This window comes from Bradyrhizobium sp. AUGA SZCCT0169 (assembly GCF_018130085.1).
GTDB lineage: Bacteria > Pseudomonadota > Alphaproteobacteria > Rhizobiales > Xanthobacteraceae > Bradyrhizobium.
In genome coordinates this window covers 114,892-171,304 of sequence record NZ_JAFCMC010000012.1, presented here as the reverse complement: position 1 = coordinate 171,304, position 56,413 = coordinate 114,892, and the positions used below count along the sequence as shown (strand labels likewise).

At 63.1% G+C, this 56,413-nt stretch carries 56 protein-coding genes (2 of these 56 running past the window's edge); 21 read left to right on the top strand and 35 right to left on the bottom strand.

The window, feature by feature from the left end; genetic code table 11:
* The 3 genes from JQ609_RS16605 to JQ609_RS16595 form a co-directional block, all read right to left on the bottom strand.
* Positions 1–484, bottom strand: the 5' portion of a protein-coding gene (locus tag JQ609_RS16605; RefSeq protein ID WP_212274203.1) for a DUF309 domain-containing protein. The gene continues 35 nt to the left of window position 1, outside the view; the window shows 484 of its 519 coding nt (coding positions 1–484); the start codon lies at positions 482–484; its stop codon lies beyond the left edge, outside the window.
* Between the two features lie 51 nt (positions 485–535).
* Positions 536–1,351, bottom strand: coding sequence for an alpha/beta fold hydrolase (locus tag JQ609_RS16600; RefSeq protein ID WP_212274202.1), 816 nt, complete (start codon positions 1,349–1,351; stop codon positions 536–538).
* 120 nt (positions 1,352–1,471) lie between these two features.
* On the bottom strand, positions 1,472–3,022 hold the full coding sequence (locus JQ609_RS16595; protein WP_249128063.1) for a benzoate-CoA ligase family protein: 1,551 nt from the start codon (positions 3,020–3,022) through the stop codon (positions 1,472–1,474).
* Positions 3,023–3,158: 136 nt separating this feature from the next.
* On the opposite strand from JQ609_RS16595, the gene JQ609_RS16590 reads away from it, so the two are divergent.
* From JQ609_RS16590 to JQ609_RS16580, 3 genes are all read left to right on the top strand, one after another.
* A complete protein-coding gene (locus tag JQ609_RS16590; RefSeq protein ID WP_212033461.1) occupies positions 3,159–4,055 on the top strand; it encodes a helix-turn-helix transcriptional regulator in 897 nt (298 codons plus the stop codon).
* 140 nt (positions 4,056–4,195) lie between these two features.
* The gene (locus tag JQ609_RS16585) at positions 4,196–4,555 is read left to right on the top strand and encodes a PilZ domain-containing protein (protein WP_212274201.1); all 360 of its coding nucleotides are present in this window, start codon (positions 4,196–4,198) and stop codon (positions 4,553–4,555) included.
* Positions 4,556–4,591: 36 nt separating this feature from the next.
* Positions 4,592–4,810: a hypothetical protein gene (locus tag JQ609_RS16580; RefSeq protein ID WP_212274200.1), complete on the top strand. Its 219-nt coding sequence runs from the start codon at positions 4,592–4,594 to the stop codon at positions 4,808–4,810.
* A 7-nt stretch (positions 4,811–4,817) separates the two neighbouring features.
* On the opposite strand, the gene JQ609_RS16575 is transcribed toward JQ609_RS16580, so the two are convergent.
* Together JQ609_RS16575 and JQ609_RS16570 are read right to left on the bottom strand one after the other, a co-directional pair.
* A complete protein-coding gene (locus tag JQ609_RS16575; RefSeq protein WP_212274199.1) occupies positions 4,818–5,027 on the bottom strand; it encodes a hypothetical protein in 210 nt (69 codons plus the stop codon).
* A gap of 125 nt (positions 5,028–5,152) precedes the next feature.
* Positions 5,153–5,938: an IclR family transcriptional regulator C-terminal domain-containing protein gene (locus JQ609_RS16570; RefSeq protein WP_212274198.1), complete on the bottom strand. Its 786-nt coding sequence runs from the start codon at positions 5,936–5,938 to the stop codon at positions 5,153–5,155.
* A 117-nt stretch (positions 5,939–6,055) separates the two neighbouring features.
* On the opposite strand from JQ609_RS16570, the gene JQ609_RS16565 reads away from it, so the two are divergent.
* Positions 6,056–7,414 carry an aromatic ring-hydroxylating dioxygenase subunit alpha gene (locus tag JQ609_RS16565; RefSeq protein WP_212274197.1) on the top strand — a complete coding sequence of 453 codons (1,359 nt, stop codon included), beginning with the start codon at positions 6,056–6,058 and terminating at the stop codon, positions 7,412–7,414.
* 154 nt (positions 7,415–7,568) lie between these two features.
* Positions 7,569–9,005: a glutamine synthetase family protein gene (locus JQ609_RS16560; protein WP_212208848.1), complete on the top strand. Its 1,437-nt coding sequence runs from the start codon at positions 7,569–7,571 to the stop codon at positions 9,003–9,005.
* 150 nt (positions 9,006–9,155) lie between these two features.
* On the opposite strand, the gene JQ609_RS16555 is transcribed toward JQ609_RS16560, so the two are convergent.
* The 3 genes from JQ609_RS16555 to JQ609_RS16545 all read right to left on the bottom strand — a co-directional run bounded on the left by JQ609_RS16555 (position 9,156) and on the right by JQ609_RS16545 (position 13,465).
* Entirely contained in the window at positions 9,156–10,121 is a 966-nt protein-coding gene (locus JQ609_RS16555; protein WP_212208849.1) for an ABC transporter substrate-binding protein, read from the bottom strand.
* A gap of 111 nt (positions 10,122–10,232) precedes the next feature.
* Entirely contained in the window at positions 10,233–11,696 is a 1,464-nt protein-coding gene (locus JQ609_RS16550; RefSeq protein WP_212274196.1) for a GH1 family beta-glucosidase, read from the bottom strand.
* Between the two features lie 38 nt (positions 11,697–11,734).
* Positions 11,735–13,465, bottom strand: a complete 1,731-nt coding sequence (locus JQ609_RS16545) for a glycosyl hydrolase family 17 protein (protein WP_249128062.1) — start codon at positions 13,463–13,465, stop codon at positions 11,735–11,737.
* Here JQ609_RS16545 and JQ609_RS16540 point away from each other — a divergent pair.
* Complete coding sequence (locus JQ609_RS16540) at positions 13,458–13,706, top strand: hypothetical protein (protein ID WP_212274219.1); 249 nt, start codon at positions 13,458–13,460, stop codon at positions 13,704–13,706. The genes JQ609_RS16545 and JQ609_RS16540 overlap by 8 nt on opposite strands.
* Positions 13,707–13,877: 171 nt before the next feature.
* Here the strand turns inward: JQ609_RS16540 and JQ609_RS16535 are convergent, their stop codons facing one another.
* The 9 genes from JQ609_RS16535 to JQ609_RS16495 all read right to left on the bottom strand — a co-directional run bounded on the left by JQ609_RS16535 (position 13,878) and on the right by JQ609_RS16495 (position 22,264).
* The gene (locus JQ609_RS16535) at positions 13,878–14,477 is read right to left on the bottom strand and encodes a trans-aconitate 2-methyltransferase (protein WP_212274194.1); all 600 of its coding nucleotides are present in this window, start codon (positions 14,475–14,477) and stop codon (positions 13,878–13,880) included.
* A 140-nt stretch (positions 14,478–14,617) separates the two neighbouring features.
* Positions 14,618–15,346 carry an ABC transporter ATP-binding protein gene (locus JQ609_RS16530; protein WP_212274193.1) on the bottom strand — a complete coding sequence of 243 codons (729 nt, stop codon included), beginning with the start codon at positions 15,344–15,346 and terminating at the stop codon, positions 14,618–14,620.
* Positions 15,339–16,106: an ABC transporter ATP-binding protein gene (locus JQ609_RS16525; RefSeq protein ID WP_212274192.1), complete on the bottom strand. Its 768-nt coding sequence runs from the start codon at positions 16,104–16,106 to the stop codon at positions 15,339–15,341. The genes JQ609_RS16530 and JQ609_RS16525 overlap by 8 nt, the downstream gene beginning before the upstream one ends.
* Complete coding sequence (locus tag JQ609_RS16520) at positions 16,099–17,046, bottom strand: branched-chain amino acid ABC transporter permease (RefSeq protein ID WP_212274191.1); 948 nt, start codon at positions 17,044–17,046, stop codon at positions 16,099–16,101. The genes JQ609_RS16525 and JQ609_RS16520 overlap by 8 nt, the downstream gene beginning before the upstream one ends.
* Entirely contained in the window at positions 17,043–17,957 is a 915-nt protein-coding gene (locus tag JQ609_RS16515; protein WP_212208856.1) for a branched-chain amino acid ABC transporter permease, read from the bottom strand. The genes JQ609_RS16520 and JQ609_RS16515 overlap by 4 nt, the downstream gene beginning before the upstream one ends.
* 123 nt (positions 17,958–18,080) lie before the next feature.
* Positions 18,081–19,253 carry an ABC transporter substrate-binding protein gene (locus JQ609_RS16510; RefSeq protein ID WP_212274190.1) on the bottom strand — a complete coding sequence of 391 codons (1,173 nt, stop codon included), beginning with the start codon at positions 19,251–19,253 and terminating at the stop codon, positions 18,081–18,083.
* Positions 19,254–19,545: 292 nt separating this feature from the next.
* Entirely contained in the window at positions 19,546–20,199 is a 654-nt protein-coding gene (locus JQ609_RS16505; RefSeq protein ID WP_212274189.1) for a flavin reductase family protein, read from the bottom strand.
* Positions 20,200–20,214: 15 nt separating this feature from the next.
* Positions 20,215–21,126, bottom strand: a complete 912-nt coding sequence (locus JQ609_RS16500) for a fumarylacetoacetate hydrolase family protein (RefSeq protein WP_212274188.1) — start codon at positions 21,124–21,126, stop codon at positions 20,215–20,217.
* 10 nt (positions 21,127–21,136) lie between these two features.
* Positions 21,137–22,264, bottom strand: a complete 1,128-nt coding sequence (locus tag JQ609_RS16495) for a cupin domain-containing protein (RefSeq protein ID WP_212274187.1) — start codon at positions 22,262–22,264, stop codon at positions 21,137–21,139.
* A 110-nt stretch (positions 22,265–22,374) separates the two neighbouring features.
* Between JQ609_RS16495 and JQ609_RS16490 the strand changes: the two genes are divergently transcribed.
* The gene (locus JQ609_RS16490; RefSeq protein WP_212274186.1) at positions 22,375–23,109 is read left to right on the top strand and encodes a GntR family transcriptional regulator; all 735 of its coding nucleotides are present in this window, start codon (positions 22,375–22,377) and stop codon (positions 23,107–23,109) included.
* 42 nt (positions 23,110–23,151) lie between these two features.
* Here the strand turns inward: JQ609_RS16490 and JQ609_RS16485 are convergent, their stop codons facing one another.
* Both JQ609_RS16485 and JQ609_RS16480 read right to left on the bottom strand, forming a co-directional pair.
* Positions 23,152–24,048, bottom strand: coding sequence for a sigma-70 family RNA polymerase sigma factor (locus tag JQ609_RS16485; RefSeq protein ID WP_212274185.1), 897 nt, complete (start codon positions 24,046–24,048; stop codon positions 23,152–23,154).
* A 17-nt stretch (positions 24,049–24,065) separates the two neighbouring features.
* The gene (locus JQ609_RS16480) at positions 24,066–24,476 is read right to left on the bottom strand and encodes a hypothetical protein (RefSeq protein ID WP_409363554.1); all 411 of its coding nucleotides are present in this window, start codon (positions 24,474–24,476) and stop codon (positions 24,066–24,068) included.
* Positions 24,477–24,608: 132 nt separating this feature from the next.
* Between JQ609_RS16480 and JQ609_RS16475 the strand changes: the two genes are divergently transcribed.
* Positions 24,609–25,883 carry an NAD(P)/FAD-dependent oxidoreductase gene (locus tag JQ609_RS16475; protein WP_212274184.1) on the top strand — a complete coding sequence of 425 codons (1,275 nt, stop codon included), beginning with the start codon at positions 24,609–24,611 and terminating at the stop codon, positions 25,881–25,883.
* Between the two features lie 170 nt (positions 25,884–26,053).
* Here the strand turns inward: JQ609_RS16475 and JQ609_RS16470 are convergent, their stop codons facing one another.
* Genes JQ609_RS16470 through JQ609_RS16460 form a run of 3 tightly spaced genes read right to left on the bottom strand, consistent with a single transcriptional unit; the run spans position 26,054 to position 28,868 of the window.
* Positions 26,054–27,268, bottom strand: a complete 1,215-nt coding sequence (locus JQ609_RS16470) for an ABC transporter substrate-binding protein (RefSeq protein ID WP_212274183.1) — start codon at positions 27,266–27,268, stop codon at positions 26,054–26,056.
* A 56-nt stretch (positions 27,269–27,324) separates the two neighbouring features.
* Entirely contained in the window at positions 27,325–27,648 is a 324-nt protein-coding gene (locus tag JQ609_RS16465; protein WP_212274182.1) for a 2Fe-2S iron-sulfur cluster-binding protein, read from the bottom strand.
* 8 nt (positions 27,649–27,656) lie between these two features.
* Positions 27,657–28,868, bottom strand: coding sequence for a cytochrome P450 (locus tag JQ609_RS16460; protein WP_212208865.1), 1,212 nt, complete (start codon positions 28,866–28,868; stop codon positions 27,657–27,659).
* 85 nt (positions 28,869–28,953) lie between these two features.
* On the opposite strand from JQ609_RS16460, the gene JQ609_RS16455 reads away from it, so the two are divergent.
* Complete coding sequence (locus tag JQ609_RS16455) at positions 28,954–29,478, top strand: MarR family winged helix-turn-helix transcriptional regulator (RefSeq protein WP_212274181.1); 525 nt, start codon at positions 28,954–28,956, stop codon at positions 29,476–29,478.
* Positions 29,479–29,909: 431 nt separating this feature from the next.
* Here JQ609_RS16455 and JQ609_RS16450 read toward each other — a convergent pair whose 3' ends face one another.
* Positions 29,910–31,124 (bottom strand): ABC transporter substrate-binding protein, encoded by a 1,215-nt coding sequence (locus JQ609_RS16450; protein WP_212274180.1) that lies wholly within the window; start codon positions 31,122–31,124, stop codon positions 29,910–29,912.
* Between the two features lie 111 nt (positions 31,125–31,235).
* Between JQ609_RS16450 and JQ609_RS16445 the strand changes: the two genes are divergently transcribed.
* Positions 31,236–31,766 (top strand): MarR family winged helix-turn-helix transcriptional regulator, encoded by a 531-nt coding sequence (locus JQ609_RS16445; protein WP_212274179.1) that lies wholly within the window; start codon positions 31,236–31,238, stop codon positions 31,764–31,766.
* 3 nt (positions 31,767–31,769) lie between these two features.
* Here JQ609_RS16445 and JQ609_RS16440 read toward each other — a convergent pair whose 3' ends face one another.
* A complete protein-coding gene (locus tag JQ609_RS16440; RefSeq protein WP_212274178.1) occupies positions 31,770–33,635 on the bottom strand; it encodes a feruloyl-CoA synthase in 1,866 nt (621 codons plus the stop codon).
* A 241-nt stretch (positions 33,636–33,876) separates the two neighbouring features.
* Here JQ609_RS16440 and JQ609_RS16435 point away from each other — a divergent pair, with 241 nt between their 5' ends.
* The gene (locus JQ609_RS16435; RefSeq protein WP_312014865.1) at positions 33,877–34,299 is read left to right on the top strand and encodes a MarR family transcriptional regulator; all 423 of its coding nucleotides are present in this window, start codon (positions 33,877–33,879) and stop codon (positions 34,297–34,299) included.
* A gap of 266 nt (positions 34,300–34,565) precedes the next feature.
* The gene (gene atzF / locus JQ609_RS16430; protein WP_212274177.1) at positions 34,566–36,353 is read left to right on the top strand and encodes an allophanate hydrolase; all 1,788 of its coding nucleotides are present in this window, start codon (positions 34,566–34,568) and stop codon (positions 36,351–36,353) included.
* A gap of 65 nt (positions 36,354–36,418) precedes the next feature.
* On the opposite strand, the gene JQ609_RS16425 is transcribed toward atzF, so the two are convergent.
* From JQ609_RS16425 to ugpB, 10 genes are all read right to left on the bottom strand, one after another.
* Positions 36,419–37,153, bottom strand: a complete 735-nt coding sequence (locus tag JQ609_RS16425; protein ID WP_212208871.1) for a GntR family transcriptional regulator — start codon at positions 37,151–37,153, stop codon at positions 36,419–36,421.
* A gap of 33 nt (positions 37,154–37,186) precedes the next feature.
* Complete coding sequence (gene hpxZ / locus JQ609_RS16420) at positions 37,187–37,579, bottom strand: oxalurate catabolism protein HpxZ (RefSeq protein WP_212208872.1); 393 nt, start codon at positions 37,577–37,579, stop codon at positions 37,187–37,189.
* Between the two features lie 14 nt (positions 37,580–37,593).
* Entirely contained in the window at positions 37,594–38,970 is a 1,377-nt protein-coding gene (locus JQ609_RS16415; protein ID WP_212274176.1) for an AtzE family amidohydrolase, read from the bottom strand.
* Between the two features lie 7 nt (positions 38,971–38,977).
* Positions 38,978–39,157 (bottom strand): DUF4089 domain-containing protein, encoded by a 180-nt coding sequence (locus tag JQ609_RS16410; RefSeq protein ID WP_212274175.1) that lies wholly within the window; start codon positions 39,155–39,157, stop codon positions 38,978–38,980.
* 17 nt (positions 39,158–39,174) lie between these two features.
* Complete coding sequence (locus tag JQ609_RS16405) at positions 39,175–40,944, bottom strand: ABC transporter ATP-binding protein (protein WP_212274174.1); 1,770 nt, start codon at positions 40,942–40,944, stop codon at positions 39,175–39,177.
* 10 nt (positions 40,945–40,954) lie between these two features.
* Positions 40,955–41,854 (bottom strand): ABC transporter permease, encoded by a 900-nt coding sequence (locus tag JQ609_RS16400; RefSeq protein ID WP_212274173.1) that lies wholly within the window; start codon positions 41,852–41,854, stop codon positions 40,955–40,957.
* A 3-nt stretch (positions 41,855–41,857) separates the two neighbouring features.
* Complete coding sequence (locus JQ609_RS16395) at positions 41,858–42,871, bottom strand: ABC transporter permease (RefSeq protein ID WP_212208877.1); 1,014 nt, start codon at positions 42,869–42,871, stop codon at positions 41,858–41,860.
* Between the two features lie 115 nt (positions 42,872–42,986).
* Positions 42,987–44,606, bottom strand: a complete 1,620-nt coding sequence (locus JQ609_RS16390; protein WP_212274172.1) for an ABC transporter substrate-binding protein — start codon at positions 44,604–44,606, stop codon at positions 42,987–42,989.
* 236 nt (positions 44,607–44,842) lie between these two features.
* A complete protein-coding gene (locus JQ609_RS16385; protein WP_212274171.1) occupies positions 44,843–45,796 on the bottom strand; it encodes a phosphotransferase in 954 nt (317 codons plus the stop codon).
* A 111-nt stretch (positions 45,797–45,907) separates the two neighbouring features.
* Complete coding sequence (gene ugpB / locus JQ609_RS16380; RefSeq protein ID WP_409411181.1) at positions 45,908–47,221, bottom strand: sn-glycerol-3-phosphate ABC transporter substrate-binding protein UgpB; 1,314 nt, start codon at positions 47,219–47,221, stop codon at positions 45,908–45,910.
* A 226-nt stretch (positions 47,222–47,447) separates the two neighbouring features.
* Here ugpB and JQ609_RS16375 point away from each other — a divergent pair, with 226 nt between their 5' ends.
* The 5 genes from JQ609_RS16375 to JQ609_RS16355 all read left to right on the top strand — a co-directional run bounded on the left by JQ609_RS16375 (position 47,448) and on the right by JQ609_RS16355 (position 53,956).
* On the top strand, positions 47,448–48,443 hold the full coding sequence (locus JQ609_RS16375) for a TRAP transporter substrate-binding protein (RefSeq protein ID WP_212208881.1): 996 nt from the start codon (positions 47,448–47,450) through the stop codon (positions 48,441–48,443).
* A gap of 55 nt (positions 48,444–48,498) precedes the next feature.
* The gene (locus JQ609_RS16370) at positions 48,499–50,541 is read left to right on the top strand and encodes an ATP-binding protein (protein ID WP_312014864.1); all 2,043 of its coding nucleotides are present in this window, start codon (positions 48,499–48,501) and stop codon (positions 50,539–50,541) included.
* Entirely contained in the window at positions 50,511–52,256 is a 1,746-nt protein-coding gene (locus tag JQ609_RS16365; protein WP_212208883.1) for a DUF3369 domain-containing protein, read from the top strand. Before JQ609_RS16370 ends, JQ609_RS16365 begins: the two co-directional genes overlap by 31 nt.
* Positions 52,253–52,990, top strand: coding sequence for a response regulator (locus JQ609_RS16360; protein WP_212208884.1), 738 nt, complete (start codon positions 52,253–52,255; stop codon positions 52,988–52,990). Before JQ609_RS16365 ends, JQ609_RS16360 begins: the two co-directional genes overlap by 4 nt.
* Before the next feature lie 354 nt (positions 52,991–53,344).
* Entirely contained in the window at positions 53,345–53,956 is a 612-nt protein-coding gene (locus JQ609_RS16355; RefSeq protein ID WP_212208885.1) for a sigma-70 family RNA polymerase sigma factor, read from the top strand.
* A gap of 12 nt (positions 53,957–53,968) precedes the next feature.
* Here JQ609_RS16355 and JQ609_RS16350 read toward each other — a convergent pair whose 3' ends face one another.
* Complete coding sequence (locus JQ609_RS16350; RefSeq protein WP_212274168.1) at positions 53,969–54,133, bottom strand: hypothetical protein; 165 nt, start codon at positions 54,131–54,133, stop codon at positions 53,969–53,971.
* Between JQ609_RS16350 and JQ609_RS16345 the strand changes: the two genes are divergently transcribed.
* The 4 genes from JQ609_RS16345 to JQ609_RS16330 all read left to right on the top strand — a co-directional run.
* Positions 54,132–54,323: a hypothetical protein gene (locus JQ609_RS16345; RefSeq protein WP_212274167.1), complete on the top strand. Its 192-nt coding sequence runs from the start codon at positions 54,132–54,134 to the stop codon at positions 54,321–54,323. The genes JQ609_RS16350 and JQ609_RS16345 overlap by 2 nt on opposite strands.
* Before the next feature lie 310 nt (positions 54,324–54,633).
* The gene (locus JQ609_RS16340; protein ID WP_212208887.1) at positions 54,634–55,113 is read left to right on the top strand and encodes a hypothetical protein; all 480 of its coding nucleotides are present in this window, start codon (positions 54,634–54,636) and stop codon (positions 55,111–55,113) included.
* Between the two features lie 54 nt (positions 55,114–55,167).
* Complete coding sequence (locus tag JQ609_RS16335; protein WP_212274166.1) at positions 55,168–56,151, top strand: hypothetical protein; 984 nt, start codon at positions 55,168–55,170, stop codon at positions 56,149–56,151.
* Between the two features lie 87 nt (positions 56,152–56,238).
* On the top strand, positions 56,239–56,413 hold the beginning of the coding sequence (locus tag JQ609_RS16330) for a cytochrome ubiquinol oxidase subunit I (RefSeq protein WP_212208889.1). Its footprint extends 1,235 nt past the window's final position; only the first 175 of its 1,410 coding nucleotides appear in the window; its start codon is at positions 56,239–56,241; the stop codon falls past the right edge of the window.

The following is a 56,413-nucleotide window of genomic DNA, read 5'->3' as shown; positions in this document are numbered from 1 at the left end:
CGGCCTTGGCAAGCTGTGGCCGCCCCCGTTTGACCTTGACGAGTTCGGCCAGGGCCAAAACCGGAAAACCGTCGGCGAACCCGTCGCCGCCGGCGTTGCGCAGGCCGAGCGCCTTGAGGTCGGCGAGCGCTTCCCCAAGCAGCCTTGCTGCGGCGTGCGGCTTTTGCATGCGCAGGCGCAAATTCGCGGTCGCGATCTGGATGCAGGCGCGCAGCAGGATTCGCTCGCGGCCGCCTTGCGGTGCGGCCGCCCACACCGCCTCAAGGATCTCCTGCGACTCCCAGAAATAACCGTGGTCGTTGAGCCGCAGCGCGTAGCGCAGCGCCGGATGCCGCGCCGGCACGTGGCCGCCGAACCGCGACGGCACGAGCGCGGTGACCTGCGCCAGCGTTTCGTAATCGGCGTCGGCTTCAACGGCCTCGCCCGGAACATAGGCCCATCGCGGCAGCGGAAGGTTGCCCGTGGCCAGAGGCAGCGTGGTCATCGGGGCATGACCCGACGACCGACAATCCCAAACAGTGCACGGAAAAATAGTTTACGCGGCCCGTCCCTGCGAGCCGTCAACACGCAACACCGCGTTTGCGAATTCCTGGACCGCATCCAGCGTCGCCCCCGGCGCCTCCCGATGCGGCTGGTGTCCCGCCCCCGGGATCACGGTCACATCGACGGGACAATAGCACTCTTCCTGGGCGATCTCGATCTGGCGCATTGTCCCATACTCGTCATCCGCCCCTTGCAGGATCGCCACCGGCACGCGGATATAGGCGAGGTATTCGGAAATGTCCCAATTGCGGAAGGCCGGATCGAGCCAGGCGCCGTTCCAGCCATAGAAGGCGTTGTCGACATCCTTGTGCCAGCGCGCCAGCTTTGCCTTCAGGTCGGAGGTCTCATAGGCGGCCTTGATGTTGGCGATCGAGCTCACCGAGATGTCCTCGACGATGAAATGCGGCGCGATCATCACGACGCCTTCAACGCGGTGATCCTGATGCGCCCCCGTATAGATCGCCGCGATCGAGGCGCCATCGGAATGGCCGACGAGCAGCCCGCGGCGAAAGCCGATTTGATCGAGCAGCTTTGGCAACACGTCGAGCGCTTCGCTGTGCATGTAGTCGACGGCACGCGGCAGTTTCACCGGCGTCGACGCGCCATAGCCCGCGCGCGAGTAAACAAAGACACCGGCGCCGGTGGCGGCCTGAAGCTTGTCCGGAAAATCGCCCCACAGGCCGGCCGAGCCGAGGCCTTCATGCAGCATCACGATGGTCGGCGCGTCCTGAGGCGACGGACCGATCATGCGGTATTCGAGATTGGCGGCGCCGATGGTGAGGAAGCCGGTGGGAGAGAGTGTTGTCATGTCTGTTGTACCTGCGACTCGAATCTCTCGTTCGTCATGCCCGGGCTTGTCCCGGGCATCCACGTCCTTGGAAGCGGCAAAGCAAGACGTGGATGGCCGGGTCAAGCCCGGCCATGACGGCTAGTTAGGTTGTCCATCCCGCAACTTGAACCGCTGGATTTTTCCCGTCGCCGTCTTCGGCAAACTGTCGACCACATCGATCCAGCGCGGATATTTCCACGGCCCGATCTTCTGCTTGACGTGCTCCTTCAGCGCGTCATGCAGGCCGTCGGTTTTGGTATCGGCGCGCAGCACCACGAAAGCTTTGGGCTTCAGCAGGCCTTCCGGATCGGCCTCCGGCACGACGGCGGCTTCGAGCACCGCGGGATGGGTGATCAGCGCGCTCTCGACCTCGAACGGCGACACCCAGATGCCCGATACCTTGAACATGTCGTCGCTGCGGCCGCAGAACGTGTAGCGGCCGTCGGCGTCGCGGATGTATTTGTCGCCGGTGCGGGTCCAGTGGCCTTCAAAGGTCTGCCGGCTCTTGCTGCGCTGGTTCCAGTAGCCCTCGCCGGCCGAGGGCGCATCGACCAGCAATTCGCCGACCTCGCCATCGGGCACGTCGGCGCCTGCTTCATTGACGAGCCGCACGCGGTAGCCCGGCACGGGGCGACCGGACGAGCCGTATTTGATGTCCCCGGGCGCGTTGGAAAGAAAGATGTGCAACAGTTCGGTGGAGCCGACGCCGTCGAGAATGTCGACGCCAAACCGCGCCTTCCAGGCATTGCCGACCGATTCCGGCAGCGCTTCGCCCGCCGAGGTGCAGACGCGAAGCCGCTGGCCGGCGGACGTGTCCTTCAGCGTCTCGTCATTGAGCATGGCCGCGAACAATGTCGGCACGCCGAAGAAGATGCTGGGGTTGTATTTGTTCATCAGCGCGAACATCGCCGCCGGCGTCGGACGATCGGAATTCAGCACCGTTGACGCGCCGACCGACATCGGAAAGGTCAGCGCGTTGCCGAGGCCGTAGGCAAAAAACAGCTTTGCCGCCGAGAGGCCGACGTCGTCCTCGCGAATGCCGAGCACCTGCTTGGCGTAGGTTTCCGCGGTGGCGGCGAGATTGGAATGCAGGTGGCGCACGCCCTTGGGCATGCCGGTGGAGCCCGACGAATAGAGCCAGAAGGCGGGCTCGTCGGGATGCGTCGCCGCGGTCGCAAAGGTGTCGCTCTCGCGCGCGAGTTCGTCGGCAAGCTTCTTGTGGCCATGCGCATCCTTGCCGGACACGATCACATGTTCGAGGTCCGGCATCCGCCCGACCATGTCTTTCACGACCGGCAGCAGCGCTTCGGACACGAACAGCACCCGCGCGCGGCAATCCGCCAGCACATAGGCATATTGATCTGCCGTCAGCAGCGTGTTGAGCGGCACCGGCACGATGCCGGCGCGGATCGCGCCGAGGAACACTGAGGGAAAATCGACGGTGTCGAGCATGATCATCGCGACGCGCTCTTCGCGGCGGACGCCAAGCCGGCGCAGCATGTTGGCGACGCGACGGCTTTGCCGCTGCAGATCGCCATAGGTGAGTTCGGAAACCGTATCGGTGAAGGCGAGCTTGGCGCCGCGGCCCTCGTCGACATTGCGATCAAGCAGCCAGGTCACCGCATTGTAGGAACCGGACGTGCCGCTCAAGACGCTTCTCCCAGATTTTAAGAATTATAATTCATATAAAGACCACCGAGCGCGCTTGCTGTCAATCCTCATCGGCATTATGTTTCCGAAACGCGCTGATTTGAAGCCAGGGCGAGCTAAGGGCTACTTCAGGGAAATGTCCGAAACCAGCGATCCCGAAACCGGCTTTCTTGAGCAGCTCGGCCAGCGCGTGCGCACCATGCGGGCGTTGCGCGGCATGTCGCGAAAGGTACTCGCGAAGGTCTCCGGCATTTCCGAACGCTATATCGCCCAACTCGAAAGCGGCAAGGGCAACGTCTCGATCGTGCTGCTGCGCCGGGTGTCGAACGCGATGGGCGCACATCTGGAAGATCTCATTCCTTCCACCGAACCTGTGCCGGACTGGGCTGTCATTCGCGACCTCGTGCGCAAGGCGACATCCGCGCAGATCGCGCAGGCCAAGGATGTGCTCGCGGGCGGGAGTACTGCGGCGCATCGCAAGATGTCGTTCTCGGGCATCGCGCTGATCGGCCTGCGCGGCGCCGGCAAATCGACGCTCGGCAAGATGCTGGCGAAGAAAATCGGCTGGAGCTTTGTCGAACTCAACAAGGAGATCGAGGCGCAGAACGGATTGTCCGTCGCCGAGATCATCGCGCTCTACGGCCAGGAAGGCTTTCGGCGCATGGAGCAGGCCGCGCTCGGGCAATTGCTGGCGCGCAAGGAGCTGATGGTGCTGGCAACCGGCGGCGGCATCGTCTCCGAACCGCTGACGTTCGACCTGATCCTGTCGTCGTTCTACACGATCTGGCTAAAGGCCAAGCCCGAAGAACACATGGCGCGCGTGCGCGGCCAGGGCGACCTGCGCCCGATGGCGGACGATCGCTCCGCGATGGCCGAACTGCGCACCATATTGGTCAGCCGCGAACCGCTCTACGCCCGCGCGTCGGCCGTAGTGGATACCGCGGGGCTGAACGTCAACGACGCCGCGTCGCGGCTGGTCGATGCGGTGGCGCCAGTGCTGCATGATGAAGCGCGGATGTTCGCGCGGGGCTGAGCGGGCGCGGTGTCTTCGTGCACCGCTCGCGAAATAACCCCACCATTAACCACGGCCGCGGTTAACCACCGCAACGGTTCCTTGCGGAAACACACCCTTTAATAGTGTTACCAAAGCGTTAAACGCAGGGAATACAGATCATGTCAGAGCGCCGCAAACTGCCGAGAAACCGCGTCTATTACGGTGGGAGGGTCACGTTCAACGCGCGCTCTTCGACGCTCGCCTGCGTCGTGCGCAACTTCAGCCAGTTCGGGGCCAGGATCGAATTTGAAAATTCGGCGCTCGTGCCCGACGAAGTGGATTTCGAAATCGAACGCAAGGGGATCTCCTGCCTGGCGCGCCTCGTCTGGCGCGATCGTTTCGCCGCGGGCCTGGTGTTTTCAGGCACAAGCGAGACGGGAGGCGTCGTTGAGCTTAACTGGGCGCGCAAGCTGCGCTCCAGCGAACGCGCGAACCGGCAACTGCGGTCGCGCCTCGATCAGCTGCGATCCGAACACTGATGCGATCCGCTCAGCCGCCAGCCAGGATGAAATCGCATGAGTACCCTTGAAGACGACGCTTCCATCCGCATCGCCGCGAAGATGCCGAGGAGCCGGCGGCGCCCGCTCCGCGCGATACTGGCGGTGTTGACGGCGCAGTACACGATCGTCGCGATCGTCGTCAGCCTGTCGGTTGCGGGCACGCTTCGCTATCTGGTGACACCGCAGATCGTCGCCAAGTTCGAAATGATCGCCGCCGCGCTCAGGCGGATTTAGTATCCCGTCAGATATCGGCAATCCGGCAGACCTCTTCGTGAAACACGAGGTAGCGCTTCGGCGCGATCAGATGCGGCGTGTTCTCGCGCCACCATGCGGCGGCCTCGGGACTCGATTTGGCAAGAATGCCGATAGCGGGTGCCGCCTCAACCGCATAACCGGCATTTCTCACGGCATCTGCATCGACTTCGTGCATGCCGGAGGGAATTGCGTTCATGACACGGGAGCGAAAATTTGGGCGCTGGATCGTAGGATGGGTTGAGCTCTTCGCGAAACCCATCATCATCTCGATCGACAACTGATGGGTTTCGCAAGGGCTCAACCCATCCTACGCAGCTACGTTCACAACAACATCGACTTGACCGATTCCGCGCCCTCCCGCAGCAGTGGCAGGAATCGCTCGATCATCTCGGCCATCGAGACGCGGTCGACATGCGCGCCCATGTTGATGGCGCCGACGATCACGTCGTCGTAGCGGCGCACGGGGACCGAGATCGAACGGAAATGCGGCTCGGCCTCACGATCGACCAGCGAATAGCCCTGTTCGCGATCGGCGCGCACGCAAGCGAGCAATCGTTTTGGATCGGTCACCGTGTGCGGCGTCATCGGCTCGCGCCGCATCGCCGCGAGCCGCGCCGTGAGATCGCCATCGTCGAACTGGCCGAGCATGACGCGGCCGACCGAGGTGCAGAACGCCGGCAGGCGATAGCCGATGTCGAGGCCGGCGGAGAACACCCGCGTCGGACTGCCGCGCGCGATGAACACGACCTCGTCGCCGTCGAGCACCGCGAGCGAGCTTATTTCCTGCGCGGCCAGCGCGATCCGGTCGAGCACCGGTTGCAGCACCGTGACCACCTGACTCGATTGCAGATAGGAGGCGGCGAGCGTCAGCACGCGCGGCGTCAGCGTGAACAGCTTGCCGTCTGAGGTGACGAAGCCGCCGTGCTCGAGCGTGAACAGGATGCGGCGGGCGGTGGCGCGCGGCAGATCGGCGGCGCGCGCCAGATCGCTCAAGGTCGCGGGGCCGCCGATCGTGCCGAACGCCTGGAGCAGGCGGATGCCGCGGTCGAGACTCTCGACGAAATCGGTGGCGCGTTCGTCGCCTTCGGCGCGTTTCAGCTTTGGCATTGGCTCTTCCGATTGGAAGCGTTCAAAATTGTGCTTGCTGTCCTTTCCAGTCATGGCATAATTCGCCCATTCGTTCAATAGGCGAACAAACTGCCTCCGACGAAAGGGCTGAACGCCATGATGAGCCAGGAAGCGAACGACCTGATCACGCGCACCGGGGCAAAAGACCCCTGCGGGAAATTGATGCGGATGTACTGGCAGCCGGCCGCACTGGTCGACGAGCTTCAGGGCCCGCGGCCCGTCAAAGCCGTCAAGCTGCTCGGTGAAAACCTCGTGCTGTTCCGCGACGAGAACGGCAGCTACGGCCTGATCGACCGTCATTGCGCGCATCGCGGCGCCGATCTCGCGTTCGGCCGGCTCGAACATGGCGGCCTGCGCTGCGCGTTCCATGGCTGGCTGTTCGACACATCGGGCCAGTGCATCGAGACGCCGGCGGAGCCGAAGGGCTCGAACCTGTGCAAGGGCATCAAGCAGCGCTCCTATCCCGTGGTCGAGAAGAGCGGCATCCTCTGGGCTTACCTTGGCGAAGGCGAGCCGCCGGCATTTCCGGAGATCGACTGTTTCATCGCACCCGACAGCCATACGTTTGCGTTCAAGGGCCACATCAATTGCAACTGGCTGCAGGCGCTCGAAGTCGGAATCGATCCGGCGCACGCCTCTTTCCTGCATCGCTTCTTCGAGGACGAGGACACTTCCGCCAGTTACGGCAAGCAGTTCCGCGGCGCGTCCGCCGGCACTGACATGCCGATGACGAAGATCCTGCGCGAATACGACAACCCGATCATCAATGTCGAGCATACCGAATATGGCCTGCGGCTGATCGCGCTGCGCGAGATCGACGAGGAGCGCACCCATGTGCGCGTCACCAACCAGCTGTTCCCGCACGGCTTCGTGATTCCGATGAGCACGGAAATGACGATCACGCAGTGGCACGTGCCGGTCGATGACGAGAATTGCTACTGGTACGCGATCTTCACCTCCTACACGGCGCCGGTCGACAAGAAGAAAATGCGCGACCAGCGCCTCGAACTCTATGAACTGCCCGACTACAAATCGCGCAAGAACAAGTCGAACGATTACGGGTTCGATCCGCACGAGCAGGCGACCGAGACCTATACCGGCATGGGCGCCGACATCAACGTGCACGACCAGTGGGCGGTGGAGTCGATGGGCGCGATCCAGGACCGCACCAACGAACATCTCGGCACCTCGGACAAGGCGATCGTGCAATATCGCCGCCTGCTGCGCCAGGAGATCGAAAAGGTCGGCGGCGGCGAGAAGCCGTTCATGTTCCTCGACGCGTCCCGCGCGCGCAGCATCCAGGGCCCCGCCACCATGGACGGCATCGGGCCGACGCGGGGCTGGGAAATCTACTGGATGGAAGTCGACGTCAAACGCCGCCGCGGCGCGCCATGGGCGGCGCCGGTGCCGGGCGAGATATCGGACAAGATCCGGCATTTGACGGCGGCCGAGTGATGGGGTCGAGGATGCCAGCTACCGTCATTGCCTGCGACAAACGCGAAGCGTTTGCGCAAGGGAGCGTAGCGACGAAGCAATCCATCCATCCGTTATTCCGCCCGATGGATTGCTTCGCTTCGCTCGCAATGACGACGAGACAGGGAGCGGCGCATTGAGCTTTGTCGAGCGTCACGGCCTGTGGTCGGCGGAGCAGAAGGAGGCGGCTAGCCGCCTACGCCGCATCGTCGAAGAGCAAAAACTCGAAGTGATCCGGCTGTCGTTCCCGGACCAGCACGGCATTTTGCGTGGCAAGACGCTGGTCGCGAGCGAGGCGCTGGCCTCGCTCGAGAGCGGCTGCTCGATCACCACGACCATGCTCGCCAAGGACACCTCGCACCGCACGGTGTTTCCGGTGTTCACGTCCGGCGGCGGGTTTGGCATGCGCGAAATGGAAGGTGCTGCCGACGTCTTGATGGTCGCGGATCCCACCACGTTCCGCGTGCTGCCATGGGCGCCGACGACAGGCTGGCTGCTGTGTGACCTCTATTTCAACGACGGCCGCCCCGTGCCGTTCGCGACGCGAAACCTCTATCGCGGCGTGCTCGATCAACTCGGCCAGCGCGGCTACGATTTTGTCGCGGGCCTCGAAGTCGAGTTTCACATCTTCAAGCTCGAAGACGCGCGCATGGCGCCGGAGGATGCCGGGCAGCCGGGACAGCCACCTTCGGTGAGCCTCCTGTCGCACGGCTATCAATACCTGACCGAGCAGCGCTACGACCAGATGGAGCCGGTGCTGGAAATCATCCGGCGCGACGTGCTGGCGCTCGGCTTGCCGCTACGCTCGGTCGAGGTCGAGTTCGGCCCGAGCCAGTGCGAATTCACCTTTGCGCCGACCAGGGGGCTGACGCCCGCCGACAACATGGTACTGTTTCGCAGCGCCGTAAAACAGGTCGCCCGGCGCCACGGCTATCACGCCACCTTCATGTGCCGGCCCAAACTGCCGAACGTGTTCGCGTCCGGCTGGCACCTGCATCAATCGATCGTGTCGCGCGCCAGCGGCGAGAACGCGTTCATGACCAAGAACGATGGCGAAGTTCTCAGCCCCTTTGCGCGCAGCTATCTCGCGGGACTGCTGACACATGCCCGCGCCTCCGCCGTATTCACGACGCCGACCATCAACGGCTACAAGCGCTACCGCACCTATTCGCTGGCGCCGGATCGCGCGATCTGGGGCCGCGACAACCGCGGCGTCATGATCCGCGTGCTCGGCGGCCCCAATGATGCCGCAACGCGCCTCGAAAACCGCATCGGCGAGCCCGCCGCCAATCCCTATCTCTACATGGCCTCGCAGATTCTCTCGGGGCTCGACGGCGTCGACCGCAAGCTCGATCCCGGACCCTCCGCCGACACGCCCTATGAGACCAAGGCGGCGCTGCTGCCGAAAACGCTGCGTGAAGCTGTGACCGCGCTCAATGATGATCCGTTTTTTCGCGGCGCGTTCGGCCAGGAATTCGTCGACTATTACGTCCACATCAAGAACGCCGAGATCGAACGCTTCCAGGCCGAAGTGTCGGAGTGGGAACATCGCGAATATTTCGAGATGTTTTGACATTCTTCGTCGTCCCGGCCTTGAGCCGGGACCCATAACCACAAATATTTGTGGTTGCGAGAGGTCGTCGAACAGCGCGCTCGATGGATCACGCGGTATGGGTCCCGGCCTTCGCCGGGACGACAGAAATACAGCTCAAAATTCTCAAACTCATTCGATCACTTCATCGGCCCGGGCAAGCAGACCTGCTGGTACGGTCAAGCCGATCGCCCTTGCGGTCTTGAGATTGATGACAAGCTCGAACTTGACCGCCTGCTCGACAGGAATGTTCGCCGGCTTTTCGCCCCGCAGAACCTTGTGCACGAACGTCGCGGCGCGCTTGAACAGCACCGGCCCGTCCGAACCATAGGACATCAGGCCGCCGGTCTCGGCAAAGCCACGGATAATAGTTGCAGCCGGCAGGCGATGTGCAAGGGCGAGCTCGACCATGCGTTTGGTCGGCAGGCTGGCCTGAAAGACGACCGCGCCGGCCTTTTCCTTCACCGCCGTTGCAAAGGCCGCTTCCAGTTCTTCCGGGCCACGAACCGTGATGACGGGAGCGATTTCGCTTGATGTACCGGCGCCGGCGCGCTGGGCTTGTTCGAGAAAGGATTTTGCAAATACCGGATCGGCGGCATTGGCAATCAGCGCGACCCGCCGTGTCGATGGCAGCATGTCGCGGAACAGCTCGACACATTTGCCATGGGTTTCCGCGCCCATCTGCGATAGGCCGGTGATGTTTGCGCCAGGGTTGGCAAGACTCTGAACCAAACCGGTCCCAAGCGGATCGCCCGACAGAATGACGATCGGGATTTCGCGCGTCGCCTGCTTCGCTGCGAGGGCGCACGGCGTGAAGAGCGCCACGATGACATCGACTTTGAGCCGAACCAGTTCCGCCGCGAGTTCCGGCAGGCGGCTGAGTTGTCCTTCGGCAGAACGAAACTCGATAACGTAATGCTGTCCTTCGATGCGGCCGAGTTCGCGCAAACCTTCACGAAGTTCCTTTCCGAACGAAGGCACATCCGCATTACCGATGACGAGCACGCCGATCCGGCTTAGTTGCGCCTGCTGCGCTCGCACCGCGAACGGCCAAGCCGTCGCGCCGCCGACAAGCGCAATAAAATCCCGCCGCTTCATGTTGATTTCCCAACCCTGATGCCGCTTCGTAGCAGGCGGCCACACTTGACGGTACCATGACGGTCCGCGCACGGGAAAAGTTTTAGACGGTCCTGTCAATCACCGCCGATATTAAACCACGGCGTTTTGCTTGATGATCTCGCGGTAAAATGACGCACTCAGTTTCGGCGTGCGGCGCTGGGTGTTGAAATCGACGTGGTAGAGGCCGAAGCGTTTCTGGTAGCCGTCCATCCATTCGAAATTGTCGATCAGGCTCCACAGGAAGTAGCCGGCCACCGGGACGCCTTCCGCCGTCGCGCGCTGCAGATGGAACAGATAGTTGCGCAGATACATGACGCGGTCGACGTCATAGATGTTGCCGTCCGCGGCCGGCTGATCGGTCGACGACGTCCCGTTCTCGGTGATGTAGATCGACTTCACGCCCCAGATCTTCGCCGCGTGACGCGGCGCCCAGTATAGCGCCTCCGGACCGATCCTCAGCCAGGACGCATCCGTATGCGGGAACGATGCCGGAAACGGCGCCAGCATGTAGCCGCGAGAATTGTCCGCCGCCACGACGTAATGATCGGGCGTGTAGACATTCAGCCCGACGAAATCGATCGGCGATGAAATGATGCTGATATCATCGGCGGTGTGTTTCGGGGCGTCGGCGTGTGCCAGATAACTTTCCGTGAATTTTCCCTCGAGGATGGCGGTCAGGTAGCCGGCATTGAGCTCGCGCACCGCGATCTCGGCGGCGCGGATATTCGCCGGCGTCTCGATCGCGGGGATGCAGTTGACCATGTTCTCGGCGAGGCCGATTTTGGTTCCGGCCTTGGCGTGGGCCCGGATCGCCTGCACGGCAAGGCCGTGTCCGAGGGCGACATGGTGACGAACCTGGTTCTGTTCGCCTTGCGACAGTTTCAGGCCCGGCGCGTCGAGGCCAAGGCCATGGCCGAGATGAACCAGCCTCGAACATTCGTTGATCGTGAAAATGTGCTTGACGCGATCGCTTAAGCGTTCCGCGACGTAACCCGAGTAATCCGCAAAGGCTTTCGCAGTGTCGCGTGACATCCAGCCGCCGAAGCGGTCTTGCAGCGCCTGCGGCAGGTCCCAATGATACAGCGTGGCAAACGGTTCGATGCCGTTTGCCAGCAGCTCGTCGAGCAACCGGTTGTAGAAGTCGAGGCCCTTCGGATTGGGCGTGCCCGTTCCTTCCGGAAAAACGCGAGGCCACGCGATCGAGAAGCGATAGGTCTTCGTCCCCAGCGCCTTCATCAACTGGACGTCGTCCTTGTAGCGATGAAAGTGGTCATCAGCGACGTCGCCAGTGCTGTGATCGGCAATTTTTCCGGGCGTGTGCGCAAAACGATCCCAGATCGACGGCCCTCGACCGTCCTCGTTGACGGCCCCTTCGATCTGATAGGACGAGGTCGCGGTGCCCCATCGGAAATCAACCGGAAAGGCCGCAATGGATTTCTGGTCACTGGGTCTGCTTTGGGCATCGGCCGATTTGACCGATCCCGCCGACAGGCCGAGCGCCGCCCATCCTGCGATCTTGCCAAAACGGCGCCGGGAAAATCTGTTCGACCACATGCGTTCGTTCCCGGACCAGAGCCCTCTTCAGCACAAAGCTATTTGTCGCATTCGACCTTTGACGTCGCCGCAACAAAGCCGCCGGCGGCGGCCTGCGGCTTTGGCGGCGGCAGGGAAGCGACGGCGACCGGTTGTACGGCGAGTTGTTGCTTGCGAAGCGTCTTCCGGAAGACGAACGGCATGTTCGGTAGCGCGCTCCACACGGCAACGAAACGCGGCGGCCACAGCGCGGCGCCAAACAGGAGAAATGCCGCCGCTGTCCACAGCGACTGCCAGTTGTGAACACCCTCATTGAAAAAGAGGAAAAGCGCAGCCGCCGCGAGCAGGCCGGCGAACGCCATCTCGGCGGTGACGCCGTCGTCTGGCTTTCGACGGCAGAGCAGCGCCACCATCCAGACCGGCACAGCCGCCATGGCCACGCTGGCAAACGGGAAATCCCGCGAACGCGGATCGAACACGAGGCCGAGCGCGACCTCTACTGTGATCAGCGTGGTGACCATCATCACAACGCCCAGGACCAGCGCAGGCACTGATGACGGCCAGCCCTCGCGCGGGCCGAGCAATTCCCGGAACGACGGCAACGGCCGCCCGGCCATCAACGCGTTGGCGCACAGCAGCGGCAGCGTGATGGCCGCGGTCAGAAGCCATCCCTGGTTCAGCAGACCGGCGACGCCATAGTTTTCATAGAAGGCCTTTTCGGCCGCCAGCCCCAGCAGGATTCCGCCTGTCGTCGCGCAAGCCGACACGGCCAGCCACGGCGCCAATCCTGTCGCCGTCCGCCGACGCCAAAGCGTCAACAATGCAACGGCAAAGACACAAATGCCGAAAGCAAGGCCAGCTCCCAGTTGCAGCTTCCAGAACGGATAATTGCTGACGGCCGCTCCGTGCGCGTGCTTGATCTGACGGCTATCGCCGTCGAGAAGGCCCCAATGGGCACCGACCGTGCCTTCCCACTGGCGCTTCCAAGACTCGTCGTAGGCCTCAAACACGTTGACGCGGATTTTTTCCCGCGCCGCCCGGTCGAGCAGCTCGGAAATGAAGCGGGCCTGATTGATGCGTGACGGCAGCGAGACCTCCCGCATGCGTCCCTTGCTCGGCCAGCCCGCCTCCCCGATCAGGATTTCCTTGCCGGGAAACGCCCGCGCGACCTTGTGGTAGATATCGATAACATGCCCCGCCGCGTTTTCGGCCCGGATCGGCTCATCTTCCCAGAACGGCAACATGTGGACCGTGACGAAATCGACGTCGGCCGCCATCTCGCGGTAGCGCAGCCAGTAATCCCAGGAATCGGCGTAAGTTATCGGCGTCGTGATACGCGACCTGACCGAGCGGAGGATTTCGCGAAGGTCTGCCACCGTCATTTCGCCCCGGAGCAGCACCTCGCTGCCGACGATGACGGAGGTCACGGTCCCCTGATAATCCTTGGCCAGCGATACCGCAGTGTCGATCAGCGTTGTGTTCTTCACGCGGTCGCGTCCGAGCCAGATGCCGAGAATGACTTTCAGCCCGACCTTCGACGCCAGCTGAGGCACCCTGTCGAGCCCGTTCTCGACCGAGTAGGTGCGGATGCAGTTCGATATCCCGGCCAACTGACCGAGATCTTCCGCGATCTGCTCCGGACTGATGATGATGTCGGAATTCCACGGCGTCTGCCCGCTCCGGAACGGCGCGTAGGACACGCAGTCGAGCTTCTTCGCAGGATCGATCAGCGCATGATCCAGCAGCACCGGCGCCGCCAGCCAGTACCAGACCGCAACAATCATGCTCATCGAAACAAGGAAAAGCGCCAGCGGCACGCTCTTGCGGGAAGCGCCGGTCGGCCGGGTCGGCAAACCAGATCGCAACGCGGTGGGAGCATCGAGGGACATCGCGCAATGCCTTGGGCTAGATCAGGAGCAAGCGGTGCTCAACGTCGTATTGCGGCGCGGTGGTCGCGGCGCCGACAATCGTGAAAACCGGCCGGTCAACAGGAAGGCAATTGAATATATTGCTAAACATACTTTGGCCTGATGGAGGTCACGATTCGGCTTGCGGGTTTGATTGCAGGCGGCCCCGATGGAACATGTCAGTTTGACGAAAAAGAGTATACCAGCGTTCGTCATCTTCCAACAATCCCGGGCCCCCTGGCGTGTCCGTGTTCGTTCTGGCTGACCTGCACGCAGCGTGGGCCAGCCGACCACTCTAGGTGAGCTGCGCCAGCCAGACGGTATGACCGCCACAGTCCGGATCTTCGACGACATGCGCCACCACGTCGAAACCATTTGCGCAGAGCAGCGCGCGGTATTCGGCAGCGTCCAGGCTGGCATGATAGAGCGGCTCGCCCCTGTAGCTCCCGATCGCTTCGCCGTGCGCCGGACCGCTCGTGAACATCAATGCCGCGCGCGGCGCAGCGTGCTGCCGGAAGATGGCAAACATCCGGCGCTGGTCATCGGGACAGAGGTGGAAGAAGCTGTCCCAGGCCAGCAGACCGTCGAAGCGTCGCGCAAGCGAGAGCGTGCGCATGTCGGCGACGTGCCACGCGAGATCGGGAAAAGACGCCGTGCAAAGGGCGATCAGTTCCGGCGAAGAATCGACGCCGGTCACATGGCATCCCTGCTGGGTAAGATAACGCGCGATCGGTTCACCTGAGCCGCAGCCGATGTCGAGCACAGAAGCTGCACCCGGCAGCAACGCGCGAAACCGGCCGAGCCACGTGCGCTCCATCAGCCGGTTGCCGCGGTCCTGCGCCCAGGAGCGGGCGTGGCGTTGATAGAGTCTGATGATCCGGTCGGCGTCAGTCATAGCGGCATTTTGGCGTGGACGTTGTGAACGCGCCAGTCTCTCAACTCGTCATGCCCGGCTTGTCCCGGGCATCCACGTCTTGTCTCCGCGAAACAAGAACGACGTGGATGGCCGGGTCAAGCCCGGCCATGACGGAGAAATCAAATCCCCAGATAGCGGTGCTGCAAATCCGGCTCGGCGATCAACTGCTCCGACGTGCCGCTCCACACCGTGCGGCCGCGCTCGATGATGTAATGCCGGTCGGCGATGCGGGAGAGGTTGGCGACGTTCTTGTCGATCACCAGCACCGATTGCCCACGTCCCTTGAGCATCGACAGGCAGCTCCAGATTTCCTCGCGGATCAGAGGCGCGAGGCCTTCGGTGGCTTCGTCGAGGATCAAGAGTTTTGGATTGGTCATCAGCGCGCGGCCGATCGCGAGCATCTGCTGCTCGCCGCCCGACAGCGTCATGCCCATGTTGCCGCCACGTTCGGCAAGGCGCGGAAACAGCGCGTGGATTTTTTCGATCGTCCAGGGATCGGTGTTGCCGGCGCGATTGCCGGCAGCCGCGACCAGGTTTTCGTACACGGTGAGATTCGGAAAGATCTGGCGGCCTTCCGGCACCAGGCCGATGCCGAGTTTTGCGATCTTGTACGACGGCAGGCTGCGCACCTCCTCACCGGCGAAACGGATGGTGCCGGCGCGCGCCGCCGTCATGCCCATGATCGAGCGGATGGTCGTCGTCTTGCCCATGCCGTTGCGGCCCATCAGGGCGACCATTTCACCTGACTGAACCTTCAGCGACAGGCCGAACAGCACCTGGCTGAGGCCATAGCAGGTTTCGATGCCATCAATTTCGAGCAGAGTTTCAGCCGTTTTTGTTTCAGCCATGAGCGACCACCACGTGCTGATCGCCGAGATAGGCGCGCTTGACTTCATCGTTGTGGCGGATCGCATCGGGATCGCCCGACGCGATGACGCGGCCGTACACGAGCACGGTGATGCGGTCGGCGAGCGCGAACACCGCCTCCATGTCATGCTCGACCAGCACGATGGTGACTTCCTTGCGCAGTTCCTTCAGCAGCGCCACCATGCGCGCCGACTCGGTGACGCCGAGCCCCGCCATCGGCTCGTCGAGCAGCAGCAGTTGCGGCTTTGTGGCGAGCGCGACCGCAAGCTCGAGTTCGCGTTGTTCGCCATGGCTGAGTTCGGACACCGGCACGTCGGCGCGCGCCCCGAGCCCGACCCGCGTCAACGCGGCCTGCGCCGCGTCACGCAGAGGTCTTTCCTTGCGCGCATTGCCCCAGAACCGGAACGAGTGTCCGTCATGGGCTTGCGCCGCGAGCGCGACATTGTCGGCCGCGGTAAAATCCGGCAGCAGCGAAGTGATCTGGAACGAGCGCGCCAGCCCGAGCCGGCTGCGCTTATAGGACGGCAGGGCGGTGACGTCGCGGCCGCCGAAAACAATGGTGCCTGAGTTCGGCATCAACTGCCCGGTCAGCTGGCTGATCAGCGTGGTCTTGCCGGCGCCGTTGGGGCCGATGATGGCGTGCAATTCGCCAGGTATGACGTCGAGCGACAGATTGTCGGTGGCGAGGATGCCGCCGAACCGCCGCACCAGATTTTCAACGCGGAGCAAGGGATCAGCCACGGTTAAACCTCCCGAGCAGGCCCATGATGCCGCCGCGCGCGAACAGCACGATCAAGAGCAGCAGCGGCCCCATGATCAGCGCCCAGTATTCGGTGAATTGCGACAGCAGTTCTTCCAGCAGCAGAAAGAAGATCGTACCGATCACAGGGCCGAACAGCGAGCCCATGCCGCCGAACACCACCATCACCATGAGCTCGCCGGAGCGGGTCCAGTACATTCCGGCCGGGCTGACAAAGTCGGTATTGTTCGCCAGCAGCGCGCCGGCGAGGCCGCAGATGGTGCCGGAGATGACGAAGCAGACCAGCCGGTAGCGGTTGGCGTGGAAGCCGATCGCCTGCATGCGCTGCTCGTTGGAACGCACGCCCTGCACCACCAGGCCGAAGCGCGAATTGATGATCCGCCAGATCAGGTAGATGCCGCCGAACAGGCAGGCCAGACAGAGATAATAGAACTGCACGCGGTTCGACAGGTCGATCAGGCCGCCGAAAGTGCTGCGCTTGTAGATGGTCAGGCCATCGTCGCCGCCGTAACGCGACATGCCGGAGGCGATGTAATAGGCCATCTGCGCAAAGGCAAGCGTGATCATGATGAAGTAGACGCCGCGCGTGCGCAGACTGAGCGCGCCGATCACGAGCGCGTAGAGCGCCGACACGGCAAGCGCCACCGGCCACTGGATGAAGCCGGAGCCAACGCCTTCAAAGGCGAGGATGCCGACCGCATAGCCGCCGATGCCGAGATAGGCGGCATGGCCGAAGCTCATCATGCCGCCATAGCCCATGATGAGATTGAGGCTGGCCGCGGCCAGCGCGAAGATGATGATGCGGGTGAACAGCGTCAGGATGAAGATGTTGCCGGTGAGCTGCGAATAGAGCGGCAGCACGACCAGTCCGGCAGCGACCAGCGCCACGACGACGTTGCTTGTATTGAACTGTGATTTCATCGCTTGGCGGCCGGAAACAGCCCCTCCGGCCGCACCACCAGCACGATCGCCATCAAAAGATAGATCAGCATCGACGACAGCGCGGGTGCAGCGGTGGAAGCGGCGGCGGAGCTCAGCACCATGCGCAGGAGATCAGGCAGGAAGGCACGGCCGAGCGTATCGATCATGCCGACAAAGATCGCGGCGAGGAACGCGCCGCGGATCGAACCGATGCCGCCGATGACGATGATGACGAAGGCGAGGATGAGGATGTTCTCGCCCATGCCGATCTGCACGGTGAGGATCGGCGCCTGCATCAGCCCGGCAAGGCCGGCCAGCGCCGCACCAAGCCCGAACACCAGCGTGAACAGCAGTTTGATGTTGATGCCGAGCGCGCCGATCATTTCGCGGTTGGAGGCGCCGGCGCGGATCAGCATGCCGATCTTGGTCCGCATCACCACGACATAAAGCAGCGCGGCGACCGCGAGCGCGACGATGATGATCGACAACCGGTAGGCCGGATAGTACACGCCGGGGATGATCTGGACCGGCACGGTCAGCCAGGCCGGCAGCGGCAGCGCAAGGCCGGCCGGGCCCCAGATCAGCCGCACCGCGTCATTGAAAAACAGGATCAGCCCGAACGTAGCCAGCACCTGGTCGAGGTGGTCACGGCCGTAGAGATGCCTCAGCGCGACAAACTCCAGCACGATCCCGAGCAGCAGCGTGGCGCCGAGCGCCAGCAGGACGCCGAGGATGAAGCTTCCGGTCCAGGCGGTGAAGGTCGCGGCGAAATAGGCGCCCATCATGTAGAGCGAGCCGTGCGCCAGATTGACGAAGTCCATGATGCCGAACACCAGCGTCAGGCCGGCCGCCAGCAGGAACAGCAGCAGGCCGAACTGCAACCCGTTCAGCGATTGTTCGACAAGAACCAAGCTCGACCCCTAAAGCTCGAAACAAAACAGCGGCAGCGCCGTTGCGCCGCCGCTATTTTTATTGGGCGATGATCTTCGCCGAAACACTCATACCGCGACAGATCATGTGCCGGAAGTACCCGATCACTTCATCGGGCATTTATCGTGGAAGCCATCCTGGCTGTCCTTGACGATGGTGGCCACCGTCTTCAGCGCCAGCTGGCCATCGGCATCCTTGACCACGTCCTGCAGATAGAAGTTCTGGATCGGAATATGGTTCTTGCCGTATTTGAACGGACCGCGCACCGACTTGAAGTTGGCTTTCTCCATCTCGGCCTTCATCGCGTCCTTCTTCGTCACGTCGCCCTTGACCGCAACCACCGCGCTGTTGATCAGCTGCGCGGCATCATAGGATTGCGCGCCATAGAAGGTCGGGCGCAGGTTCGGATATTTCTTGCGGTAGTCCTCGACGAACTTCTTGTTCTCGGGATTCGGCAGGTCGTTGACCCATTGCTGGGCCCCGGGAACGCCGAGCGCGTTCTCCTTCTGCAGCGGCAGCGACAATTCATCGATGGTGAACGCCGTATAGAGCGGGATCTGCGCCTTGATGCCGGCCTGCGCATACTGGTTGAGGAACTGCACGCCGGCAGCGCCCGGATAGAACACGAAGATCGACTCGGCCTTGGAGTTCTTGGCCTTGGTGAGTTCGGCGGAGAAGTCGAGCTGGCTCGGCCACACCGTGTATTCCTCACCGACCACCTGGCCCTTGAACGTGCTCTTGACGCCGGCCAGCATGTCCTTGCCGGCGGCATAGTTCGGACCGATCAGGAACACCGACTTGACGCCCTTCTGGTTCATGTAGGTGCCCATCGCCTGCGGCGTCTGGTCGTTCTGCCAGGAGGTCGAGAACACGTAAGGCGAGCACAATTCGCCGGCGAGCTGCGAGGGACCGGCATTGGCCGAGATCAGGAACGTTTTGGAATCGACCGCGGTCTTCAGCGAGGCCAGCAGCACGTTCGACCAGATGTAGCCGACGATGAAGTCGACCTTGTCGGACTGGATCAGCTTTTCGGTCTTCTGCTTGCCGACATCCGGCTTCTGGCCGTCGTCCTCATAGATCACCTCGACCGGCCTGCCGTCCATCTTGCGGCCCAGATGGTCGAGCGCCAGTTCGAACGAGTTGCGCATGTCGTTGCCGATCGCAGCCGTGGGGCCGCTGAAGGTCGAAACGAAACCGATCTTGATGCTGTCGGCGCCAAGCGCGGGCTGGGCCAGCGCCAGAGCCATTGCGCCCGCCAGCCAGAATGTCTTTTTCATATTCACTCCCCTCCTCATTATCTATTTGTTACGCCAGCCAATGCGGCTGCCGTTCGAGGCCTGCGCCTTCGTATGATCCCGGTAAGCCCGGATATTTTGTGCGCGAAATCTCCGGCCCGCAGCAAGCACGAACCGAACGCTCCGATTAGAACCTTCGGCCCATACCCCAGCGGCCTGCACCATAATTCGCAGACGGCGCCGAAGGCAAGAACTATAGTTCCGGTTGCCGGGGCAACAAATGTCGCAGGCTCGGCCGCGGCACGATCGGAAGAGACAGCGTGCGCCATCATGTTCATGGCGCCTGATCCGGTTGGGGCGCGGCGCTTCGTCGCCACTCCGCCCAGTTCGGCCGGTCGAGCTGGAACAGATCGGTGCAGCGGGCGTACCAGCCGCTGCCGTGCATGCGGCCGATCAACTGCAGCGCAGGCGTATCGATATAGCAGCGCGCTTTGTCCTGAACCGCGGAATCTTCGACGTGCGCGCAGAGGATGCGGCCGATCACGGCGGTCTGGCGCGGTCCGGTCACCATCGAACTCAGCACCCGGCACTCGAAGGAAACCGGGGACTCCGCAATGCGCGGCGGCCGTATCGCATGTGACGGAGCGGCGGTGAGGCCCGCCAGCGCAAGCTCGTCGATATCGGGCGGCGCATCGATGCAGGTGACGTTCATGGCCGCGGCATTCCGTTCGGAAACTAGGTTCACCACGAACTCTCCGGTCGCGAGAATATTCGTCGCGGTATCCTTGAAGCGCCCCGGCCCGGCGAGCAGCCCGATCGCAAGCGTCGGCGGCTCATGCCCCAACACGTTGAAGAAGCTGTAGGGCGCCGCGTTGATGACACCGTCTTCGGACAGGGTCGTCACCCAGGCGATCGGCCGCGGCGTCACTGTGGCCGTCAATATCTTGTAGCGTTGTTGAGCCTCCAGCGTCTCCATGTCGAACAACATCGCCGGCCCCCGCGCTCAGACCGCCACGACCGGATGACGCAGCCGGCCGATGCCGGCCACTTCCGCCTCGACGACATCGCCCGGCCACAGCCATTCCTGCGGTGTCCGCCCCGCGCCGACGCCGTCGGGCGTGCCGGTCGCGATGATGTCGCCCGGCTCGAGCGTGATCGCGGCCGAAATGTCCGATATCAGCAGCGGCACCTTGAACAGCATGTGGCGGGTGTTGGAGCGCTGCTTCTCGACGCCGTTCACCGTGAGCCAGAGATCGAGCGCGTGCGGATCGCCGATTTCATCTGCCGTCACGATGCACGGACCGAACGGCGCATAGGTGTCCTGGCCCTTGGAATAGATCCACTGCCCGGCGCGGCGGTTGTCGCGGGCGCTGACGTCGATCATCACGCTGTAGCCGAAAACGAAATCGAGGGCCTGCGCTTCCGATATCCGGCGCGCCGTTCGGCCCATCACGACGGCAAGCTCGACTTCCCAGTCGAGTTGCCGCGTGATGGTCCTGTTGTGCTCGATGGCCTCATTGGGCCCGATCACGCTGGTCGGAGGCTTTGAAAAGATGATCGGCTGCTTCGGCAATTCCTTCGCGGTGTCCAGCGCCCGGGACGATTCCGCGACGTGCTCGACATAGTTCAGCCCGATCCCGAAGATGTTCTTCCGCGGCCGCGGGATCGGCGCCAGCAGCTTGACATTGGCCAGCGGCAGCGCGGCGCCCACCGGCCACTGGCTTGCATGATCGCTTAAAATCTTCTTCAGCGCCATCGTTGCCAGCGGCCCGAGATCGATCAGATCGAGCATCGAGGATGGCAATGCTGTGCCGGCATGCGCGCCGATCCGCTCGACGTCCACGACCAGGTCATCGACGATGGCACCGAGGCGGGCCGCCGCCTCGATGTTGGCGCGGTAGGTAACAAGACGCATGGTTGGATCCTTAAGATGTCAGCGGCTGCCGGCCTTGATTGTCGCCATAGGCTTCCTCGCGATACAGGCCGAGGGCATGCATCACAGGCAGATCGTTGAAGGTGAACAGGCAGGCATCGTCGCTGGCAGATCCGTTGACATGCTCATGCCAGGACCAGGACGGCACACAGAAGATGTCGCGCTCCTTCCATTCGAAGCGCTTGCCGTCGATGATCGAGTGACCGCTTCCCTTCGCCACCTGGTAGATGAAACTACCGGTGTGACGATGGGCCTTGGTGGCCTCGCCGGGCCGCAGCAGCTGCATGGACGCACCGATCGTCTGCATCACAGGACCGCCGGTGACGGGATTGACGTAGTTCATCAGCACGCCGTCATAAAGCGAGCCGTCGGAGGCCTTGCCGTAGCGCTGCAGCGCCTCGTAGGTCGGCCCCCACTCGTATTTCAGGAGCGGTGAATATCCGCGCGTCCATTCCGCGCCCGCAGGACGCAAGCCGGGATTGCCCCAGGCATGCGTCATGTCGTCGACGGGATAACCAACCTCCTGCTGCATCTTCGGATGCACCGCGTAGAAATTGGCTTCGAGCGTGTTCACGAGCGGGATGTCGAGACCGTCCTGCCAGATGCACGGCGTGCCTTCGCTGGCGACGCCATGCTCGTGCCACGTGCCATTGGGCGTCAGCACGAAATCGTTGGCGCCGAGCGTGAGCTTGTGGCCGTCGACAATGGTGTAGGCGCCCTCGCCTTCCATGATGAAGCGCAGCGCCGAGGCCGAATGGGCATGGGCGGAGGCGACCTCGCCGGGGTGCATCACCTGCAGACCGGAATACAGCCAGCCCACGGCGGCGGCATGATCACGGCGACCGGGATTGTTCAGATAGATGACGCGGCGGCCGGCCTTTTCGGGAGACACCAGTTCGACGGACCGCAGCACATGCCGGCGCAGGTCCTCATAGCGCCAGAGCACGGGGACGGATGACGATTTCGGCTGCCAGGGCTCGATCTTGTTGGCGACCGTCCACAGCGCACCCGCGTCCAGATTTTCCAACTCGTCGTAATAGGCGAGCAGCTCCGGGGTGTCCTCGACATTGGCGCGCCCGGCGACGTCTTCCCGGTGGTTTTCGCGGCGTCCTGTTGCCATTTCGCTCTCCCTGGATTGCCAATCATATAAAATAGGATATATGTTCGAAGCAACATAAAATTTTCGAAAGAAGTCGAAACCGGCAAATGGCGACCGCGAGAGCAGGAAACATGGCAGGCGTGGCAAGCGACCGCCGGATCGTCAGCGAAGGAGCGGGCGAGCCCGCAACATTGAGTGAAGTCGCCTATCAGCGTCTGCGTGCCGACATCGTCTCCGGCGCGCTCGACGCGGGCAAGCCGCTGCGGCTCGAAGCGCTGAAGCAGCGCTATGGCCTAAGCTTTTCGCCGCTGCGCGAGGCGTTGATGCGGCTGCAGTCCGAGCGCCTGGTGTTCTCGACGGCGCTGCGCGGCTTTTCCGTCGCGCCGCTGTCGCGCGAGGAAATGAAGGACGCGACGGAAACCCGCATCCTGATCGAATGCGAAGCGCTGCGCCGATCGATGCAGGACGGCGACGATGACTGGGAAGCCGGCATCGTGGCCGCCTTCCATGCGCTCAGCCTGCAGGCCGAACGGCAGTTGCGCCTCTCCGGCGAGGTGGACGCCGTCGACATGCATGCGATGGACGAGCGGCACTATCAATTCCATCGGGCGCTGATCGCCCATTGCCGGTCGCCGCGGCTGCTCGACCTGGCAGACCAGCTCTATGTCGAAACCCAGCGCTACCGGCTGCCATGCCTGGTCGGCCCGGTGGCGGGAACGCCGGCGCGCGACGTTGCCGCCGAACATCAGCAAATCATGGACGCCGCGCTACGCCGCAGCGAAGATGCCGTGCGTTACCTGGCCGAGCATTACCGGCGAACCGCAGACATCATCGAGGCGTCGACCGCGTGGCCGTCGTCAGCGTAACGGTCATCCGTTTGCGCTGGTCCAGAACGCGCGCAGAGTTGCTCAAACCTGATATTCAGCCCCATCGATGACGTAAGGCGCGTGGCGGAAATCCCTGATGGTGGCGACCTTGTCGGCCGACCAGTTCAGCAGCATGAAGTATTTCAGCTTCGAGTTGGGCTCGTTCGGATCGAACACCAGAACCGCCGGTTGCCCCTCCACCAGGCCAGGCACCAGATGCCAGTCGCTGACTTTGGAATAGTTGCCGAAGTAACGCGACACTTCGGCCTTGCCGGTCATGCGGGCCTTGTTGACGAGATCGAGCCGTACGTCATCCGCAATCATGGCGCGGATGGCGTCGAAATCCCGCGCATTGAAATGGGCGACATAAGCGCCGAGCCGCTTGCGATCGGCGTCGGACAATTTCGGCTGCGGCGCATCGTCAGGCTCATCGGCATATTTTCGAAGTTGTGCGCGGCCGCGAACCAGCGCGGCCTTGGCCGCGGCAAGGCTCACGTCCATGACAGCGCAGATTTCCGCCAGCGAATATCCGAGCACATCCATCAGGATCACGGATGAGCGTTGCGTCACATTGAGGCGCATGAAGGTGCGCAGACTGGCGTTCGCGATCTGGCGGCTTGTCACGGCATCGAGCTGGTCGGCCATCATCTCCGCCTCCTCCCCCGAAAAAAGCGCCTCCTGGCGCTTGCGCCTACGCAAAAAGTCCAGCGCGGTGTTGTGTGCAATCCGGAACAGCCAACCCTCGGGATTGCCGCTGGAAAACGCTCTAGGGGCTGACAAGGCTTCCACCGCCTTGATCAGCGCGTCCTGCAGCACGTCCTCGCCGTCGATCACCGAACCCACCATGCGCGCGCAATAGCGATGCAGTTTTGGCCGCAGCGCGACCAGAAGCGCATCGATATCCGTCGCGGCTGGCGAGGCTTCAGGTAACTCTGTCATTCGCGCTTCCGAAGAGCTCATATCTCGCCCAGCATCCGATAATTGCCGACGATGGTAACGGCGCGCGCCAGCGGCGGTTCAGCGCAACGCTCCCGAATACCACTCTGGAAGGCGGCAAACGATGCCAGTTTGGGCAACGCGCTGGCGCCATCATCGGCCGTGGTCTCAACGAAATGGATGAACGTATCGTCTTCCAGCCGCAGCGAGAGATAACGGACGCCCTCCGGCTGCAGCGCCTTCAGTTCGGCAAACACCGCGGCGACCAGTTCGGCGTTCTTCTCGGTCATTTCAGGTTTTGTTTTATACCTGATCAGGGTCCGTTTCATGTGCTTCTCCATGGCGTGGGTGCTGCAGAACCTGGCAGCTCGACCCAAGGACGTCTGGCGGTGGGCAAAGGATGCAGGCTCGAAAAGAATATTTTCGGCCATGTGTTTCATCCCTCACGATGCGCTTTCGCTATCGGTCGATTGGCAAACACGGCTTGAAGCTTCTCTTGGAAGCAGTGCACAAATAACTACATAATGAGGGCACGGAGACATCTCGAACCGAGGCCGGATTCCATGACGACAGTGCCGAAACGTCAGCACCACGTGGTGATCGTCGGCGCCGGTTTCGGCGGGCTGGAAGCCGCCTTCGGGCTAGCCGGCGCACCTGTCAAAATCACGCTGATCGACCGGCGCAACCACCATTTGTTCCAGCCGCTGCTCTATCAGGTTGCCACCGCATCGTTGGCGACCTCCGAGATCGCCTGGCCGATCCGTTACCTCTTGCGCGACCGGCCCGATGTCACGACGCTGTTCGCCAACGTCAATGGCGTCGACGCCGCGGGCAAGCGCGTGCTGCTCGATGACGGCGAGGCACTGCCCTATGACACGCTGATCCTTGCCACCGGTGCGCGTCACGCCTATTTCGGCCACGACGAATGGGAACCGTTCGCACCCGGGCTGAAAACGCTGGAGGACGCCACCACGCTGCGGCGGCGCATCCTGGTCGCCTTCGAGCGCGCCGAGCGCGAAACCGATCCGGCGCGGCGCGCCGCGCTGCTGACTTTCGTCATCATCGGCGCAGGCCCCACCGGCGTCGAACTCGCCGGCACCATCGCCGACCTCGCCAGGGACACGCTGCCGAAGGATTTCCGCAACATCGACACCAGCAAGGCGCGCGTGGTGCTGATCGAGGCAGGTCCTCGCGTGCTCGCGGGCTTTCCCGACGATCTCTCGGCCTACGCGCAAACCTCACTCGAGGGCCTCGGCGTCGAAGTGATGCTGGGAAAGCCGGTGACGGAATGCAGCATCGATGGCGTGGTCTATGGCGACACCAGGCTCGACGCGAAAACCATCATCTGGGCCGCGGGCGTACGTGCCTCACGCGCGGCCGAATGGCTGGGCGCGCCCGCCGATCGCGCCTATCGCGTGCAGGTAAAGCCGGACCTGACAGTGCCCGGTCATCCCGATATTTTCGCTGTGGGTGACACCGCAACGATTGCAGATGCGAGCGGAAATCCGGTGCCCGGCATTGCGCCGGCGGCCAAGCAACAGGGCCGCTACGTCGCTGCCCTCATCAAGGCGCGGCTCGGCGGCGGGACGCTGCCACCGTTCCGCTACAAACATGCCGGCAGCCTGGCGCAGATCGGCAAGCGCAAGGCGGTGATCGATTTCGGCTGGATGAAGCTGCGCGGCAATCTCGCCTGGTGGATCTGGGGCATCGCCCACATCTATTTCCTGATCGGCCTGCGCCACCGGCTCAGCGTCGCCATGAGCTGGCTCTGGATCCACGCCAGGAATCAGCGAGCGGCGCGGCTGATCACGCAAGGGAGCAGCAAGGTGACGGGGTGAGCGATCTTCTCCCTCGCCCCGCTCTTGCGGGGAGAGGGTCGGGGTGAGGGGCTCTCTCCAAGAGTGACGTCACTCGTGAGACCTGTACCCCCTCACCCGGATCGCATCTGCGATGCGATCCGACCTCTCCCCGCAGCGGGGTGAGGTAAGAAACCGCGACGGCGCGACCCTCACTTCACCAATGAACACCCGCCGTCCGCCATCGGCCGGAACGCCTGATCGGCCGGGATCGTCGAGACCAGCTTGTAATAGTCATACGGATATTTCGACTCCGCCGGCTTCTTCACCTCGAACAGGTACATCGGGTGGATGACGCGGCCGTCCTGGCGGATGGTGACGTCGCCGAACAGCTTGTCCTTACCCTTGAACTTCTTCATCTGCGGCACCGCGTCCTTGGCGTGGTCGCTGCCGGTCGCCGCCACCGCGTTGAGATAGGCCAGCGTGGAGGCATAGACGCCGGCCTGGTTGCCGCTCGGCATCTTGCCGTTCATGCCCGGCCGCGCCGCAAAGCGCTTTGCGAACGCGCGGGTGTCGTCATCCATGTCCCAGTAAAACGCCTCCAGCAGTTGGAGCCCCTGCGCGATCTTCAATCCCATGCCGTGCACGTCGTTGACGAACAACAGGAACGCCACCATGGTCTGGCCGCTCTGCTGGATGCCGAACTCATTGGCCTGCTTGACCGCATTGATGGTGTCGCCGCCGGCATTGGCAAGGCCGATCACCTTGGCCTTGGAACTCTGCGCCTGCAGCAGGAACGACGCGAAGTCCGACGTGCCGAGCGGATGCTTGCTCGAGCCCAGCACCTTGCCGCCATTCTTTTCGATGTAGTTGGTGGCTTCGGCCTCGATGCCCTTGCCGAGCGCATAGTCGACCGTGACGAAGTACCAGTCCTTGCCACCGCGCCCCATCATCGCCGCCGCCGTGGTGTTGCCGGTGGCCCAGGCGTCGTTGACCCATTGAATGGTGTTGGGCGAACAGGCCTTGCCGGTCAGGTCGGAGCTCGCTGTCGATGACGCCAGGAACGTCATGCGGGAGTCCCGCACCAGCGCATTGATGGCGAGCCCGACCGCCGAGTTCGGCACGTCGACAATGGCATCGACACCCTCGACATCGAGCCATTTGCGCGCGATCCCCTGACCGACGTCAGCCTTGTTCTGGTGATCGGCATAGACGATCTCGACCTTGATGTTCTTGCCGCCGCCGCCAAAATCTTCCGCCGCCATGCGCGCGGCTTCCACCGACCCCATGCCGTTGGTGTCCTGGAAGATGCCGGAGATGTCGTTGAGCACGCCGACCCGGACGACATTTTCGGAAATCTCCGCCCGCGCCGGTCCGAACGCGGCGCAGGATAGCGCGAGCGCCAGATAGACCCTGGTATTCTTCATCATTCTCTCCCTATCGATGTGATCGTTGTTGTTCCCGGACTGCGCCGGGTTTGAATTCAGATCTGCCGGTCCGGCAGCCGCACGACGAGGCCGTCGAGCTCCGGCGTGATCTTGATCTGGCAGGACAGCCGGCTGTTTGGCAGCCGCTCGGCGGCGACGCCGTGGAGCAGCTCATCCTCCTCCTCGCTCATCGTCGCGAGCCGCGCGATCCAGCCTTCATCGACATAGACATGGCAGGTCGCGCACATGGTGTTGCCGCCGCACTCGGCCACGATCTCGTCGACGCCGTGCGTGGTTGCGACCTGCATGACGCTGTCGCCGGCGCTCGCGTCGACGCGTTCGGAACGGTTGTCGGGGCGATTGAAAATGATGGTCGGCATGATCAGGCTCACGCTGCTTTGATTGACACGGGCAGGCTTTCGAGGCCGCGGAGCGTGTTGTTGAAACGGCGCGTCGCCGGCCCCGTGATCTCGATCGCACTGACCCGTTTGGCCAGCGCCGAAAGCACCGCCTCGCCTTCCAGCCGCGCGACCAGCTGGCCGACGCACATGTGGATGCCGGAGCCATAACCGACATGGCCACTGGTCTTGCGGGTAACGTCATATTCGTCAGGCCGGTCCCATCGCCGCGGATCGCGGTTGGCGGCGGCGAGGAACATCAGGATTTTCTCGCCCTCGCCGATCCGCGACCCGCTGATCTCGACGTCCCGTGTCGTGGTCCGGAAGAACGTCTGCACCGGGCTTTCGAACCGCACCGCCTCCTCAAAGGCGTTGCGCGCCAGCGTCGGGTCACTCCGCAGCCGCGCCCATTGATCGGGAAAACGCGCCAGGCAATAGACCGCCGCGCCGATGCCGTTGACCGTGGTATCGAGGCCGGCGCTGAGCAGCGAGCGCACCAGCAATGGCGCTTCCGCCGCCGTGATGTCGCCGGCATCGGCGCGGGCATGGATGCAGTCGCCGAAACCGCCGGGCGCGAGATTTTCGCGCTGGCATTGTTCGGCGACATAGGCCTGATGCGGCGCGGAGCGTTCGATCGCGTCCTGGCGCAGCTGGTTCGGCGGCCCGAACGAATTGAAGACGAGGCTCGCATAGGGCAGCAGGTTTTCGCGCCCCTCCGGCTTGAGCCCGAGCGCATCGGGAAACACGGACAGCGGATAGGCCTCGGCGAGATCGGCGATGGCGTCGAAGCTGCCTTTGGCGAGCAGCGCTTCCACCCGGGATTCGGCGGCTGCGACAAAGCTGCCGCGCAATTGCTTCATCACCGTCGGCGAGAGCACCCGGCTCAGCACCGCCCGCGTGCGCGCATGTTCCGGCGGATCGGCCTCCAGAATGATGCTTTGCGGCCGCCAGGCCTTTTCCTTCGCAAAGTCGCTGAGGCCGACGCCGCGGCTGGAGCAGAAGGTCAGGGGATCGTTGAGGACGGCATGGACCTCGGCATGGCGGGCGACGCCGTAGACCTTCCATTTGTCGAACCAAACGACCGGCCCGGCTTCCCGGAGCACCTCGTGGGCGGGATGCGGGTCTTCGAAGAACTCGATCGAGAACGGATCGATGTCCATATGCGGCACGCCTGCCGATGGCGTGAAGCCTGATGCACTCATTCCGACCTCCCAAAGTTTGTTCTTGTAAAGCGCTGGCGCATGTCCCTATCTCTCAAGCCTAGCGTTTGCAGCGATGATCAGGGACATGAGCAGTCAACCACCCGCCAGGAATGCGCGCCGGCCGAGACCGGTGGAGGTCGCAGATGCCGATGACGGCCCGACCCTCGATCTCGAGCGCTACGTTCCGGCGTTCATCACCTTCATCGCCAACAAGCTCTCGAACAGCGCCACCGCGTTCTATCAGCGCAATTTCGGCGTCAACGTCACGGAATGGCGGATCATGTCGCTGTTGGCGATCGAGCCCGGCATCCCGGCCTCGCGGATCTGCCACGTGATCGGCTTCGACAAGGGGCCGGTCAGCCGCACCCTGTCGATGCTGCAGAAGCGCGGCCTGATCGCGATCCGGACCGCCCCGGACGACGGACGCACCCATTCGATATCGCTGACCGCGAAGGGACGCGCGACCCACGACAAGGTCATCGTCGCCGCGCTTGAACGCGAACGACGGCTGCTGTCCGTCCTGCGCAAGGACGAGCGGGAAGTGCTGATCGACCTGCTGCGCCGCGTCCACGGCAATCTCGACGCCGTCAAGGGCGTCGGTGGCCCGTAGGCGGCCCAGCAACGACCATTTCATGTGATGCGCGGCGGTCCGCGCCGCGTATGAAGCGGCGGCGTTCCGTGACCCGCCTTTGCTTTCGGGCATCCATACCTCCCTGCGAGACCCGGCAGCTGGGCTGCTTCTGTGGCCATCATTGATCGCGAGACTGTCACGAATTAGTTGCCGTGGCAACAATAGAGTGTTGCTAAGGCAACGAAATGGTTATGCCCGGCCTTGCCGCCTTCGCTAAAGCTTCGGCGGGCCGACCACTCGTGGCCCCGTCGAAGCCCTGGCGGAGACGGGTGCCGGGCATCCACGTCTTTGCATCCATTAAGCAAGAAAGACGTGGATGGCCGGGACAAGCCCGGCCATGACGAGAAAGCGAAAGTACTGACTGCTTTTGGGCCAGACCCTGACGATGATCGCGCGCTACGGCGCGCCGTCTATTTCGACAGCGGACAGCCGCCGTCCTTCTCGGGCCGGAATGCATCCTCGCCCTTGATCGTGCCGACCACTTTCAAAAGGTCCCATTTCGACTGCGACTCATCGGGCTTCTTGACCTCGAGCAGATAGAGCGGATGGATCTTTCGGCCGTCGGCGCGAATGAAGCCCTTGCCGAACAGGGGATCGTCGGTCGGGATCGCCTTCATCGCTTCGACAACGGCCTTGCCGTCGGTGGCGCCGCCAGCCTTGTCGACGGCCTTGAGGTAGTGAATCACCGAGGCATAGACGCCGGCCTGCATGTCGTTGGGATAGTTCTTCTGCGGGTGGCGCTCGGCAAACTTTGCGGCGAAGCGGCGGGTGCCGTCGTTCAGATCCCAGTAGAACGGATTCATGATCTGCGCGCCCTGTGCCGCCTTCAGCGTCAGCGCCGGCAACCCGTTCATGCCAAGGATCAGGCCGACCAGCTTCTGCTTCTGGGTCAGGCCGAATTCGGCCGCCTGCTTCATCGACGTAATGGTGTCGTCGCCGGCATTGGCGATGCCGACGATATCAGCACCCGAGCCTTGCGCCTGCAGCAGGAAGGAGGCGTAATCCGCCGTCCCCAGCGGATGACGGACGGCGCCGACCACCTCGCCGCCGGCGGCCTTAACCGCTTCCATCGCCTGCTTTTCCAGGTCATGCCCGAACGCATAGTCGGCGGTCAGGAAGAACCATTTCTTGCCGCCCTTCGCCACCACCGCCTTGCCGAGACCGTGGCCATAGGCGTAGGTGTCGTAGGTCCAGTGTACGGTGTTGGGGGTGCATTTCGCGCCGGTCAGCAGCACGGTTCCGGCGCCGGAGCCGATGAACACCTTGTTTTTCTGTTCGCTGATGCCGGCGACCGCGAGCGCGATCGCCGAGTTCGGCAGATCAAAGATCGCATCGACGCTTTCGTTTTCATACCAGCGCCGCGCGATGCCGACGCCGATGTCAGGCTTGTTCTGGTGATCGGCCGCGACCACCTCCACGACCTTGCCGGCGGCCTTGCCGCCGTAATCCTCGACCGCCATCTGCGCCGCGACCACCGAGCCGATGCCCTGGTAGGTCGCGAACACGCCGGACTGATCGTTCAGGATACCGATGCGGACTTTTTCCTGCGCCTGCGCGCCCGAGACGAGCAGGACCGCGGCCGCAGCAACCAGCGGCGTCTTCAGCCGCGAAAAAACATGACCCATCCGGACCTCCCTGTGTTTACAACTCCAAAAGGCAATCTTCACGCTGCCGAAATTACTTATATAATATAAGTATTTTTCGGAGAGTCAATCTCGACCGGGAATCACCGAACAATGCAAAAGACCCGCAGCCGCGCCGCGGCGAAAAAAACCCCGCTGGTTGAAACCGCCGATGACAAGAAAAAGTCGCTCGATCTGAGCGCGTTACAGCAGACGCCCGGGTTCATGATCCGGATCCTGCAGCTCTTGAATTTCGAAGCTTTCTTCCGGCACTTCCAGGCGCTGGAAGTGTCGCCGGTGGAATATTCCATCCTCATGACCGTGCGCGACAACGAGGCCGTGACGCAGAGCGAACTCGCCGCAGTGCTCAAGATGCAGCTGCCCAACCTCGTGAAGATCCTGTCTGCCATGGAAGAGGCCGGCATCGTGAGGCGCAAGCGATCGTCCCGCGACAAGCGCGCGGTCGAGCTTTCGCTCAGCGCGGCCGGGCAAAGACGGGCCGATGAGGCAAGCCGGGCTGGCGAGATCTTCAATGAACAGACGCTCGCCCCGCTCAGCAAGCCAGAGAGGGCGGCATTTCTTCACATGCTGACGCGGCTGGTCGAGGCCTACCGGCGCGAACTTTCGCGAAGCGAAATCGCTTGATATCTAGCCGGCGCAGCCGATCCACTCGGTCGACGCGCCGTCGTCCAGCGTCGCTACCGCGCCTGCCCGCCGGGTCAGCACCGCGCGCTGGTTGATGTAGCCCTTGTCGGTGATCTCGCCACCATCGACGGAGGCAGGCTCGGCCAAAAGCAACGCGCGCGTGGCGTGGCCGGATGAGTTGCCGCCCTGCGCTTTCAGTTTGGCGAGGCCCTGCCCGATCGCGGCGCGAACTTTTTCGTGACCGATGACCTCGTCGGCGCCGGCGCCGTCGGGCAGACCGGCATGGGCACGACAAGCGGCGATGTTGGGGAACACCAGAAAACGGACTTCATCGCCACCATGGCCGGTGACGACGATGTCCTGCGCCAGCGGCGCGAGTGCTGCGATGCCGGCGACGCGCAGCGTGCCGACATTGACCCAGGTACCGGAGTTGAGCTTGAAATCCTCGGCGACGCGGCCGTCGAAGAACAATCCGAGTTCTGGTCGCTCAGGATCGGCAAAGGTCACGGCATCGCCGATCAAATAAAAGCCTTCCGCATCGAATGCCTGCGCGGTGAGTTCCGGCGCCTTCCAGTAGCCCGGCGTGACATTCGGTCCGCGCACCCGCACTTCGAGCTTGTCGCCTGACGGTACCAGCTTCAGCTCTGTCCCTGATATCGGCACGCCGATATTGCCGGAGCGCCTGGCCTGGAAATGGCAGTCGGTCGCGAGCGGCGAGGTTTCGGTCGAGCCCCAGGCCGATACCATCGGCAACGCGCGGCCGCTGGTTTTGATCGAGAGTTCCTCCAGCGCATCCCAGAGATTCTGCGGCAGCGCGGCACCCGCATAGAACGCGAACTTCACCTCGCTGAAAAACTTGCCGCACAGCTCGTCGTCACTGCGGAGCGCCGCGATCAGCATATCAAAACCGCGCGGCACATTGAAATACACCGTCGGCATCACGCTGCGCAGGTTCGCCAGCGACGTCGCGAACAGCCCCGGCGCTGGCTTGCCGCCGTCGACATAGAGCGTGCCGCCATTGCGGAGCACCAGATTGAAATTGTGGTTGGCGCCGAACGTGTGGCTCCACGGCAGCCAGTCGAGAATCACGAGATCGTCGCGCGCCGCCTCGAGGAACGTCCAAGTCTGCGCCTTGGCCTGCTGGCTCGAGGTCAGCATGCGCTGGGTGTTGATCACAGCCTTCGGCGTGCCAGTCGAACCCGAGGTGAACAGGAACTTTGCAATCGTGTCCGGCGTCACCGCCTTGAAAGCCTTTTCGACGGCCGGCGTTTCCGGCGTCGCCGCAACCGAGCGGAACGGGATCACATCGCTATCGCTGGAATCGCTGCTGACGATCGCAGCCGAGTGCAGCGGTGCAATCGCCGCGAGCGCCGCCGCGAATGGCTTGGCGCTGGAGACATAGATCGCGCCGGGCCCGAGCAGCTTGATCATGCCCTTGAGCTTGTCGAAATCTTTCGACATCAGCGAATAGGCCGGCGAGATCGCCGCCGAGGGCACGCCGACATGCTGGGCGGCCAGCGCGAACAATGCATGGTCGACGCTGTTGTCGGACAGGATCACCAAGGGCCGTTCCGCGCTCAGCCCCTGCGCCAGAATCCACGCCGCAGCCGAGCGAACCTGCCGCAATGCACCGGCATAAGTGACCTTGTTCCACGGCGCATCCGGCGTCTTGCGGTCGGCAAGAAAAATCCGCTCCGGCGTCTGCCGGGCCCAATGTTCCAGCCAATCGCCGACGCAGCGCGCGCCTGGCTTCAGCGGCACCGTCGATTTCAGGATGATGCTGCCGTCCGCGCGGCGATCGGCAGAGATCGCAGGCCTCGCGAACAGCGCTTCGGATGGGTCGCGGCCTGTGGCGGCGGCTGTCGTCATCGGTTTCCTCCTCGCGCGGCCCGTCGGCCGCCGGCCTCTTTGGGCCGCTCTTGCGCATATTGTTGGTCACAACAATTGTTGTCGTCAACAACAATATTTCCTTCCCGGCCGCAAAGCGCTAGAAGGAGAGCGACGCGGGGAGAAGCATGTGTCCAGCAGAGCGACCCAACCAGCCTTGAAAACCCCCGTTTCCGCGAACGACAAGCGCGGAAATGGCAAGGCACGCCACCGGGAGCAAGATATCGAGGTCGGCCTCGACGGGCTGGTCGGCCATGCCGGCTACGCGGTGCGGCGCTTCCAGATCTGGATCTTTCAGGACTTCATCCGGACGCTGGCGGCGGTCGATATCAAGCCGACGCAATATTCGGTGCTGACGGTGATCGGTGCCAATCCGGGCCTGAGCCAGATGGCGGTCGCCAAGCGGCTCGGGATCGAGCGCGCCCGGCTGGTGCACCTGCTGGACAGTCTCGAAGATCGCAAGCTGGTGCGGCGCGTCCAATCCAGGACCGACCGCCGTTCCCACGCGCTGCACCTGACCGGGCGGGGCGAGGCATCGCTGCGGCAGTTCAAGCTGCTCGCGGCCGAACACGAGCGTCACGTCGCCGAGAAGATCGGGGCCGCGAATCGGGAGCACCTGCTCCGGATTCTGGCGGCGTTCACCTGAGCGCGCGGGCGCGACGAACTCCAAGCCCCACAACTGACAATGCCGCCTACAAATTAGGCAGAGACAAGGCGCCGCGCTTGGACCGCGGACACGCCTCGTTTTCCGACAAGGCAACTAACCCACGAACATTGCAGGGTTATTGCCGTCTCTTGGGTTGCATCCCTAATTGTACACAATGGCACATCGCTTGCTTCAATCCGGACGGAACTCCTCGCTTTGGTAAGTCGACCGTGACTGACCTCAGCCAACCCAGGACGGGGCATCAATTGACTGAAACCGTTGCTGCGATCGTCGCCGCGCACCGCGCCGGCACCATGACGCCGGCGCAAACCGTCGCGCGCAGCTATCAGCGCATCCGCGACCACAACGATCCGGCCGTGTTCATCTCCCTGCGCGACGAAAGGGACGCGCTGGCGGAGGCGCAAGCGCTGAGCGCAAAGGATCCGGCGACGCTTCCGCTGCTGGGCGTGCCGGTCGCGGTGAAGGACAATATCGACGCGCTGGGCCTGCCGACCACGGCCGCCTGCCCGGCGTTTTCTTATTCGCCGACGCAGGACTCGACCGCGGTCGCAAAGCTGCGCGCGGCCGGCGCCATCATCATCGGCAAGACCAATCTCGACCAGTTCGCGACCGGCCTCGTCGGCGTGCGCTCGCCCTATGGCATCCCGACAAATCCGATCCGCGCCGATCTCGTTCCGGGCGGATCGAGTTCGGGATCGGCAGTCGCGGTGTCAGCCGGATTGGTGCCGCTGGCGCTCGGCACCGACACCGCCGGAAGTGGCCGTGTGCCGGCGATGCTCAACAACATCGTCGGGTTGAAGCCGAGCCTCGGGCTGATCTCCAATGCCGGGCTGGTGCCGGCCTGCCGCACGCTGGATTGCATTTCGGTGTTCGCGCTCACGGTGGATGACGCCGTGGCGGCGCTATCAGCGATGGCCGGCCCCGATGACGCCGATCCGTTTTCACGCGACCGGCCGCTCGGCGCGGTCACCGCGTTTCCCGGACAGTTGCGGCTCGGCGTTCCCCGTAGCGGTCAGTTGATCTTCTTCGGCGACCGTGAGTCGGAGCAGGCCTATGGCGAAGCGCTGAAGCGCTGGACCTCACTCGGCGCAACCCTGGTCGAATTCGATCTCGAACCGTTTTATGAGACCGCGCGGCTGCTCTATGAGGGACCGTGGGTCGCCGAACGTTTTCTCGTGATCCGCGATCTCCTGGCATCGTCGCCGGATGCGATTCATCCCGTCACGCGCGAGATCACCATGGCCGGCGCGCGGCCGACCGCGGCCGATACCTTCGCGGCGCTCTATCGTTTGCAGGCGCTGCGGCGCGTCGCCGAGCGCACCATTACCGACATCGACGCGCTGGTGCTGCCGACGGCGCCAACCGCCTATTCAACGGCGCAGGTGCTGGCCAATCCGATCGAGCTCAATTCCAGGCTCGGCACCTACACCAATTTCGTCAATCTGCTCGATCTCTGCGGGCTGGCATTGCCGGCGGCGATGCGGCCGGACGGCATCCCGTTCGGCATCACGCTGCTCGCGCCGGCCGGCCACGACGCGCAGCTCGCCAGCATGGGCCGCGCCTTCCATGCCCACACTGGACTGAAGATGGGCGCCAAGGGCCTGACGCAGCCGCCGCTCGCAGCGCCCTCGCCACAACTCAGCGGCGACGAAATCGCAATCGCGGCGGTCGGCGCGCATCTATCCGGCATGGCGCTGAACGGCGAGCTGACGTCACTCGGCGGACGCCTGCTGGAGGAAACCTCGACCGCGCCGAACTACAGGCTCTATGCGCTCGACACCACGCCGCCAAAACCCGGCATGCTGCGCGTCAAGGCTGGCGCGGGATCGCAGATCAAGCTCGAACTCTGGGCGCTGTCGGCGGCGGCGTTCGGAAAGTTCGTCGCCGCGATTCCGCCGCCGCTGTCGATCGGCACCATTCGTCTCGCGGACGGCCGCGGCGTGAAGGGGTTTTTGGTCGAACCGGCGGCTGTTACAGGCGCACGCGATATTTCCGCATTCGGCGGCTGGCGGGCGTTCATGGCGCAGAGATGAGAGGCGAGTAGCGAGTAGCTAAGCGAACCTCCCTATTCGCTATTCGCCACTCCCCATTCGCCCACTTACACCGACACCGCGTAGAGCTCATACTCCCCGCGCACCAGTTCGATATGCGCACGCATCGCGGCCGCGGCGCCGGTTTTGTCGCCGCGCATGATCGCGACCACGACACGGTCGTGCTCGGCGTGCGATTTGGCGAGGCGGCCGAGATTGCGGAACTGGGCACGCCGGAACGGCTGCACCCGCACCCGCGTCGCTAGCGTCATCTCGGCGATATAGCCGTTCTGCGAGCCGGCATAGATCGCGTTGTGAAAGCGCTCGTTGACTTCGTGGAATCTTTCAGGATTGCCGGCGTAGCTCAGCACCCGCAATTCCTCGTGGATGCTTTCGAGCTTCTGGCGATCCGCCGCCGGCATCCGCTCCGCGGCAAGGCCTGCGCACAGCGCTTCCAGCTCCGCCATCGCCTCGAACATTTCGGTTAGCCGCTCGATCGACGGCTGCGCCACCACGGCGCCGCGATGGGCGCGGGATTCGACGAGACCGCTCGCCACCAGCTGCCGCAGCGCCTCGCGCACCGGCGTCCGCGACACGCTGAAGCGCCGCGCAATATCGGTCTCGTCCAGCCCCGACCCCGGCGCCAGCACGCCGCGCACGATCTCGTCCGCGAGCTGCAGCCGAAGTTCCTCCGCGCGCGTGACCTTGTCCGCCTGCGGCGAGGCGCGGTCGACGCGCCGCACCACCGGCTCGCCTTCGGGGCCGGATTGCGGGCTGCGGGTAGGAAGATCGTCAAGGCTCATGTCGTTTGACCCAAATCCTTTCGAAATCCTACCCTACGAGGCCGGCTCGTCGATGATGCTGACGTGGGCGGCGACGATTCTCCACCCCTCAGGAAACCGCACCCAGGTCTGCATCTGCCGCCCCACCTTCTTGCCGCTCCACGCATCGCGATAGAACAACGTCGAGGCAACAGCGGTATCGCGGCCATAGCTGGTGATCACAGTCTTGTCGGTCGTACGCATCAGCCCCACCGGCGAGCGGCCGGCGCGGAACGCCATGATGGCCTCATAGCCGTAGAGGTTTTCGTTGATGCCGTAGCGCAGCGTGCGGGGATCGTTGCGGAACAATTCATCCAGCACCGCGACGTCGTTCGATACCAGCGCCGCTTCATAGCGCGCGAATTGCGCTGACACTTCAGCGAGCACGTCGGGAAGATCGATATCCATGGCTAAATTCCTCGCTAAATTCCTCTTGGCGCAGGCGCCGCAGCAACGCCGGATTGCTCCAATGCACGAGAGACGCGAAGCGCGATATCCTCGCGCCAGGGTGCGGCGATGATCTGGACCCCGATCGGCATCGGCTCCAGCGGCACCGGCACCGCGACCACGGGCAGTCCGATGAACGAAATCGGCTGGGTATGGATGCCGATATTGGCGCGCACCGGTAGTTCGACGCCGTCGAGCTTGAACGTTACCTGCCCGAGTTTGGGCGCGGTGCAGGGCGTGGCAGGCGCGATGATCACGTCGACCGATTTGAACAGCTCCAGCACTTGCATGCGATACCAGCGGCGGAATTTCTGCGCCCGATCGACCAGCGGCGCCGGCACCATCGCGCCCGCGATCAGGCGATCGCGCACCGCCGGATCGAAATCGTTCGGGCGCTTGCGCAGGCGATCAAGATGCAGCGAAGCGCCTTCGGTGGTGGAAATCACGTAAGCTGCGGCGCGAGCTCGCGCGGCCTCGGGGATTTCGATCGTCTGTGTCGCATCAAGCGCCTTGGCGACGCGCGCGACGGCCTCGACCGCTTCAGGGAACACATTCTCCTGGAAATAGCCGCCGGCGATTGCGACGCGCAGCCCGCCGATACCATGCGCCAACTGCGACGTCACCGGCTCAACCGGCCGCGTCGTGCACGCGGCATCATCGGCATCCGGCCCCTGCATCGCATCATAGGCCAGTGCGAGATCGCCGACGCTGCGCGCAAGCGGTCCGAGATGATCGAAGCTCGCGACAAACGGAAACGACCGTGCCCGCGACAGCCGGCCATAGGTCGGCTTCAAGCCAAAGATTCCGCAGAAGGACGACGGCACCCGGATCGAGCCATTGGTATCCGAGCCCAGCGCGATCGGCACCAGGCCGCCGCCGACCGAACTGCCGGAGCCGCCGGAGGAGCCACCCGTCATGCGCGTCGGATCGTGCGGATTGCGCGACGGGCCGTCGTGGACGTTCTCGCCGGTGAAGTCGTAGGCGTATTCGCCCATGTTGAGCGCGCCGACCAGGACGGCGCCTGCCGCCTCCATGCGCTCGACCAACGTCGCATCGCGCGAAGACGGCGCGAGGTCGCGGTTGATCTTCGAGCCCGCGCGCGTCGGCAGGCCCTTGACGTCGAACAGGTTTTTCACCGCGAATGGCACGCCCGCGAGCGGGCCGACTTTCTGTCCCGCCGCAATCGCCGCATCGACGGCGCGGGCTTTCGCACGTGCGCGATCCGCGGTGACGTCAGTGAAGGAGTTCAGGACGGAATCATGCTTGGCGATCCGCGCCAGCGCGTCTTCGGTCGCGGCGAGCGCGGTCATCTTGCCGCCGGCCACGGCCCGGGCGATCTCTTCTGCGGTCATGGCGCGGTCAGGCTGCGAAGACACTGGCGGGCTCGGTTTCGTCGGGCAATGCAAATTCATCGACCAGCCGCGCCAGCCTCAGCGATACTTCAAGATTCGCGCGCACCGCCGGCCGCCAGGAATCCTCCACCGGCAACGCCAGCGCTTTCGCGACGGCGTCGATATATTCGTCCAGGGGTTCGGCCATTTCGCTCCCATTCAGGTTTAGTGAACCGGCAACGGCGGATGCGGGATCGCCGTCAGCAGCTCCTTTGTATAGGCGTCCTGCGGATTGCCCAAGACCTGTTCGGACGGGCCATGTTCCACGATTCGTCCCGCGCGCATCACGATGACACGATCGCACAAGAGGCGCACCACATTCAAATCATGGGAGACAAACAGATAGCTCATACCCATCGACGACTTGAGGTCCTGCAAGAGATTGAGCACCACCGCCTGCACGGAGACGTCGAGCGCCGCGGTCGGCTCGTCGAGGATCACGAGCTTTGGGTGCAGCGCAATCGCGCGAGCGATGCCGACGCGGGCCTTCTGGCCACCGGATAATTGATGCGGGAAGCGATCGAGCAGATTAATGGGGAGACCGACCAGCCCGGCGAGTTCCTCGCAACGGGCGCGCAGCGCATCGCGTCCCCTGATGTCGCCGAGCTGCATGATCGGATCGACGATGGCGCGCGCCGCAGTAAAGCGCGGGTTGAGGCTGTCGGTCGGATCCTGGAACACCATCTGGATGCTCTTGCGCAGCGGCATCCGTGCGAAGGCGTTGGGCAGCATGGTGCCAATCTCGTCGCCGTCGAACACGATGCGGCCGGAGGTCTGATCCAGCAGCCGCATCACCATCATCGAAGTGGTCGATTTGCCGCAGCCGGATTCACCGACCAGGCCGACGCTCTCACCGCGGCCGACCGTAAAGCTGATGCCGTCGACGGCGCGGAATAGTTCGGTCTCGATCGGCGGCTTGCGGGAAAACAGCTTGCCGAGAACGGCCGTGGCGCCCTGGCGCGGATATTCCTTCACCAGTTTCTCGACCAGCAGCAGCGGCTTCTCGTCACCCCCGGGCTTGACCCGGGGATCCATCGCTTCAAAGGAATCTTTCGAAGATTGATGGATGGCCGGGTCAAGCCCGGCCATGACAGGTGGTAGCGCCGCCGCGTCTTCCTCCGGCAACAGATCGCGCAAGGAGACGCCGATCCGCGGCGTCGCGCGCATCAGCTTCCTGGTGTAGGCATGTTCAGGGTTGGCAAAGATATCGGCGGATTTCGCGGTCTCGACTACGCGGCCCTTTTCCATCACGACCACACGATCGCAATAGGCGGCTGCGAGGCCGAGGTCATGCGTGATCAGGATGGTCGACATGCCGCGCCGCTTCGTGAGCTCGACGATCAGATCCATCACGGCTTTTTGCGTCGTGACGTCGAGACCCGTGGTCGGCTCGTCCGCGATCAGAAGCTGCGGATTGCAGGCCAGCGCCAGTGCGATCACGACGCGCTGGCACATGCCGCCGGAGAGCTCGAACGGATAGGCGTGGTACCGCTCGCGCGGCCGCGCGATCTTGACCTGTTCCAGCGCTTCGATCGCCTTCTCGCCGCGATCACTGGCCGCCGACTGCACATGCTGGCGCAGCACATCCTCGATCTGGTCGCCGACCTTGCGGATCGGATTGAGCGCCGCGCGCGGGTTCTGGAAGATCATCGAGATTTCGCGGCCGCGCAAATCCCGCATCTGGTTCTCGGTCGCGGCCTTGACGTCGATGCCGGAAAACATCACCGAGCCCTCGGCGATCTTGCCGGCGCGGTCGAGGATCCGCATCACGGCGTAAGAGGTCACCGACTTGCCGGAGCCGGACTCGCCGACGATGCCGAGCGTCTCGCCCTTGGCCACGGAGATGTTGACGTGCTGCACCGCTTTCACGATGCCGCGCCGCGTGGCGAATTCCACCGTGAGGTCGTTGACGTCGAGCAATGGCTGCGCGGTCATCGGTATGTCCTCAGGTTCTTCGCTGCGGGTCGACGATGTCACGCAGACCGTCGCCGAGCAGGTTGAAGCAGAACACCGCGATCATCAGCGCGAGGCCCGGGAACAGCGCGATCCACCATTCGCCCGACACCATGAAGCCAGCGCCCTCCGCGACCATGATGCCCCATTCGGCGGTCGGCGGCCGCACGCCAAGGCCGATGAACGACAGGCCCGCGGCATTGAGGATCGCGTAACCCATGGTCAGCGACATCTGCACGATCATGATCGGCATGATGTTGGGCAGGATGTGCACCAGCAAAATCCGGAACTCACCATTGCCCGACAATCGCGCCGCCTGCACGAAACCTGCATTGCGGCGCACATTGGCCTCGGCGCGGGCGACGCGGGCATAGAGCGGAAAATTCACGATGGCGGTCGCGATGATGATGTTCTGCACGGTATTGCCGAGCGCAGCGACGATACCCATCGCCAGCACGAACAGCGGAAACGCCATGATGGTGTCGGCGATACGTCCGACAATGCGGTCGGTCCAGCCGCCGAAATAGCCGCCGGCGATGCCGGCAAGGCCGCCCATCAGGAACACCAGCGCCACCGAAGCCACCGCGATGAACACATCCAGCCGTGTGGCCACGATGACGCGGCTGAAGATATCGCGGCCCAACTGATCGGTGCCGAACCAGTGCGCCGCCGACGGCGCCTTCAAGGCAGCTGACGTGTCGCTGGCGAGCGGATCGTAGGGCACGATGTAGGGACCGAACACCGCCGCGAACAGGATCACGATCAACAGCCCAAAGGCAAACGCTGTGACGCGGTTCTCGCCGAGCACATAGCGGGTGTGCTCGAAGATCGCTGTCAGTCCCGAGGTTCGCGCGGGACCGACAGGTTCGACGGCGGGCGCAACGGTGCTCATGCTCTACCCTTCCAGCCTTACGCGCGGATCGATCACGCCGTAGAGAATGTCGATGACCAGATTGAGCAGCACGTACATGACTGCCATGGTCAGCACAAAACCCTGCACCGGCGCGAAATCCGACGAGATCAGGGCCTCCACCGCATAGGAGCCGATGCCAGGCCAGGCGAAGACTTTTTCCACCAGCACGTTGGCCCCGAGCAGGAACGAGAACACCATGCTGAGCGTGGTGATGACCGGCAGCATGGCGTTCCGAAAGGCGTAGGTGACGATCACGGTGCTCGGTGACAGGCCGCTGGCGCGCGCCGTGCGGACGAAATCCGAGGCCAGCACCGCCAGCATCGAGGCCCGCGTCATGCGCGCGATCGGCGCCAGCGAGAATATCGCCAGCGTCGTCGCGGGCAGGATCAGCTGGCTCAGCGCGGAACGAAACGCCTCGAGATCGCGCGCGATCAGGGTGTCGATCAGATAGAAGCCGGTCACCGTCGGCGGCGCGCTGTAGAACACGTCCAGCCGGCCGAGCGGCGCCGGCGACCAGCCGAGCCTGAAATAGAAGACATAGACCAGCACCAGGCCGGTAAAGAACACCGGCAGCGAGACGCCGGCCGTCGTCGTTATGCGGCAGAGATGATCGATCCACGAGCCGGGCCTTGTGGCGGCGAGCACGCCGAGCGGGATGGCGATCACGATGGAAACGAACAGGCCGAGCAGCGTCAGCTCGGCGGAAGCCGGCAGGCGATTGCGGATTTCGGCGGCGACCGGCTGGCCGGTGGTCAGCGAATTGCCGAAATCGCCATGCGCGAGATCATTGGTGTAGCGGAAGAACTGTTCGATCAGCGGCTTGTCGAGGCCGAGTTTTTTCCGGATCTGCTCGACCGCCTCCTTGGTCGCGGCGGGCCCGGCAAAGTACGCGGCGGGATCGCCAGGCAGCGCCCGCGTCAGCAGAAACGTCACGATCACGACCCCGATCAACGACGGGATCGCGAACATCAGCCGCTTGCCGATCATGGTCAGCATGGCAGGCGCTCCGCGCCGGCGAATAGCGAATGGCAAATAGTGAATGGACGATCGCGGCTACGTTCTTTCATCCTTCACTACCCCTATTCGCCATTCGCTACTCACCATTCGCCCCTCACGCCTTCACCAGCGCGCGATAATCCAGCCTGCGGTGGAACCAGTATTGATAGCCCGAGATGTTCTTCTGCATCGCAACGTTGACGAAGGGCTGATACAGCGGAATCCGCGGGATATCCTTGTAGGCGAGATCGACGAAGCCCTTCACGTCGCTGTCGTAAGCTGCCTTGTCGCCGGTCGAGGCCGCGTTGCGCGCGCCGTCGATCAGCTTGTCCATCTCCGGCGACCTGTAGCTCATGGTGTTGAAGACGGAATTGTTGCCGTGATAGCACCAGTAGAAGAAGTATTCGGGGTAATCGAGCCAGCCCGAGAACACGTTGGTATAGAGCGGCATTTCCTTCTTGTTCAGCTCGGTACGCCAGTTGGCGCCGGGGATCTTGTTGATCGTGGCCTTGATGCCGATCTGGGCGAGGCTCTCCTGCACCAGCACGCAGAGCGGCTCGTTGACCCCTGCGAAATTGAGATCGAACGAGATCGTGGTCTCGAAACCGCTGGCGTAGCCGGCTTCCGCGAGCAGCGCCTTCGCCTTGGCCATATCGGTGGAGAATTTGGTCGGCTGCGGCCACGCCACTTCGGTGGCCTTGTCGGCGGACGCGCCGAACATCGGGTTGGCGAGGCCGAACAGCACGACGTCCATGATTTTCTGATAGGGCAGCGCGTAGGCGATCGCCTGGCGCACCTTGGGATTGTCGAACGGCGGCTTGGTGACGTTCATGCCGATATACTGGATGCCGTTACTGAACGGCAGCGACACCACGTTGAGCTTGCCGTTGGCCTTCATCTCCTGGAAATCCTTGAACGGCAGTTCATAGGAGATATCGGCGTCGCCACGCTCCAGCAGCGCGCGGCGGTTGCCGGCCTGCGGCACCATACGCCAGATCACACGTTTGATCTTCGGCAGGGGACCACCGACCCAGGCGTCGTTGCGCTCCATGATGACTTCGGTGCCGGCGGTCCACTTCGACAGCTTGTAGGCGCCGGAGCCCGCGGTCTGCTGTTTTGTATATTCGAGACCCCAGGGATCCTTCTCGGAGGCGTTCTTCTTCACGAGCTCCGAATTGACAATGCAGGGCACGATGACGGCGAGATCGGGGATCGTCAGGCGGTCCTTCTTGGCAAAGTCCACCCGCAGCGTGTTGTCATCGACGACAACGAACTGCTCCGGCTTGGTCAGCGAGCCCGCGCTCATCTGGAAGGTCGGAAAGCCGCCGACCGAGACCGCGCGATCGAGCGACCATTTGACGTCCTTGGACGTCACCGGCGCGCCGTCGTGGAATTTCGCGTTCTTCTTCAGCTTGAATGTCACCGACATGTCGTCGATCTTCATGTCGTCGGCGAGTTCGCCCTTGAACTTGTCGCGGTCGTAATACGGCACGCCGCCGGGCCCGCTCTTCATCTCATGGGTGATCAGGCGGTCGTAGCAATTCCACGACACTTCATAGCCGGGCACGTTGGTGCCGACGCCATGGATGTCGAGGTTGTTGGGACCGCCTTCCGAGACGATCAAAAGCGTCTCCGACCGCGCATCGGCCTTGGCGGGAGAGAAAATGGCCGGCGCCGGCACCAGGGCGCCCGCGGCGACCCCCGTGACGGATTTCAGGAAATCGCGACGCTTCATGGTGATGCTCCAACGCCTGAGGGGAACGGCTTTGGAACCGGGAATCGCAAGGTTCGTGCCAAACCTTAATGGAAAACTAAACACGATCTAATTGACTGATAATACGAATGAATATGAATTTCTGATGCATTCGGCTCCTCAAAGCGAGGCTCAAATTGCATACAAAGAGGCATGTTTGCTCACTAATTATGCAAATATTCTGAGCGCCTGTTTGATGTGCGGCTTCGTCGCACCCGTCAGGTCGGCCACACCAGATCCTGCAGTTCGACGAGGTCGCCGGCTTTCTCCTGCCAGCCTTCGATCTTGATATGCCGGATCGGGTCGCTGTGCTGATGCAGCAGCATCAGCGCCATCAACCGCCGCTTCATCGCCGGATGGATATCGGCGCTTGAATACCCAAACCCCTCGAACAGGCTGCGTACCCGTCGCCTCACCCCCGCGGTCATGAAGGCGCTCGGCCCCAACAGGTCATACTCGCCAAAACCCGTCATCACGTCGCCGAAGTCGAACAGCCCCGAGAGACGCCACCCATTGCCGTCGCGGCTCAGCAGAAAATTCTCCGGAATGTATTCGCCGGTGAGGATGACCGGCGGCTTGTCCAGTGGAATAAGCGTCGCGGCATCGCGCAGGATGTCGTCGAACCCGGCAAGGAACTTTGGCGGCAATCCGAGGCGCGTGTGGCGCGCGCGACATCCCTCGATTTGTTTCGGGATGAAGTCAGCCCATTGCGGCTCGATGCTTGCGAGCTCTCCGAGCGGGGCGCGCTGCACTTCGGCGATAGAAGCGCCGATCTGCGCAAGTACGCGCTCCTTCTGGTCTTCAGGCAACCCCGGCCAGACCTCGGAGCCGACGACACCGTGCAGCCGCGTGACGATGAGATAGGGCCAGCCGTCGCGCTCGCCTTCGAACAGAATTTCCGGAATCGGGAGGCTCAATTGTCCGCGCAACTGCCTCAGCGATGCGCGCTCGGAGACAAACTGGCCGCGAAGCATTGGCGGGAAAAGCTTCAGGATCAGGTCATCGCCAAGGCCGACGACGAGGTTGGTACCGGTCGCGAAGACATGCGGCGATGTTGCTTTCAGGCCATGGCCGTGCGCGACGTCTGATGCCACCGGCAGCCAGCGGGACTGGTCGGCGCGCCAGGCATGGAAGGCTTCGTAGTCTGCGAGGGCCGGCAGTGAAGGTGTCATTACTCAACCGTCATTGCGAGCAAAGCGAAGCAATCCATTCTTTCTTTCCTTGGGAGCGATGGATTGCTTCGCTTCGCTCGCAATGACGGAAAAGTCGAAACCCTACGCGTCCTATCGGTCCGGATTCGCCCGCTCGAACTGGCGCAGCAGACGGTTGCCCCGCTCGGCGGCGAGGTCGAGGGCGGCTTGCGCGGGCCGCTTGCCACTGAAGACCTGCTCCAGTTCCTCGTCGATCGCGTCGCGGATCAGCACGAACGAGCCAAGCCGGATTCCCTTGGAGTGCTCGGTCGGCGGCTTCAGGGTCATCTGCTCGATCGAGATCGCCGCGCCGGGATTGCGATCATAGAACCCCTGCGCCCGTGAAAGATCGAAGGCGGCGCGGGTGATCGGCAGGTAGCCGGTGTTCTGGTGCCAGGCCGCCTGAACTTCCGGCTTCGAGAGAAACGCGAAAAACTTCGCGACCCCGGTATATTCATCGCGTGGCCGGGCCCGCAGCACCCACAAGGTCGCGCCGCCGATGATGGTGTTCTGCGGCGCGCCGTTTACGTCGGGATAATACGGCATCAAGCCGTAGCCGACCTCGAATTTCGAATTGGCCTTGATGTCGGCGCGGGTCGCCGACGAGCCGATGAAGATTCCGCACTCGCCCTTCTGGAAGCGCGGCTCGGCCGACTGGCCGCGGCCGCTATAGTCGTACACTTTCGTGGTCTGCCATTCCGCCAGCTGCGTGATGTGGCGCACCACGGTCGGATTGTTGAAGGTCAGTTCGGCGTCGAGACCGCCAAACCCATTGCCCTTGGTCGCCAGCGGCAGGTTATGGAATGCCGAAAAATTCTCGACATTGATCCAGGAAGGCCAGGAGGTGGTCAGGCCGCACACCGCGCCCGCCGTGCGCAGCTTCTTCGCCGCGGCCCCCACCTCGGGCCAGGTCTTCGGTGCCACTTCCGGATCGAGACCGGCGGCGCGGAACAGGTCCTTGTTGTAGTAGAGGATCGGTGTCGAGGCATTGAACGGGAACGACAGCATGTTGCCGGCGACGTCGGAATAATAGCCGGCGACGGCCGGCAGATAGGCCGCCGGCGAGAACGGCTCCGACTGGTCGCGCATCAACTCGAACACCGGATAGATCGCGCCTTTTGCCGCCATCATGGTCGCGGTCGCGATCTCGTTGACCTGAACGATGGCGGGCTGGCTGCGCGAACGGAAGGCGAAGATCGCCGCCGTAACCGTTTCGGTGTAATTGCCCTTGTAGGTCGGAACGATCCGGTAGTCGGATTGCGAGGCGTTGAAATCGGCCGCGAGCTTCTCCAGCTGCTTGCCGAGCTCACCCGACATCGCGTGCCACCACATGATCTCGGTGGTCGCTTGCGCCGGAGACACCAGCACGGTGAGTGCGAGCGCGACGAACTGAAACAGCCTCAAGATCGACTTCACTGATGAATCACTTTGCCAAAACCGCTTGTCTGGGCCGCGATCAAATCTGCGCGCTGCGCCCTCATAGATGCCCGCGCCGGACGTTTCAATCCACTACCGCCGTCGCAGCGCACAATTAACGATTGCAGCGGCTCCGGATAGCCAAGTGTGGGCGCTTTCTGCTAAAAAAATATTGAACCTTTTCTTCCCGCCGCAGACTTCTTCACAAGGGGATTTGTTGCCTGTGTATCGCCGCGCCGACCTTTCGCGGACCATAATGCTTGTTCTGGCGTTGTTCCTGACAGCGGCCTCAACGAGCGCTTTTGCGCGCGAATTTCGCGCCGCCGATACCCAGAACGAGAGTTATCCGACCGTGCAGGCGCTGCACTATATGGGCAGCCTGGTTGCGGAACGCACCGGCGGCCGCCACGAGATCAAGGTGTTCCATTCGCGCCAGCTCGGCGAGGAAAAGGAAACCCTGGAGCAGACCCGCGCAGGCGCCATCGATATCAATCGTACCAACGTCGCATTGATCGGGACCATGGTGCCGGCGATGAATGTGCTGGCGATGCCGTTTCTGTTCCGCTCCATCGAGCATTTGCAGAAGGTGCTGGATGGACCAATCGGCAATGAGATCCTGGACAGCTTCGAACCTTACGGCTTCGTCGGCCTCGCGTTCTACGATTCCGGCGCCCGTTCGATCTACAACCACGTCCGTCCGGTCACCTCGATGGCCGACCTCAAGGGCTTGCGGATTCGGGTGCAGCAATCCGAGCAGATGGTCGAGATGATCCGCTCGCTCGGCGCCGATCCGGTCGCACTGCCCTACGGTCAGGTGCTGACCGGGCTCTCCACCAAATTGATCGACGGCGCCGAGAACAACTGGCCGTCCTTTGTCACCACCGATCACTACAAATTCGCCGGCTTCTACACCCTCACCGAACATACGATGAGCCCCGAAGTGCTTGTCATGTCGAAAAAGGCGTGGTCTGGCCTGTCGCCCGAGGACCAGAAGGCCTTTCGCGAAGCCGCCATGCGTTCGAGCCGCTTCATGCGCGGGAAATGGCGCGATCTCGAAGAGCGCTCGCGCAAGCAGGCGGAAGACGCCGGCGTCAAGATCGTCACCGATTTCGACCGCAAGCCGCTCGAGGGGGCGATGGCGGGAATTTACGCCAAGGCGCAGCAAAACCCCGCGATGGCGCAGCTCATTGAACGAATTCGTGGGGTGCAGTGAGTTGGCCGCAACCTCGCAACGGGACGGATCAGTGGAACGGCCGGCGAGCCTCGCCGTGCGCGGCCGTATTCGCATCGTCCAGGTGCTGCGCGCGGTCCCGATCCGCTGGCGCATCCTGTCGATCGCGGCCTTGAACTCCGCCGTGGTCGTGGTGCTGGCCGCGCTGATATGGAACGGCGCCAAGGTGCTCGGTTCGGCCTGGGAAGATGTCCGCCACGTCAGGGAATCCGACAAGATCCTGGCGCTGCTCGAAAGCGAAACCAGCCGGCTGCAGAACCTGATCCATCGCTACATCAACCAGCCGAGCCCCGAACTGTTCGCGGAGATTCTGCTGCTGCGCGAAGCCGTGCTCGGCACGCTGACCAACCGCGCCTCAAACGACCCGATGCTTTCGGGCTCGGTCGAACAGCTCGAGCAGGTCACCGACCGCTTCCTCAACGGTTTCGGCGAACTGCGCGCGGTGCAGGCGACGATCGCGAAAACCTACGAGCAGCAGGTTCTGGGCCCGGCCAGGGACATGGCCGGGCTTTATTCCATCATCGAGGGCGCCACCGGGCACCGCGATGCGCTGATCTGGCCGTCGCTCGGAAAATCCCGCGAGGCGTTTACCGGGATGCTGGTCGCCGCCAACGCCTATTACCTTTCGCTGGCGTCGGCGTCGGCCGAGGACGCCCGCCGGAATACCGAGACGATCGAAAAGACCATCCCTGTCATGTCCGACCTCGCCGACAATGATTTGCAGCGCATGGCGCTGACGCGGCTGCATGCGAAAACCCTGGCGCTGCGCGAGGGACTGGCGAAGCTGACCGAGCAGCTTGCGGTCCGGACCGAATTGTTGCGCAACACCATCGACGCCAGCCAGGCCGATGCGATCGGCGTGATCGACCGCCTGTCCGTGAAGATGCGCCAGCGCGAGCAAAAGGCGCAGGAAACCTTCGACCGCACGCTGGCCGGCATTTCGCGCCGGGTGCTGTCGATCGCCGTGATCTTCCTCGGCATCATCCTGTCCGCGGGTGTCCTGATCGCGCTCTCGATCCGGCTGCCGCTGCAGCAGATCATGGCGTCGATGCACGCGATCACCTCGGGCAATTACGATCGCGCCGTGCAGGGCACGTCAGCCAAGGACGAGGTCGGCGCGATGGCGCGCGCGGTGGAGGTGTTCCGCGAAAACGCCATCGCCAAACGCAAGACCGAGGACGAGCTGCGCGCGTCGAAGGAAAAGGCCGAGGGCGCGCTGCTCGAGCTCAATGCCGCCCAGCAGAACCTGATCGACGCCGAACGGCTGGCGGCGCTGGGCGGCCTGGTCGCCGGCGTCGCCCACGAGGTCAACAACCCGATCGGGATCAGCCTGACGGTGGCATCGAGCTTCGCGCGCCGCGCTGATATCTTCGAGACCGAGCTGCGCACCGAGCCGCTGCGCCGCTCCAAGCTCGACGAGTTCGTCAAGAGCTCGCGCGACGCCGCCGGGCAACTGGTGGCCAATCTGCACCGTGCCGGCGAACTGATCCAGTCGTTCAAGCAGGTGGCGGTGGACCGCTCCCATGCCGAGCGCCGGCAATTCAGCCTCAGCGAGGCCACCGACCAGATCGTGGCGAGCCTGCGCCCGGTGTTGAAGAAGGCGACGATTACGCTGTCGGTCGACGTGCCGGAGGGTCTGTTGATCGACGGCTATCCCGGCTCCTACGGCCAGATTTTAACCAATCTTTTCCTCAACGCAGCCAATCATGCCTTCGCCGACGGCCGTTCCGGGGCGATCTCGCTTTCGGCACGGGCCCGCGGCAGTGACGATGTCGAAATCATTTTTGCCGATAATGGGGCCGGAATGACGCCGGACGTCCAGCGGCAGGCGTTCGATCCGTTCTTTACCACGCGCCGCAACGAGGGCGGTACCGGACTGGGCTTGCATATCGTCTATAATCTTGTCACTCAACAGCTCGGCGGCCGGATGATGCTGGAGTCAAGGCTAGGACAAGGCACCACTTTCCGCATTATCATGCCTAAGGTCGCCAAGGGAATTGTAACCAGCGGACCCACGATCACAGACGCAGCAGCCGACGGAACCCCTCAATGGCCGAACAGGACGATGTCCTCCACCTGATCGACGATTCCGAAACCGCCCCGGATGATTCGTCTGCACGCAAATGGAAGATCGCCGTCATCGACGACGATCATGCGGTGCATGAAGGCACGCGGTTTGCGCTGAGCGACTACAACCTCCACGGCGCCACGCTGGAAATCCTCTCCGCCTATTCCGCGGCCGAAGGCCGCGTCCTGATGCGCGACAATCCCGATATCGCCGCCGTGCTGCTCGACGTCATCATGGAAACCGACGTCGCCGGCCTCGACCTCGTTGAGTACATCCGCAACGACATCAAGAACGAGACCGTCCGCATCATCCTGCGCACCGGCCAGCCCGGCCAGGCGCCGGAGCGCCGCGTCATCGTCCAGTACGACATCAACGATTACAAGGCCAAGACCGAGCTCACCGCCGACAAGCTGTTCACCTCGCTGACCGCCGCCTTGCGCAGCTACCAGCAACTCGAGCGCATGGTGCAGACAAGGCGCGGGCTCGAAATCATCATCGACGCCGCCTCGACCCTGTACGACTTCAAATCGATGCAGCGCCTCGCCGAAGGCGTGCTGACGCAACTGGCTTCGCTGCTCAATGTCGATTGCGCCGGTATACTGGTGCTGCGCGACGACGGCGCCCCTGGCAGCGAATTCTCCGTGCTGGCGGGCTCGGGCTGCTACAGTCGCTTTATCGGCACCACCAGCTCCAAGTCGCTCGATCCGGATTTGCGGCAGATGGTGGAAGACGCCTTCACGCGCCGCAAGAACGAGTTCGCCGACCACCGCAGCGTGCTTTACCTGCGCACCGGCTCCGGCCGCGAGGTCGTGGTGCTGCTGCAGGCCGAACGCCAGCTTTCCGACACCGACCGCGCGCTGGTCGAGATTTTCTCCAGCCGGCTGTCGATCGCGTTCGACAATGTGATCCTCTACCAGCAGCTGCATGCGGCCAATACCCAGCTCGAAGACCGCGTCGCCCAGCGCACCCGCGCGCTGATGCAGGCCAACCGCCGGCTTTCGGCGCAGTGGCTGCGGCTGCAGCGCGCCAACGGCTTCAAGAACGAAATCCTCGGCACCGTCGCCCACGACCTGAAAAATCCGCTCGGCGTCATTCTCGGCCGCACCGAAATGCTCAACGAACTGATCGGCGCCGGCTCGCCGAAGGAGAACGTCACCGCGCAGGTCGACCACATCCGCGACGCCACCAAGCGCCTGACCTCGATGGTCGATCATCTGATTTCGGACGCGATGGCTGATGCCTTCGACATCACCATCCGCCGCGAGCCGGTCGACGTCGGCGCCCTGGTAGCCGAAGTCACCGACGCCAATCTGCCCTCGGCGGTCAACAAGCAGCAGGCCATCAGCGTCTCCGCACCGCCGAATTTCGTCACCATGTGCGACGTCGACCGGATCCGCGAGGCGATCGACAATCTGGTCAGCAATGCCATCAAATATTCACCGATCGGCGGCAAGATCACGGTCGGCGTCACCCATGAGGGGGATAACACCGTCGTCCGGATCACGGACGAGGGCGCGGGCCTGTCGCCCGAGGATCTCGGTCGGCTGTTCGGCCGCTTCCAGCGGCTGTCGGCCAAGCCGACCGCGGGCGAAAGCTCGACCGGCCTCGGTCTATCGATCGTCAAACGCATTATCGACATGCATGGCGGCCATGTGACCGCGGATAGCCCCGGCCCCGGACAGGGGTCGACCTTTACGGTTACACTGCCTGCAGCAGAGACACCATGAGCCAGAGCCAGCACATCATCATCGTCGACGACGAGGCGCCGGCCCGCGAAATGGTCGGCGATTACCTCAAGATGCACGGTTTCGCCGTGACGCTGTGCGACGGCGGCAAGAGCCTGCGCGGCGTCATCGAGACCAATGTGCCCGATCTCGTCGTGCTCGACCTCAACATGCCCGAGGAAGACGGGCTCTCGATCATCCGCGACCTGAAAAGCCGCATCAATGTCCCCGTCATCATGCTGACGGCGACCGCAAGCCCGATCGACCGCGTCGTTGGCCTCGAGCTAGGCGCCGACGATTACATTGCAAAGCCCTGCGAGCTGCGCGAATTGATGGCGCGCATCCGCTCGGTGCTGCGCCGCAGCGCGCCGGTCAAGGCGGTGGCGCCCGAGGCCGCCGGCGCCAAGGCGGAAAAGGAACAGTTGGTGCGGTTCGGCACCAAATGGCTCGATCTCGAAGCCCAGGCCCTGCGCGACGACGAGGGCAACGAGCATCCGCTCACCGCGTCCGAATTCGGCCTGCTGAAAGTGTTCGCGGCCAATCCGAAGCGGGTGCTGTCGCGCGAGCGGCTGCTGGAGCTGGCGAATGCGCGCGACGCCGAAGCCTTCGACCGTGCGGTCGACCTCCGCATCATGCGGATCCGGCGCAAGATCGAGATCGACCCGACCAAGCCCGCCGTCATTCGCACCATCCGCGGCGGCGGCTATCTGTTCTCGCCGACCGGCGAAAAGGGTTAGCATCCATGTCGTCCCGGCCTTGAGCCGGGACCCACGCCGCAGCGGTCGTGTTGGCGTGCTGTGGTAGTGACCTCGCCAAACAACAACGCCCTGTGGTTATGGGTCCCGGCTCAAGGCCGGGACGACGATCGATTTGTGGGTCCCGCGGAACGATTTTCGATCTGAGATCCTCCCATTTTCCGCACATTGAAATTATTGTTATTTTCGGCCCGAATGTTTCGTCGCGGCGGCCCCGACGAAACAATTCTCCCCGGCACGAAACCATTTTCCTCTTTCGGTGCAGACATCCCGAAACGTTGATTAACTAGAAATCTCCCAACGACACGCCGCCAAGCGGTGAACTGGGAGTTTGTCATGCCGAACGTGATTGCCATCAACGCTGCAGCCCGCAAGCACATTGCCGATGCCCGCGCTACATCGGACGAATCGCTGCTGGAGAGCATTGCCAAGGGCAACCGCACGGCGATGCACGTGCTTTATTCCCGGCATCACGTACGGGTTTACCGCTTCATCCTGCGCATGGTGCGCGATACCACGATGGCGGAAGACCTCGTCAGCCAGGTGTTTCTGGACGTGTGGCGCACCGCCAGCCAGTTCGAAGGCCGCTCCCAGGTTTCGACCTGGTTGCTGTCGATCGCCCGCTTCAAGGCGCTGACCGCGCTGCGCCAGCGCAAGCATGAGGACATCGATCAGGACGACGTGCTCGAGATCGCCGACGAGGCCGACACCCCGGAAGCGTCGCTCGACCGCAGCAACACCAGCGCCATCCTGCGCGCCTGCGTCGCCAAGCTGTCGCCGGCGCACCGCGAGATCATCAACCTGGTCTACTACCACGAGAAGTCGGTGGAAGAGGCCGGCGCGATCATCGGTATTCCCCAGAGCACGGTGAAGACCCGGATGTTCTATGCCCGCAAACAATTGGCCGACTTGCTTAAGGTCGCCGGCGTGGACAGCATCGCCGCATAAATCGCTGATTATTCAGTCGGTTAGATAGGTATTGGGAGCGGAAACCGGGTCGATTTCGAAGCCAAAGATTAAAGGCGACGAAACAAATGAAACAATTGGCGACATCACCCGGAAAAACTCTGCCCCTATACCCATCATCAGCAACGCAACACCAACGCCGAACAGGAGATCGAACATGCTGAAGCCGTCCTTCCGCCTCTTCATCGTCCCGCTCGGCGCAGTCGCTACCCTTGCTTCGCTGTCCGCTCAAAATGTCAGCCCTCGCGCCCAGCGCGATACCGGTTCGATGTTCGTGCGCGAACAAGTGGTCGATTGCAGCACCAAGAGCGCCGCCGAGGTCTGTGTGATCCCGGACGTCGTTCGCTAAACCAAGTTTCTGACGACCGACCAAGGCTTAACCTCCCAAGAACCTCCAACGACCCGGCCGGGATGCCCCCCAGCCGGGTCGCTCTGTATTTGGGGAGCCGGGCCAATGCGCCGCGCCAAGAGCCAGTTGGCGGGCTCCAACGTCCGGGACGGGGCCTGGACAAAAATCTCGAAAACAACCCCATGCAAAGTAAAGGGACTCCCCTTCATCCGGACTTGGATACCGCTCGTGATTTATTTGCAACTAATTCGCACTTGCATTACCATCAAGCAGTTTCCGGCCCCTGTCCGGAACGCAGGGGAGGCCATCCATGTTCGTCTCGTTTCGCGCAGCCACTGGCGCGTCTGTTTTGCTCGGCCTTGTCTCGGGGGCGGCGATCGCGGCCGGCGATTTGTCGCGGCAAACGCCGATCGAGCTCACCGTCACATTGGGCTCGCCGGGCAAGCATGAATTCGCGCCGAAGCAACTGAAGTTCGAGACCGGCAAGCTCTACAAATTGATCCTGCGCAACGACAGCAACGATCCGCATTATTTCACCTCGCACGCCTTCTCAGCGATGGTGTGGACGCGAAAGGTGCAGGTCACGCAACAGCGCGACGGCAAGACCGTTACGCTCGCCGAGTTCAAGGGCGCGATGCGCGAGATCGAGGTTTATCCGGGGCAATCCGCCGAATGGTGGCTGGTACCGGTCGCCGCCGGCCGCGCCACCGATCTGCGCTGCGACATCAAGGGCGCTGAAGGCAAGACCCACGCCGATCTCGGCATGACCGGCGAGATCGTGATCGAGTAATGTTGCACTTCCTGCTTGACGCGATCGAGCCGCTCATGATGTTAGCCGCTGACAATGGATGCGGCGGCAAACCCGGATGAAGTTCGGCTGCGCAAGGGATCCTCGCTCAGGGAACGATTTGTCCAGGCGGGCTCCGGCGTTGTAATTCTTCTGATTATTGTCCCGGGCCTGCTTACCTGGGCCTCGGGCGGCCGACCGTTCATTCCTGCACTCTGGGTCGTGCCGCTCGGATTGTTCCTGATCGGCGTTGCCGCTCTTGAACGCAATGTGGCCTGGATCATCACGCAAGACGGCATCCTGATCGGCGAGCAGCGTCCGCTTGGCAAGGTGCACAAGCGAATGATCAGCCATCACGACATCGCAGAGGTCCGCGTCCGCAAGAACAGGTTCAGCTACCCAGCGAGTTTCAGCCTGGTGTGCAGGTTGGCCTCCGGAGGTGTCTTGATCTCGCCACCGCTGCCGGACATCACGCGCGTCAACGAAACCACCGCAACGGTTACGGGATTGCTCGGTCTTCCCGATGCCGCGCCCATCGACAACCCGCTCGAGGCCGGCAACGCCGAGATCATCCTTGGCTCGCCGGTCAACCCCGATCTGGGCCGCGTGATTCGAATCGCCGTGCCGGTTGTGGCCGGCCTGTGCGCTCTGCCGTTCCTCATCGCATTCTGGATCGGTGAGTGGGAGATGGCGCTCGGATTGCTCTTGCCGCTCGGCTTTCTCGCTGCCTTTGCACTCTACCGCCACGCGCACCGATTAGCCGGCGCGTGCTGGACCATTCGGCAAGGCGAGATCCGTATCGAGCGGATTGCGTTAAGCGGTAAGCCATCCGCCGAGACGATCCGAACAGATGACGTCGCAGCGATCGAGGTCGACGAGCCCGATTCCAAGGACCGCACCAGCACCATCAGCATTCGGTTGCACACGGGCCAGACCTTCTGCAGCCCGACAAAGCACGACGAAAATGCGGCACGTGCCGTGCGCGCAGAAATCATTCGGCGTCTCAATACTCCTCCGGATGCCGGAACATTGTCCGGATAGAGGACCTCTGCTGCAAAAGCCGCGGTACTGTTCTCGCATCGGGCATGATAGGATTCACGCCAGGGTTAGCTGCGACAGGTGGTGCCGATGTTCGAAGGCTGGGATGCCGTTGTATTGGCCCGGGCGCAGTTTGCCTTCACGATGTCGTTCCACATCATATTCCCGGCCTTCTCGATCGGGCTCGCCAGCTATCTCGCGGTGCTTGAGGCGCTGTGGCTGTGGACCGGACGTGAGGTTTTCATCAACCTGTTCAATTATTGGC

Bases quoted from the DNA above. Each gene is read 5' to 3' on its own strand.
- JQ609_RS16600 (WP_212274202.1), bottom strand. From the start codon at position 1,351: ATGACAACACTCTCTCCCACCGGCTTCCTCACCATCGGCGCCGCCAAT.
- JQ609_RS16590 (WP_212033461.1), top strand. From the start codon at position 3,159: ATGTCCGAAACCAGCGATCCCGAAACCGGCTTTCTTGAGCAGCTCGGC.
- JQ609_RS16585 (WP_212274201.1), top strand. From the start codon at position 4,196: ATGTCAGAGCGCCGCAAACTGCCGAGAAACCGCGTCTATTACGGTGGG.
- JQ609_RS16580 (WP_212274200.1), top strand. From the start codon at position 4,592: ATGAGTACCCTTGAAGACGACGCTTCCATCCGCATCGCCGCGAAGATG.
- JQ609_RS16575 (WP_212274199.1), bottom strand. From the start codon at position 5,027: ATGAACGCAATTCCCTCCGGCATGCACGAAGTCGATGCAGATGCCGTG.
- JQ609_RS16570 (WP_212274198.1), bottom strand. From the start codon at position 5,938: ATGCCAAAGCTGAAACGCGCCGAAGGCGACGAACGCGCCACCGATTTC.
- JQ609_RS16565 (WP_212274197.1), top strand. From the start codon at position 6,056: ATGATGAGCCAGGAAGCGAACGACCTGATCACGCGCACCGGGGCAAAA.
- JQ609_RS16555 (WP_212208849.1), bottom strand. From the start codon at position 10,121: ATGAAGCGGCGGGATTTTATTGCGCTTGTCGGCGGCGCGACGGCTTGG.
- JQ609_RS16550 (WP_212274196.1), bottom strand. From the start codon at position 11,696: ATGTGGTCGAACAGATTTTCCCGGCGCCGTTTTGGCAAGATCGCAGGA.
- JQ609_RS16540 (WP_212274219.1), top strand. From the start codon at position 13,458: ATGCTCATCGAAACAAGGAAAAGCGCCAGCGGCACGCTCTTGCGGGAA.
- JQ609_RS16545 (WP_249128062.1), bottom strand. From the start codon at position 13,465: ATGAGCATGATTGTTGCGGTCTGGTACTGGCTGGCGGCGCCGGTGCTG.
- JQ609_RS16535 (WP_212274194.1), bottom strand. From the start codon at position 14,477: ATGACTGACGCCGACCGGATCATCAGACTCTATCAACGCCACGCCCGC.
- JQ609_RS16530 (WP_212274193.1), bottom strand. From the start codon at position 15,346: ATGGCTGAAACAAAAACGGCTGAAACTCTGCTCGAAATTGATGGCATC.
- JQ609_RS16520 (WP_212274191.1), bottom strand. From the start codon at position 17,046: ATGAAATCACAGTTCAATACAAGCAACGTCGTCGTGGCGCTGGTCGCT.
- JQ609_RS16510 (WP_212274190.1), bottom strand. From the start codon at position 19,253: ATGAAAAAGACATTCTGGCTGGCGGGCGCAATGGCTCTGGCGCTGGCC.
- JQ609_RS16505 (WP_212274189.1), bottom strand. From the start codon at position 20,199: ATGTTGTTCGACATGGAGACGCTGGAGGCTCAACAACGCTACAAGATA.
- JQ609_RS16500 (WP_212274188.1), bottom strand. From the start codon at position 21,126: ATGCGTCTTGTTACCTACCGCGCCAACATCGAGGCGGCGGCCCGCCTC.
- JQ609_RS16495 (WP_212274187.1), bottom strand. From the start codon at position 22,264: ATGGCAACAGGACGCCGCGAAAACCACCGGGAAGACGTCGCCGGGCGC.
- JQ609_RS16490 (WP_212274186.1), top strand. From the start codon at position 22,375: ATGGCAGGCGTGGCAAGCGACCGCCGGATCGTCAGCGAAGGAGCGGGC.
- JQ609_RS16485 (WP_212274185.1), bottom strand. From the start codon at position 24,048: ATGACAGAGTTACCTGAAGCCTCGCCAGCCGCGACGGATATCGATGCG.
- JQ609_RS16480 (WP_409363554.1), bottom strand. From the start codon at position 24,476: ATGGCCGAAAATATTCTTTTCGAGCCTGCATCCTTTGCCCACCGCCAG.
- JQ609_RS16475 (WP_212274184.1), top strand. From the start codon at position 24,609: ATGACGACAGTGCCGAAACGTCAGCACCACGTGGTGATCGTCGGCGCC.
- JQ609_RS16470 (WP_212274183.1), bottom strand. From the start codon at position 27,268: ATGAAGAATACCAGGGTCTATCTGGCGCTCGCGCTATCCTGCGCCGCG.
- JQ609_RS16465 (WP_212274182.1), bottom strand. From the start codon at position 27,648: ATGCCGACCATCATTTTCAATCGCCCCGACAACCGTTCCGAACGCGTC.
- JQ609_RS16460 (WP_212208865.1), bottom strand. From the start codon at position 28,868: ATGAGTGCATCAGGCTTCACGCCATCGGCAGGCGTGCCGCATATGGAC.
- JQ609_RS16455 (WP_212274181.1), top strand. From the start codon at position 28,954: ATGAGCAGTCAACCACCCGCCAGGAATGCGCGCCGGCCGAGACCGGTG.
- JQ609_RS16450 (WP_212274180.1), bottom strand. From the start codon at position 31,124: ATGGGTCATGTTTTTTCGCGGCTGAAGACGCCGCTGGTTGCTGCGGCC.
- JQ609_RS16445 (WP_212274179.1), top strand. From the start codon at position 31,236: ATGCAAAAGACCCGCAGCCGCGCCGCGGCGAAAAAAACCCCGCTGGTT.
- JQ609_RS16440 (WP_212274178.1), bottom strand. From the start codon at position 33,635: ATGACGACAGCCGCCGCCACAGGCCGCGACCCATCCGAAGCGCTGTTC.
- JQ609_RS16425 (WP_212208871.1), bottom strand. From the start codon at position 37,153: ATGAGCCTTGACGATCTTCCTACCCGCAGCCCGCAATCCGGCCCCGAA.
- hpxZ (WP_212208872.1), bottom strand. From the start codon at position 37,579: ATGGATATCGATCTTCCCGACGTGCTCGCTGAAGTGTCAGCGCAATTC.
- JQ609_RS16415 (WP_212274176.1), bottom strand. From the start codon at position 38,970: ATGACCGCAGAAGAGATCGCCCGGGCCGTGGCCGGCGGCAAGATGACC.
- JQ609_RS16410 (WP_212274175.1), bottom strand. From the start codon at position 39,157: ATGGCCGAACCCCTGGACGAATATATCGACGCCGTCGCGAAAGCGCTG.
- JQ609_RS16405 (WP_212274174.1), bottom strand. From the start codon at position 40,944: ATGACCGCGCAGCCATTGCTCGACGTCAACGACCTCACGGTGGAATTC.
- JQ609_RS16400 (WP_212274173.1), bottom strand. From the start codon at position 41,854: ATGAGCACCGTTGCGCCCGCCGTCGAACCTGTCGGTCCCGCGCGAACC.
- JQ609_RS16395 (WP_212208877.1), bottom strand. From the start codon at position 42,871: ATGCTGACCATGATCGGCAAGCGGCTGATGTTCGCGATCCCGTCGTTG.
- JQ609_RS16390 (WP_212274172.1), bottom strand. From the start codon at position 44,606: ATGAAGCGTCGCGATTTCCTGAAATCCGTCACGGGGGTCGCCGCGGGC.
- JQ609_RS16385 (WP_212274171.1), bottom strand. From the start codon at position 45,796: ATGACACCTTCACTGCCGGCCCTCGCAGACTACGAAGCCTTCCATGCC.
- JQ609_RS16365 (WP_212208883.1), top strand. From the start codon at position 50,511: ATGGCCGAACAGGACGATGTCCTCCACCTGATCGACGATTCCGAAACC.
- JQ609_RS16360 (WP_212208884.1), top strand. From the start codon at position 52,253: ATGAGCCAGAGCCAGCACATCATCATCGTCGACGACGAGGCGCCGGCC.
- JQ609_RS16355 (WP_212208885.1), top strand. From the start codon at position 53,345: ATGCCGAACGTGATTGCCATCAACGCTGCAGCCCGCAAGCACATTGCC.
- JQ609_RS16345 (WP_212274167.1), top strand. From the start codon at position 54,132: ATGCTGAAGCCGTCCTTCCGCCTCTTCATCGTCCCGCTCGGCGCAGTC.
- JQ609_RS16350 (WP_212274168.1), bottom strand. From the start codon at position 54,133: ATGTTCGATCTCCTGTTCGGCGTTGGTGTTGCGTTGCTGATGATGGGT.
- JQ609_RS16340 (WP_212208887.1), top strand. From the start codon at position 54,634: ATGTTCGTCTCGTTTCGCGCAGCCACTGGCGCGTCTGTTTTGCTCGGC.
- JQ609_RS16335 (WP_212274166.1), top strand. From the start codon at position 55,168: ATGGATGCGGCGGCAAACCCGGATGAAGTTCGGCTGCGCAAGGGATCC.